The 57,671-nt window shown below is 34.6% G+C and carries 53 protein-coding genes, 1 pseudogene and 3 riboswitches (1 of these 57 running past the window's edge); of the genes and pseudogenes, 39 read left to right on the forward strand and 15 right to left on the reverse strand.

The annotated features are described in order from the left end of the window. The first annotated feature begins 305 nt into the window (after positions 1 to 305). Entirely contained in the window at positions 306 to 1,352 is a 1,047-nt protein-coding gene (locus tag ACEVFT_RS02350) for a nitric oxide synthase oxygenase (RefSeq protein ID WP_393947919.1), read from the forward strand. A 78-nt stretch (positions 1,353 to 1,430) separates the two neighbouring features. Then, positions 1,431 to 1,961, forward strand: a complete 531-nt coding sequence (locus ACEVFT_RS02355) for a hypothetical protein (RefSeq protein WP_393947921.1) — start codon at positions 1,431 to 1,433, stop codon at positions 1,959 to 1,961. Between the two features lie 69 nt (positions 1,962 to 2,030). Here ACEVFT_RS02355 and ACEVFT_RS02360 read toward each other — a convergent pair whose 3' ends face one another. Further along, positions 2,031 to 3,239: a CynX/NimT family MFS transporter gene (locus ACEVFT_RS02360; protein ID WP_393947923.1), complete on the reverse strand. Its 1,209-nt coding sequence runs from the start codon at positions 3,237 to 3,239 to the stop codon at positions 2,031 to 2,033. Positions 3,240 to 3,417: 178 nt separating this feature from the next. Further along, a riboswitch (Lysine riboswitch) is annotated at positions 3,418 to 3,594 on the forward strand. A gap of 82 nt (positions 3,595 to 3,676) precedes the next feature. Here ACEVFT_RS02360 and ACEVFT_RS02365 point away from each other — a divergent pair. The 5 genes from ACEVFT_RS02365 to ACEVFT_RS02385 all read left to right on the forward strand — a co-directional run bounded on the left by ACEVFT_RS02365 (position 3,677) and on the right by ACEVFT_RS02385 (position 8,663). Further along, positions 3,677 to 5,140: an amino acid permease gene (locus ACEVFT_RS02365; RefSeq protein ID WP_393947925.1), complete on the forward strand. Its 1,464-nt coding sequence runs from the start codon at positions 3,677 to 3,679 to the stop codon at positions 5,138 to 5,140. Between the two features lie 154 nt (positions 5,141 to 5,294). Further along, positions 5,295 to 5,987 (forward strand): response regulator transcription factor, encoded by a 693-nt coding sequence (locus ACEVFT_RS02370; protein WP_393947926.1) that lies wholly within the window; start codon positions 5,295 to 5,297, stop codon positions 5,985 to 5,987. A gap of 4 nt (positions 5,988 to 5,991) precedes the next feature. Beyond that, positions 5,992 to 6,927 (forward strand): sensor histidine kinase, encoded by a 936-nt coding sequence (locus tag ACEVFT_RS02375; protein ID WP_393947927.1) that lies wholly within the window; start codon positions 5,992 to 5,994, stop codon positions 6,925 to 6,927. Between the two features lie 130 nt (positions 6,928 to 7,057). Beyond that, complete coding sequence (locus ACEVFT_RS02380) at positions 7,058 to 7,981, forward strand: ABC transporter ATP-binding protein (RefSeq protein ID WP_393947929.1); 924 nt, start codon at positions 7,058 to 7,060, stop codon at positions 7,979 to 7,981. Beyond that, positions 7,974 to 8,663, forward strand: a complete 690-nt coding sequence (locus ACEVFT_RS02385) for an ABC transporter permease (protein WP_205446506.1) — start codon at positions 7,974 to 7,976, stop codon at positions 8,661 to 8,663. Before ACEVFT_RS02380 ends, ACEVFT_RS02385 begins: the two co-directional genes overlap by 8 nt. 46 nt (positions 8,664 to 8,709) lie before the next feature. On the opposite strand, the gene ACEVFT_RS02390 is transcribed toward ACEVFT_RS02385, so the two are convergent. Further along, positions 8,710 to 9,975, reverse strand: a complete 1,266-nt coding sequence (locus ACEVFT_RS02390; protein WP_393947931.1) for an Nramp family divalent metal transporter — start codon at positions 9,973 to 9,975, stop codon at positions 8,710 to 8,712. A gap of 210 nt (positions 9,976 to 10,185) precedes the next feature. On the opposite strand from ACEVFT_RS02390, the gene ACEVFT_RS02395 reads away from it, so the two are divergent. From ACEVFT_RS02395 to ACEVFT_RS02445, 11 genes are all read left to right on the forward strand, one after another. Next, complete coding sequence (locus ACEVFT_RS02395; protein WP_393947932.1) at positions 10,186 to 10,881, forward strand: response regulator transcription factor; 696 nt, start codon at positions 10,186 to 10,188, stop codon at positions 10,879 to 10,881. After that, the gene (locus ACEVFT_RS02400; protein ID WP_393947933.1) at positions 10,871 to 12,166 is read left to right on the forward strand and encodes a sensor histidine kinase; all 1,296 of its coding nucleotides are present in this window, start codon (positions 10,871 to 10,873) and stop codon (positions 12,164 to 12,166) included. The genes ACEVFT_RS02395 and ACEVFT_RS02400 overlap by 11 nt, the downstream gene beginning before the upstream one ends. After that, entirely contained in the window at positions 12,163 to 12,834 is a 672-nt protein-coding gene (locus ACEVFT_RS02405) for a PepSY domain-containing protein (protein ID WP_393947935.1), read from the forward strand. The genes ACEVFT_RS02400 and ACEVFT_RS02405 overlap by 4 nt, the downstream gene beginning before the upstream one ends. Positions 12,835 to 12,924: 90 nt before the next feature. Continuing rightward, complete coding sequence (locus ACEVFT_RS02410) at positions 12,925 to 13,449, forward strand: PepSY domain-containing protein (RefSeq protein WP_393947936.1); 525 nt, start codon at positions 12,925 to 12,927, stop codon at positions 13,447 to 13,449. 191 nt (positions 13,450 to 13,640) lie between these two features. Beyond that, a riboswitch (cyclic di-AMP (ydaO/yuaA leader) is annotated at positions 13,641 to 13,790 on the forward strand. Between the two features lie 118 nt (positions 13,791 to 13,908). Continuing rightward, entirely contained in the window at positions 13,909 to 15,732 is a 1,824-nt protein-coding gene (locus tag ACEVFT_RS02415; RefSeq protein WP_205446512.1) for an APC family permease, read from the forward strand. 164 nt (positions 15,733 to 15,896) lie between these two features. After that, a riboswitch (purine riboswitch) is annotated at positions 15,897 to 15,998 on the forward strand. Positions 15,999 to 16,133: 135 nt separating this feature from the next. Beyond that, positions 16,134 to 16,718: a xanthine phosphoribosyltransferase gene (locus ACEVFT_RS02420; RefSeq protein WP_205446513.1), complete on the forward strand. Its 585-nt coding sequence runs from the start codon at positions 16,134 to 16,136 to the stop codon at positions 16,716 to 16,718. Continuing rightward, on the forward strand, positions 16,718 to 18,016 hold the full coding sequence (locus ACEVFT_RS02425; protein ID WP_393947937.1) for a nucleobase:cation symporter-2 family protein: 1,299 nt from the start codon (positions 16,718 to 16,720) through the stop codon (positions 18,014 to 18,016). The genes ACEVFT_RS02420 and ACEVFT_RS02425 overlap by 1 nt, the downstream gene beginning before the upstream one ends. A gap of 113 nt (positions 18,017 to 18,129) precedes the next feature. After that, a complete protein-coding gene (locus tag ACEVFT_RS02430; RefSeq protein ID WP_393947938.1) occupies positions 18,130 to 19,131 on the forward strand; it encodes a tyrosine-type recombinase/integrase in 1,002 nt (333 codons plus the stop codon). A gap of 1,312 nt (positions 19,132 to 20,443) precedes the next feature. Beyond that, positions 20,444 to 21,628 (forward strand): hypothetical protein, encoded by a 1,185-nt coding sequence (locus tag ACEVFT_RS02435; protein WP_393947939.1) that lies wholly within the window; start codon positions 20,444 to 20,446, stop codon positions 21,626 to 21,628. Between the two features lie 461 nt (positions 21,629 to 22,089). Then, entirely contained in the window at positions 22,090 to 22,626 is a 537-nt protein-coding gene (locus ACEVFT_RS02440; protein WP_393947941.1) for a helix-turn-helix domain-containing protein, read from the forward strand. A gap of 166 nt (positions 22,627 to 22,792) precedes the next feature. Then, positions 22,793 to 23,842, forward strand: coding sequence for a hypothetical protein (locus ACEVFT_RS02445; RefSeq protein ID WP_393947943.1), 1,050 nt, complete (start codon positions 22,793 to 22,795; stop codon positions 23,840 to 23,842). A gap of 201 nt (positions 23,843 to 24,043) precedes the next feature. Here the strand turns inward: ACEVFT_RS02445 and ACEVFT_RS02450 are convergent, their stop codons facing one another. Further along, positions 24,044 to 24,922 carry a hypothetical protein gene (locus tag ACEVFT_RS02450; protein ID WP_333719960.1) on the reverse strand — a complete coding sequence of 293 codons (879 nt, stop codon included), beginning with the start codon at positions 24,920 to 24,922 and terminating at the stop codon, positions 24,044 to 24,046. 186 nt (positions 24,923 to 25,108) lie between these two features. Between ACEVFT_RS02450 and ACEVFT_RS02455 the strand changes: the two genes are divergently transcribed. Next, positions 25,109 to 25,366, forward strand: coding sequence for a helix-turn-helix domain-containing protein (locus tag ACEVFT_RS02455; protein ID WP_333719959.1), 258 nt, complete (start codon positions 25,109 to 25,111; stop codon positions 25,364 to 25,366). Positions 25,367 to 25,493: 127 nt separating this feature from the next. On the opposite strand, the gene ACEVFT_RS02460 is transcribed toward ACEVFT_RS02455, so the two are convergent. Next, positions 25,494 to 26,138 carry a Fic family protein gene (locus ACEVFT_RS02460; RefSeq protein WP_333719958.1) on the reverse strand — a complete coding sequence of 215 codons (645 nt, stop codon included), beginning with the start codon at positions 26,136 to 26,138 and terminating at the stop codon, positions 25,494 to 25,496. Between the two features lie 203 nt (positions 26,139 to 26,341). On the opposite strand from ACEVFT_RS02460, the gene ACEVFT_RS02465 reads away from it, so the two are divergent. The 9 genes and pseudogenes from ACEVFT_RS02465 (at position 26,342) to ACEVFT_RS02505 (ending at position 35,216) form a co-directional block, all read left to right on the forward strand. Continuing rightward, positions 26,342 to 27,103, forward strand: a complete 762-nt coding sequence (locus ACEVFT_RS02465) for a hypothetical protein (RefSeq protein WP_393947945.1) — start codon at positions 26,342 to 26,344, stop codon at positions 27,101 to 27,103. A gap of 146 nt (positions 27,104 to 27,249) precedes the next feature. Beyond that, entirely contained in the window at positions 27,250 to 27,816 is a 567-nt protein-coding gene (locus ACEVFT_RS02470; RefSeq protein ID WP_333719991.1) for a recombinase family protein, read from the forward strand. A 374-nt stretch (positions 27,817 to 28,190) separates the two neighbouring features. Next, positions 28,191 to 29,282, forward strand: a complete 1,092-nt coding sequence (locus ACEVFT_RS02475; RefSeq protein ID WP_393947947.1) for a GTP pyrophosphokinase — start codon at positions 28,191 to 28,193, stop codon at positions 29,280 to 29,282. A 353-nt stretch (positions 29,283 to 29,635) separates the two neighbouring features. Beyond that, positions 29,636 to 30,925 (forward strand): hypothetical protein, encoded by a 1,290-nt coding sequence (locus ACEVFT_RS02480; protein WP_393947949.1) that lies wholly within the window; start codon positions 29,636 to 29,638, stop codon positions 30,923 to 30,925. Beyond that, a complete protein-coding gene (locus ACEVFT_RS02485) occupies positions 30,912 to 31,370 on the forward strand; it encodes a three component ABC system middle component (protein ID WP_393947950.1) in 459 nt (152 codons plus the stop codon). Before ACEVFT_RS02480 ends, ACEVFT_RS02485 begins: the two co-directional genes overlap by 14 nt. Continuing rightward, positions 31,367 to 33,232, forward strand: a complete 1,866-nt coding sequence (locus ACEVFT_RS02490) for a DUF3732 domain-containing protein (protein ID WP_393947951.1) — start codon at positions 31,367 to 31,369, stop codon at positions 33,230 to 33,232. The genes ACEVFT_RS02485 and ACEVFT_RS02490 overlap by 4 nt, the downstream gene beginning before the upstream one ends. A 287-nt stretch (positions 33,233 to 33,519) precedes the next feature. Further along, positions 33,520 to 33,744: a GMP synthase (glutamine-hydrolyzing) gene (locus tag ACEVFT_RS02495; protein WP_393947953.1), complete on the forward strand. Its 225-nt coding sequence runs from the start codon at positions 33,520 to 33,522 to the stop codon at positions 33,742 to 33,744. Positions 33,745 to 33,948: 204 nt separating this feature from the next. Further along, positions 33,949 to 34,377: pseudogene (locus tag ACEVFT_RS02500) on the forward strand (solute carrier family 23 protein); the annotation flags it as partial. Between the two features lie 431 nt (positions 34,378 to 34,808). Then, positions 34,809 to 35,216 (forward strand): helix-turn-helix domain-containing protein, encoded by a 408-nt coding sequence (locus tag ACEVFT_RS02505; protein WP_393947955.1) that lies wholly within the window; start codon positions 34,809 to 34,811, stop codon positions 35,214 to 35,216. 209 nt (positions 35,217 to 35,425) lie between these two features. Here the strand turns inward: ACEVFT_RS02505 and ACEVFT_RS02510 are convergent, their stop codons facing one another. Beyond that, positions 35,426 to 36,055 carry a hypothetical protein gene (locus tag ACEVFT_RS02510; RefSeq protein ID WP_393947956.1) on the reverse strand — a complete coding sequence of 210 codons (630 nt, stop codon included), beginning with the start codon at positions 36,053 to 36,055 and terminating at the stop codon, positions 35,426 to 35,428. 238 nt (positions 36,056 to 36,293) lie between these two features. Here ACEVFT_RS02510 and ACEVFT_RS02515 point away from each other — a divergent pair, with 238 nt between their 5' ends. Together ACEVFT_RS02515 and ACEVFT_RS02520 are read left to right on the forward strand one after the other, a co-directional pair. Then, a complete protein-coding gene (locus ACEVFT_RS02515; RefSeq protein WP_393947957.1) occupies positions 36,294 to 37,346 on the forward strand; it encodes a protein NO VEIN domain-containing protein in 1,053 nt (350 codons plus the stop codon). A gap of 134 nt (positions 37,347 to 37,480) precedes the next feature. Further along, positions 37,481 to 37,867, forward strand: a complete 387-nt coding sequence (locus ACEVFT_RS02520; protein ID WP_393947958.1) for a DUF5071 domain-containing protein — start codon at positions 37,481 to 37,483, stop codon at positions 37,865 to 37,867. Between the two features lie 22 nt (positions 37,868 to 37,889). Here ACEVFT_RS02520 and ACEVFT_RS02525 read toward each other — a convergent pair whose 3' ends face one another. After that, positions 37,890 to 38,801 carry a hypothetical protein gene (locus ACEVFT_RS02525; RefSeq protein ID WP_393947960.1) on the reverse strand — a complete coding sequence of 304 codons (912 nt, stop codon included), beginning with the start codon at positions 38,799 to 38,801 and terminating at the stop codon, positions 37,890 to 37,892. Positions 38,802 to 39,013: 212 nt separating this feature from the next. Between ACEVFT_RS02525 and ACEVFT_RS02530 the strand changes: the two genes are divergently transcribed. Further along, on the forward strand, positions 39,014 to 39,535 hold the full coding sequence (locus tag ACEVFT_RS02530; RefSeq protein WP_393947962.1) for a DUF2179 domain-containing protein: 522 nt from the start codon (positions 39,014 to 39,016) through the stop codon (positions 39,533 to 39,535). A gap of 50 nt (positions 39,536 to 39,585) precedes the next feature. On the opposite strand, the gene ACEVFT_RS02535 is transcribed toward ACEVFT_RS02530, so the two are convergent. Continuing rightward, positions 39,586 to 40,875 (reverse strand): DUF2252 domain-containing protein, encoded by a 1,290-nt coding sequence (locus ACEVFT_RS02535; protein WP_393947964.1) that lies wholly within the window; start codon positions 40,873 to 40,875, stop codon positions 39,586 to 39,588. 181 nt (positions 40,876 to 41,056) lie between these two features. Here ACEVFT_RS02535 and ACEVFT_RS02540 point away from each other — a divergent pair, with 181 nt between their 5' ends. Beyond that, positions 41,057 to 41,626 carry a YitT family protein gene (locus ACEVFT_RS02540; RefSeq protein ID WP_342442259.1) on the forward strand — a complete coding sequence of 190 codons (570 nt, stop codon included), beginning with the start codon at positions 41,057 to 41,059 and terminating at the stop codon, positions 41,624 to 41,626. A 34-nt stretch (positions 41,627 to 41,660) separates the two neighbouring features. Here ACEVFT_RS02540 and ACEVFT_RS02545 read toward each other — a convergent pair whose 3' ends face one another. The 4 genes from ACEVFT_RS02545 to ACEVFT_RS02560 form a co-directional block, all read right to left on the reverse strand. Next, positions 41,661 to 42,557 carry a DMT family transporter gene (locus tag ACEVFT_RS02545; RefSeq protein ID WP_205446530.1) on the reverse strand — a complete coding sequence of 299 codons (897 nt, stop codon included), beginning with the start codon at positions 42,555 to 42,557 and terminating at the stop codon, positions 41,661 to 41,663. A 103-nt stretch (positions 42,558 to 42,660) separates the two neighbouring features. Further along, positions 42,661 to 43,821 carry a PucR family transcriptional regulator gene (locus tag ACEVFT_RS02550; protein WP_393947966.1) on the reverse strand — a complete coding sequence of 387 codons (1,161 nt, stop codon included), beginning with the start codon at positions 43,819 to 43,821 and terminating at the stop codon, positions 42,661 to 42,663. A gap of 161 nt (positions 43,822 to 43,982) precedes the next feature. Next, positions 43,983 to 45,401, reverse strand: coding sequence for an amidase (locus tag ACEVFT_RS02555; RefSeq protein WP_393947968.1), 1,419 nt, complete (start codon positions 45,399 to 45,401; stop codon positions 43,983 to 43,985). Next, positions 45,391 to 45,576: a hypothetical protein gene (locus ACEVFT_RS02560; RefSeq protein WP_205446533.1), complete on the reverse strand. Its 186-nt coding sequence runs from the start codon at positions 45,574 to 45,576 to the stop codon at positions 45,391 to 45,393. The genes ACEVFT_RS02555 and ACEVFT_RS02560 overlap by 11 nt, the downstream gene beginning before the upstream one ends. A 295-nt stretch (positions 45,577 to 45,871) precedes the next feature. Here ACEVFT_RS02560 and ACEVFT_RS02565 point away from each other — a divergent pair, with 295 nt between their 5' ends. The 4 genes from ACEVFT_RS02565 to ACEVFT_RS02580 all read left to right on the forward strand — a co-directional run bounded on the left by ACEVFT_RS02565 (position 45,872) and on the right by ACEVFT_RS02580 (position 49,900). After that, positions 45,872 to 46,753: an EAL domain-containing protein gene (locus tag ACEVFT_RS02565; protein WP_393947970.1), complete on the forward strand. Its 882-nt coding sequence runs from the start codon at positions 45,872 to 45,874 to the stop codon at positions 46,751 to 46,753. Next, positions 46,731 to 47,681 (forward strand): GGDEF domain-containing protein, encoded by a 951-nt coding sequence (locus tag ACEVFT_RS02570; protein WP_205446535.1) that lies wholly within the window; start codon positions 46,731 to 46,733, stop codon positions 47,679 to 47,681. Before ACEVFT_RS02565 ends, ACEVFT_RS02570 begins: the two co-directional genes overlap by 23 nt. A 93-nt stretch (positions 47,682 to 47,774) precedes the next feature. After that, on the forward strand, positions 47,775 to 48,218 hold the full coding sequence (locus ACEVFT_RS02575) for a hypothetical protein (RefSeq protein WP_393947972.1): 444 nt from the start codon (positions 47,775 to 47,777) through the stop codon (positions 48,216 to 48,218). Positions 48,219 to 48,505: 287 nt separating this feature from the next. Continuing rightward, complete coding sequence (locus ACEVFT_RS02580; protein WP_393947974.1) at positions 48,506 to 49,900, forward strand: L-cystine transporter; 1,395 nt, start codon at positions 48,506 to 48,508, stop codon at positions 49,898 to 49,900. Between the two features lie 47 nt (positions 49,901 to 49,947). On the opposite strand, the gene ACEVFT_RS02585 is transcribed toward ACEVFT_RS02580, so the two are convergent. From ACEVFT_RS02585 to ACEVFT_RS02595, 3 genes are all read right to left on the reverse strand, one after another. Next, on the reverse strand, positions 49,948 to 50,262 hold the full coding sequence (locus ACEVFT_RS02585) for a hypothetical protein (protein ID WP_205446538.1): 315 nt from the start codon (positions 50,260 to 50,262) through the stop codon (positions 49,948 to 49,950). A 100-nt stretch (positions 50,263 to 50,362) separates the two neighbouring features. Next, complete coding sequence (locus ACEVFT_RS02590; protein ID WP_393948080.1) at positions 50,363 to 50,902, reverse strand: SLOG family protein; 540 nt, start codon at positions 50,900 to 50,902, stop codon at positions 50,363 to 50,365. A 223-nt stretch (positions 50,903 to 51,125) separates the two neighbouring features. Beyond that, positions 51,126 to 52,271, reverse strand: coding sequence for a DUF418 domain-containing protein (locus tag ACEVFT_RS02595; RefSeq protein ID WP_393947976.1), 1,146 nt, complete (start codon positions 52,269 to 52,271; stop codon positions 51,126 to 51,128). Positions 52,272 to 52,374: 103 nt separating this feature from the next. On the opposite strand from ACEVFT_RS02595, the gene ACEVFT_RS02600 reads away from it, so the two are divergent. Both ACEVFT_RS02600 and ACEVFT_RS02605 read left to right on the forward strand, forming a co-directional pair. Beyond that, positions 52,375 to 53,076: a response regulator transcription factor gene (locus ACEVFT_RS02600; RefSeq protein WP_342442265.1), complete on the forward strand. Its 702-nt coding sequence runs from the start codon at positions 52,375 to 52,377 to the stop codon at positions 53,074 to 53,076. Continuing rightward, a complete protein-coding gene (locus tag ACEVFT_RS02605) occupies positions 53,073 to 54,716 on the forward strand; it encodes a sensor histidine kinase (RefSeq protein ID WP_393947979.1) in 1,644 nt (547 codons plus the stop codon). The genes ACEVFT_RS02600 and ACEVFT_RS02605 overlap by 4 nt, the downstream gene beginning before the upstream one ends. A gap of 668 nt (positions 54,717 to 55,384) precedes the next feature. Here the strand turns inward: ACEVFT_RS02605 and ACEVFT_RS02610 are convergent. Then, entirely contained in the window at positions 55,385 to 56,296 is a 912-nt protein-coding gene (locus ACEVFT_RS02610) for a TetR/AcrR family transcriptional regulator (protein ID WP_342442267.1), read from the reverse strand. 157 nt (positions 56,297 to 56,453) lie between these two features. On the opposite strand from ACEVFT_RS02610, the gene ACEVFT_RS02615 reads away from it, so the two are divergent. After that, positions 56,454 to 57,671 carry the 5' portion of a DHA2 family efflux MFS transporter permease subunit gene (locus ACEVFT_RS02615; RefSeq protein WP_393947981.1) on the forward strand. It continues 297 nt past the right edge of the window, so the window shows 1,218 of its 1,515 coding nt (coding positions 1-1,218); it begins with the start codon at positions 56,454 to 56,456; its stop codon lies off the right edge, out of view.

Consider the following 57,671-nt stretch of genomic DNA (forward strand, 5'->3'; position numbering starts at 1 on the left):
ACTTGACTCCCGTGGGATAGCGAGACAGGCGAGCCCCTGCACGGAGCGGGAGCGGAGGAAGCGGCTCGGCGCTCGCCCACAGGAAAGCAAGTAGCCTGCAACGGAAATCCGTTTTCACCTTTCACAAAAATTCTATTGTTAGTTTTGTTTTTCAACACTATGTAGATTCTCTTTACGAAAGAGAATCTACAGATTAAATTTGAACAAACTATTTCATATATAAAATATGTATGTTTTTTCAAGTACTATTTTCATGGTGCTTGTCGTTTTGTTCCTCTAATATGAGGATAAGTGGAGGAATCGATATGAATATACAGGAGATACAGCAATTTTTAAGTTTATACCAGACAGAACAAAATAAATCAGAACTTTGGTTAAAGAATAGATTACAGGAAGTTGAAAATGCAGGTGAATATTACCCAACAACTGAGGAGCTAGTTTTTGGTGCAAGAGTGGCATGGCGTAATAGCAATAAATGTATCGGACGTCTATTTTGGCAGTCACTGCATGTGGTAGATGCACGTGATGTTTTAGATGAACAGGATATTTTTCAAAAATTACTAGAACATATTGATTATGCAACAAATTGTGGGAAAATCCGTCCAACTATAACAGTGTTTGCTTCAGATAGAGTAAGGATTTGGAATCATCAACTTATCCGTTATGCAGGCTATGAAACAGAAGCTGGCGTTATTGGAGATTCGCAATCCATTGAGTTTACAAAAGCATGTAAATCTCTGGGATGGAAAGGTAAAGGAACGGCTTTTGATGTGCTACCACTCATTATACAGGTGGATGATCGCGCTCCCAAAATGTATGTAATCCCTGAAGAATATATAGTAGAGGTCTCAATCCGCCATCCAGAGTCAGTGGATGTGGAGAAGTTAGGGATGAAATGGTATGCCGTACCCATAATTTCGAGTATGCGTTTTCAAATGGCGGGTATTGATTTTCAAGCTGCTCCATTTAATGGCTGGTATATGGGAACAGAAATCGGTGCACGCAATTTAGCAGATCATGAGCGCTATAACATGCTACCTGCTATTGCAGAAATTTTTAATCTTGATACAACCAAACAAGCGTCTCTTTGGCGTGATCGTGCATTGGTGGAACTTAATATTGCTGTTCTTCACTCATTTAAAGAAGATGGTGTGAGCATTGTTGATCATCATACAGCGGCTCAGCAATTTAAATTGTTTGAGGAAGCAGAAAAATCAGCAGAAAGAGAAGTTACAGGCAACTGGACATGGTTAATCCCGCCACTTTCGCCTGCAACGACTCATATATTCCATAAACCCTATGTAAATATATATCATACACCAAATTATTTTTATCAAAAGCCGTGCTATTAGCAGTAAAGGAGATGTTTACTTTCCTAATAATTTTGAAAATTAATTTCCAAATTACATGTTGAGGAGAGGGCGTTTACTATGTTAGACCAGCAAATCCCGAATATCCCATGGAGACAATTGACGACACCTTATGGTAGAGGAACAACCATCCCTCAGCTGATTGAACAGGAGCAATATCCACAGCTAGCTGAGTTAATTGAACATCAAGGTACACTATGGCAGGTGACACCCTGGGTTTTGCTGCTCCTTTTAAAAAAGCTAGCTAGTAAAAATACGGAGGATGTCTCCTTACAAGAATTACAGTTATATTTGGCTGTGGCACATGCTATTACAAAGGATTATCTAGACTCAGCCAATACTGTTGAAACCATGCAGGAGCTATTAGATACCAACTATTTATGGTCAGAAAATGAGGACAATGATGAGCAGGAGTGGGAGGAAGAAACGCCAAAGGGCTATGGGCAGCAAGCTTTTGTAGGCTATTATTATTTTAGTTATTTACTCCTACAAGAGGCTATTCCTATTTTTTCTGCTATGACAGTTCATAGTAATGAAGCAAAAGAATGTCTTGCAGAATTGCTAACATTACTACAGCAATCTGACCATTAAACAATGCGTAAACGTATACACCATATAGAAATAAAGCAGATGGGGAACCTGAACCATCTGCTTTATTTATTAATGCACATATTCATCCTTGGAGGCTCTCATTGAGCAAAAGAAGAGTAATATTGCCACAACGACAAAGAGCCATCCCGCAATATTCCAGCCACCAAAGAAATCATGCAAGTAGCCAAAAAGAATAGGACCAATTGCGGCAAATAAATAACCCAAAGATTGTGCAAATCCTGATAAATCAGCTGCCTCAAATGCAGTACGAGTGCGGAGAGTGAAGAACATCATTGCTAGGGCGAATGAAGAACCTCCTGCTAACCCTAGAAGGACCATCCACAGCACACCAAGACTAGTCCATTCCATGACAACACCAACAAAGCCTACTAAATAGAAGGATGTAAACATCAATACAAGGGGGCGTTGTGAAGTCATTTTACCTGCAATTATAGGCACAGCTAAAGCCATTGGTACTTGTGAGAATTGCATGATGGAAAACATCCAACCGGCCTTGTCAGGAGCTAGCCCTTGGGCAATATAGATCTCGGGAATCCAAGCTGCAGTCGTGTAGAATAATAAAGACTGTAACCCCATTGCGCCTGTGACAGCCCAAGTAACAGGTGATTTCCATAAAGGTGTACCTGTCTTTTTAGATGTAGTAACTGGTTCGGGTTTATTTGATTTTAATTGAGGTATCCAAATTAAGATTGTAATGAGAACGAGTACGAGTGCAATGGACAGCGCACCTTGCCAGCCTAACGATGAATTGGCTATAGGATAGCTAATACCAGCACCAAGACCAGCAGTTAAATTCATGGACATGGTGAAAAAGGCCATCAATAAACCGACATGGTATGGAAATTTTAATTTTAATAATCCTGGAATAAGTACATTTCCAAAAGAAATGGCTACGCCAATTAGCACAGTACCTAATAGAAGTAACTCTGTTGTACCAAGTGAACGTAGAACAATCCCAAAGGCCAATAGAAAAGTTGATAAAAATAATGTTAGCTCAAGCCCTAGTTTGCGTGCTACAACTGGTGTAAATGGAGATATAATAGCAAAAGCAAGCAATGGAATCGTTGTTAGAAAGCCTGCCAATACATTAGATATCCCAAGATCTTCACGGATAAAGGATATAATTGGCCCAACAACAGTTAGTGGCATTCGTAATGTAGAGGCTATAAAGATAACTCCGAAAACTAAAAGTAAGGTTGTTCCTTTCCAGCTAATTTTTTTACTAGGATAACTAGCGGAATGATCATTTGTAGTCAAAATAAAATCCCCCCTAATCATAACCATTCTAATTGAACTACTATAACACTTTATCACACTATTAAAAATAGTAGAAGATTCATAAAATACAGAACATTTTCCGTTATATTGAAATGTCTATGGTCTTATGTTAGTATAATAAACATCATAAATTTAATAATTATATGCCTCATGTTTGTATTGAGGTAGAGGTCGCGATATTTATAAGTATGCTAATTGAAATGACAAGCATTGATGAAATTAGCTGAAAGGAAATATTGCCGAAGTGTGAGGGGACTTGAAAACCTCATGCTGGGGCTGTCTCCGAAAGGAACAGAACTGTCACGTTTGCACAACGTGTTGAGCTATCATGTAGGAAAAACTGAGGATTAACGTAGCCATCACAGTGTATATGTGATGGCATTTTTTTGCCTCATAAATAGGAAGGAAGCTATATCGTGAGTGAAATAAAAGTAAATCAGCTTGGTCATAAAGCACCGAAGCTGAAAAAAGAATTAAAAAGCCGCCATATTACAATGATTTCTTTAGGCGGTACAATCGGTACGGGGCTATTTTTAGCCAGTGGTGGTGCTATTGCACAGGCAGGACCTGGAGGCGCATTGCTGGCCTATGCCTTAATCGGTATTATGGTGTATTTTTTAATGACGAGCTTAGGGGAAATGGCTGCGTATATGCCATCATCAGGTTCATTTAGTACCTACGCAACCAAATTTGTAGATCCTGCTTTAGGATTTGCATTGGGCTGGAACTATTGGTATAACTGGGCAATCACAATTGCTGCAGAAATCGCTGCCGTGTCATTAATTATGAAATATTGGTTCCCAGATAGCTCATCAGCACTGTGGACAGTATTATTTATTGCTGTTGTACTGACGTTTAATTTACTATCCGTAAAAAGTTATGGTGAAAGTGAATATTGGTTTGCCATGATTAAGGTAGTAACGGTCATCGTTTTTATTATCATTAGCTTACTAATGATTTTTGGTATTTTAGGTGGGCAGGCTCCTGTAGGTTTCACTAATTTCTTTATTAGTGATGGGCCATTCCATGGTGGCTTCCTTGCTACATTTGGTATTTTCCTAGCTGCTGGATTTTCATTCCAAGGGACAGAATTACTTGGAATTACAGCTGGTGAAACAGATGATCCTGGTAAAAATATTCCGAAGGCTGTTAAATCTGTATTTTGGCGTATTCTTTTGTTTTATATTTTAGCGATTGGTGCAATTGGGATGCTGATTCCATTCACAGATGAACGTTTATTATCAGAAGATATCGCAGTATCACCGTTTACACTAGTATTTGACCGCCTAGGTATTGCCTTTGCTGCTTCATTAATGAATGCCATTATTTTAACGGCTATGCTGTCAGCAGGAAATTCAGGCCTGTATGCATCTTCTCGTATGCTATGGCAATTAGCGGTGGATGGACATGCACCTAAATTTTTCGCAAAGCTAAGTCGTCGAGGTATTCCGATTTATGCACTGATGGCAACATTAGCTGTAGGCTGTTTAGCATTTTTAGCGTCATTCTTTGGTGATGGAGTGGTTTATATCTGGCTATTAAATGCCTCTGGAATGTCAGGCTTTATTGCATGGCTGGGTATTGCATTTAGTCATTATCGTTTCCGCCGAGCGTTTGATGCACAGGGCTTAGATCCAAAGTTATTACCTTATAAAGCCAAATTATATCCGTTTGGACCATTATTTGCTTTTACCGTTTGTATGATCGTAGTCATTGGACAAAATTACACAGCCTTTACAGGTGATAAAATTGATTGGTATGGCATTCTTGTTTCGTATATCGGGATTCCACTATTTTTAGCACTATGGTTTGGCTATAAAATAAAGCACAAAACCAAAATGCTGCCACTTAAAGATTGTGATTTAAAAGTTGAAGATTAAATAATAGAGCTGTTCTGTAAACCAAAGAGTGATGGGTTTATAGGACAGCTCTTTTTCGACACTCATGAACAAAATCTCTCAAAATAAACATCATAAATATGGTAATGTAATATAGATATGGAAATTTAGAGTTGGCAGGGAGAGGTGCATGATAGTGCAAAAGCATATTTTACTCGTAGAAGATGATGAAGCCATTCGTGAAATGGTCGATAATTATTTAACAATGGAAGGTTTCTCTGTCACAACAGCGACCAATGGCGAAGAAGCATTACGAAGTTGTTTAGAAAATACCTTTGATTTAATCATCCTAGATATTATGATTCCTAAACTAAATGGATTAGAAGTATTAAAGATTATTCGAGAGCAGGCAGCACTTCCTATCATTATTATGTCTGCAAAAGACAGCGATGTTGATAAAGCATTGGGCTTAGGATTAGGAGCAGATGATTATATTGCTAAACCCTTTTCTATGCTAGAATTTTCGGCACGTGTAAAGGCTGTTATCAGAAGAGCTACAAAATACTCTAGTCAGGATAACCAAAAGCAAGATGTCCTAGAAATTGATAATTTAAAGATAGATATTGTTAATTACTCAATAGCAAAGAACGGGCAAGAGGTAAAGCTGACATCAAAGGAATTTTCTATTTTAAAGTTGTTTGTGACAAATCGTCATCGGGTTTTTACCAAAGAGCAAATTTATCAGATGATATGGAAAGATGCTTACTACGGCGATGAAAATATTATAAATGTACATATAAGAAGACTACGAGAAAAAATAGAAGATGACCCGTCAAATCCTCTATATATTAAAACCCTATGGGGAATCGGCTATAAGTTTGAGGGTTAAGAATATGATGATATTTCTATTACTAATAGTGGTATTGCTAATCGGGATTATTATTTTTCAATGGAAAGTCAAAAAGGAACAAGATCGCACTATCCAATACACGCATAGAAAATTACAAGTAATTGTGAATGAACAGACTTATGAAAAGATTTTAGTAGCAACTACAAATTCAGAAATTCAACAGTTACTTATTACAATGAATACCGTACTAGATCAGCATCAAAAAATCCAAGCAACACATCAGAAAATGGAAAATTCCATGAAAAAGATGTTGGCAAACATTTCGCATGATCTTAAAACGCCTTTAACGGTTGTATTAGGCTATATTGAGATGCTTCAACTTCAGAGCTCGATTAGTGAGGAGGAACGCCAACGATTACTTACGGGTGTTCATGCTAAAACTTTAGAAGTATTAAAAATTATTCATACATTTTTTGATCTGGCGAAATTAGAGGCTGGAGATACAGATTATCCAATCACTAAAATCAATGTCAGTGAAATCTGTCGTAAAAATATATTATCTTTTTATGATCTGGTTACCTCAATGGGATTAGATATTAAGATTGATATCCCAGAGCGCCCTATGTATGCATTCGGTAATGAAGAAGCATTAGATAGAGCCTTAAACAATCTACTGTCTAATGCTATTGCATATGGTGCAGATGGCCATGTCATTGGAATTACCGTACGAAATGATGAAGCCAATATTGATATTGATGTGTGGGATTGTGGCAAGGGCATTGATGAATATCATATCGATAGCGTTTTTGAAAGGATGTATACACTAGAGGATTCTCGAAATAAATCCTTCCAAGGTAGTGGTTTGGGACTAACGATTACAAAGCGACTAGTAGAAATAATGAATGGCTCCATTCGGTTATCGAGTATTCCCTATGAAAAAACCATTTTTACCATTTCGTTAAAACGAATGATGTATTGAATCATTTATGCTTGTAGAGCTTTAATGCTTTGCAGGCTTTTTTACTTAAGAAATTTGTAAGAATGCAGTAATAAAATAGAGAGTTTCATTTTTTATAATGAACGTAGTCACAATTGAGGGAGAGAATTACATGACATACATTGTAAAAACAAACCAGCTTACGAAAGTCTACGATGGAAAAGAAGTTGTTTCTGCTGTCAATATGAACGTTAAGAAGGGAGAGATTTATGGATTTTTAGGTCCTAATGGTGCAGGTAAAACCACTGTTATGAAGATGCTAACTAATCTAACGAAACCTACAAGTGGGGATGTAGAGATTTTAGGGGAGAAATTGACAGACCGATCCTATGAAATACTAAAAAGAATGGGATCAATTATTGAATATCCTATTTTCTATGAAAAATTAACGGCTAGTGAGACTCTGGAACTACATTGTGAATACATGGGTTATTATGATAAGAAAGAAATTGCGCATGTTCTTAATTTAGTAAAGTTATCGAAAACAGAAAATAAGCAGGTTAAAGATTTTTCTCTGGGGATGAAACAGAGATTAGGCATTGCACGAGCTATTATTACAAAGCCAGAGTTACTTATATTAGACGAACCCATTAATGGATTGGACCCAGTAGGGATAAAGGAGTTAAGAGAGCTTTTCAAGATGCTTTGTAAAGAGTATGGCATAACCATTATTATTTCTAGTCATATTCTGGCTGAAATAGAACAATTGGTCGATACGATAGGTGTTATTAAGAATGGTAGGCTCATCACTGAGGTGGCAATGGATACAATCAATCGTGATCAGGTCAATTATACGGAAGTGATCGTAAGTGATGGGAAAAAGGCAGCGTTTATTATTGAAAGTGAATTGAAGATTACTAATTTCAAGCTGATGGATGATAACTCTATACGTATTTATGACTCAACAGTATCCCAGCAAACCCTATCTAGAGCATTAATTGAACATGGCGTTGAGATTGAGGAGATTAGTAAAAAAACAAGTTCATTAGAGGATTATTTCTTAAAGCTAATCAATGGAGGCGTTGTTCATGCTTAATTTAATGCGTTTAGAAATGAAAAAATTTCATTTAGGGTCCTATGTTAAAGGAGCCATTATTGCTAATTTTGTTATTCTTGGGTTTTTGTTTATGATTTTATTTATTTCTAAAGTAGAGGGAGATCCAGGGCTTGAAAATTATGAGGTTGCTTTAAGTGTCATTGATTCCTTTGTAAGAGCAGTTTTTATTATTTTTGCTTCTACGTTAATAGCTAAGTTAATCATCGGAGAATATAAATTTAAAACCATCACATTAGCCTTTATGTATCCTATAAGTAGAAAGAAATTAATGGTCGCAAAGCTTGCCATTGTCATGCTATTTACATTCACTATGATCATTATCTCCAATGCTCTTATTACAACAATTTTTTGTGTCATTAGCGATCGATATGAATTAATTCCTGATGTACTATCAAGTTCTTTAATTATCCAGCACATACCTTCTATATTGATGAATGCGATTGCCGCCTCAGGTATAGCTTTAATCCCATTGTATTTCGGGATGAGAAAATACTCCATACCGACAACGATCATTTCATCTATTATCATTGTATCTGTAACTTCGTCTAATTCAGGTAACTTTACTTTAAACGATATTATTATTATTCCAATTACTTTAGCAATCGTGGGTCTTGGTATTGCCTATTTAGCCATACGGAATGTTGAGAAGGTTGATGTTTAATCGAAAAAAGCCAGGTACTCAATTTTTAAGAGTACCTGGTTTTTTATTACGCAAATATTGTTTCCCACAGTAAATAGATATTCAATGCCACAACGATGACAACTACAAACCAACCTAAAATAGTTGTAATGCGATGATTGACTAAACTGCCCATGATGTCTCGTTTGCTTGTAAACATGACAAGTGGGACCAGGGCAAATGCAATACCGAAAGATAACACAACCTGACTTAGAACGAGAGCATAGGTTGCGTTCACCCCTGATGCAATAATGACTAGCGGAGGCACCATAGTAATCGCTCTACGTAAATAAAGTGGTATTTTTCTTTGAATAAATCCTTGCATGACTACGTCGCCTGCTAAAGTTCCTACAGAGGAGCTAGCTAGCCCTGCAATGAGTAAACCTAAGCCAAAGGAAATAGCTGCCATTGGGCCGAGCGCCTCTTTTAAGCCATTATAGGCTACATCTAAATCTTCTACTACCATGCCTTGTGTGTGGAATACTGCTGCGGCAATAATGAGCATGCTCATATTGATGGCACCAGCAATAATCATAGCGATGATAATGTCGATAAATTCAAAACGGAAAATACGTTTCTTTTCATCCTCATTACGACCAATAATACGATTTTGTGTTAACGAAGAATGTAAGTAAATAGCATGAGGCATAACGGTTGCACCTAAAATACCTGTTGCTAGTAATAGCGAATCTACACCTTCAAAGTGTGGCGTGAACATGCCAATCGCTACATCGCCCCATGCTGGCTGGGCTAAAAATGTTTGGAAGGCAAATGCTAACACAACAATTAAAACCATGCCTGAGATACCTGCCTCAAAGGCTCTAAATCCTCTTCTTTGCAGCTCTAAAATAGCGAATGAACCCACCGCTGTAATCAATGCTGCGGGAAGCATAGGAATATTGAAAAGTAAATAAAGCCCTAATGCTGCCCCGATAAATTCAGCGAGGTCAGTGGCAATGATGACCAATTCAGCCTGTATCCATAAAAAGATAGATGTTTTTTTAGAAAAATGCTCGCGTGCTACTTCAGGTAAATTCTTTCCTGTCGCAATGCCAAGCTTGGCAGACAGGGATTGAATTAACACGGCCATTAAATTAGAAAAGGCTATAACCCAAAGTAGCAAATAGCCGTATTGAGAACCTGCTGTAATGTTTGTAGCAAAATTACCAGGGTCGATATAGGCGACTGCTGCAATGAAAGCAGGTCCTAAAAATGGTAAAAATCGTCGCCAACCTTTTATATCTCCATCTAAAACCGCCTCTGCAGTCGGTTTTGTGACTTTTTTGTAAACCATATTGTTCCCTCGTTTCAAAAAGTATCATTAACGAAATAAAGTTTCCTATAGGAAAATAAGATATTAGTATTCTAACGCTAGGAATAAAAAAAGTGAAGCAGTTTGTTTTATCTTTCTTTATAAGTATGTGTCATTCTCATCATTTTCTAATTAGACTTTCACCACTTGTATCGTATACGATGAAAAGAAAAGGCGAAGGACGGATTCGACATGACGCATCGAATTTTAATTATTGAAGATGAAGAAAATATTGCCAGAGTGCTACAACTGGAGCTTCAATTTGAAGGGTATGAGGCAGAAAAGGCCCATACAGGAGCAGAAGGCTTACTACAATACCGTGAGCAGCAATGGGATTTAATTTTACTTGATATCATGCTACCTGAGATGAGCGGTATTGATGTGCTAAAGCGGATTCGTGCAACAGAATCCCAGACGCCTGTTATCATGTTGACTGCCAAAAGCGAGGTAGAGGATAAGGTAAAGGGCTTGGATTTAGGAGCCAATGATTATGTGACAAAGCCTTTTGAAATTGAGGAGCTGCTGGCACGTATTCGCAATGCTTTACGATTTTCGCAGAAGGTCAGTCCAAAGCAAGTTGCCCTTACATTTGGCCATTTATCGATAAACGAGCAAACAAGGGAAGTTGTCTATTTTGATAAGGAAATTCAGCTGACACCCCGTGAATATGATTTGCTGTTCTATTTACTGAAACATCCCAAACAAGTACTGACAAGGGAGCAAATATTAGAGGCTGTGTGGGGCTATGATTATTATGGGGATACAAATGTTGTGGATGTTTATATACGTTATGTACGGCAAAAGCTTGAGGCTGCTAATCCAGCACCTCTTATCCAAACAATTCGAGGTGTTGGGTATGTGCTAAAGGAACACAGTTATGAGACTTAAAACAAAAATTCATCTACTAACAACATTGCTAATGCTAGTTATAGTAGTGGCAACAAATAGTGGAATTTATTTGTTGTATGAGAAATTTGCCTATGATACGGAATATAATCAGCTCCAGACACGGGCAAATGATTTAAGCGCTACACTGAGTCAGTTAAATGCACAAACCAACCTACAGCAAGTATTAAGAGCATATATGCCAACAGATGGCGCTGTCTATATTTATGAAGGTGAACGTTTGAAAACAAAGGTTCAGGCTACTCTTGAAATGCAAGAAGGTCCTTCTATTACCTACACAATGCCTGCTATTTGGATAGACGGAACGGTTGTGGACATAACATTACAGCAATCTATGGAAGAAGTAGAGCGGACATTAGATTTGTTAAAGGTCATATTGATTGTTGTATCGGTTATGGCAACAGTTCCGATTTTCCTAGCGAGCTTAGTACTTGGGCGTCTTATTTTATTACCGCTAGAACGTTTAAATGAGACCATGCGCAAAAGTGCATCTACTGGGAAATATGAAAAAATAGATATCGCAGAAAAAGGTGGAGACGAGTTAACAAATATTAATCGTACTTTCAATATGATGATGGAGAAGCTTGAGCAGCATTATCAAAAGCAACAAGAATTTGTGTCAAACGCCTCCCATGAGCTGAAAACACCTATAACTGTTATTGAAAGCTATGCAAAATTACTCCTAAGAAGAGGTTTTGATAATCGGGAGGTTGCTCAGGAATCCTTACAAGCCATTGCTAATGAATCATCTCGTATGCATGAAATGGTGCTGCAATTGCTAGAACTAGCTAAAAATAATGAGCATTTGGACGTTCATTTCGAGCAGCTAGAGCTTGCCCCGTTCTTAAATAAAGTAGCTTCACAAATGGAGCAGGCATATCATCGAACATTTAGAATGGATGCGACGATTCCAAGATTTATTTATAGTGATGAAAAAATATTGAAGCAACTACTCTTTATTTTACTTGATAATGCGAGGAAATATAGTGAGGATGAAGTACGTATTCTAGCCACAGAAACAACTAATCAAGTACGTATTACCATCCAAGATTTTGGTATGGGTATTCCTGCAGAGCATATTCCTCATTTGTTTGAGCGTTTTTATCGTGTAACAGAGGATCGTAATCGTAAGACAGGCGGTTCAGGGCTAGGGCTAGCAATAGCACATGAGCTGGCACAACAATTGGGTATAACGATAGATGTGAAAAGTAAGCTAGGGGAGGGCTCAAGCTTTACTTTATGTATACCGAAGGAGGGACAGCAATGAAAAAGTGGATGTTGATAATTGTTGTTATTATCCTTCTTTGTAGTGGAGTAATTTGGTTTATTCAAAATCGTTATTTTTACGTTCAACCTCTTAGTGAAGCGGAGGCTGTTCGCCATATTGAAACAATCTATAATGGCCATGTTACACAAGTGAAGAAACAAGGAAATACCTTTGAAATGCTATTTACGCGGGAGAATGTTAAATATGCGGCCATACTTGATGTTACGACACAGCAGGTGACTGATCTAATAATGAAAGAAGGACAAAGTAAATTACTGTTAACAGAAAAGCAGATCAGACAAATGGTTAAAAAGGAATATGGTGATGTAGAAAGTGTTATGCTAACAGATTCAATTTATACTGTGCGTGTTGAAAATGAGAAAATACAAAAGGATTTAACGCTTGATGGTTATACTGGTGATGTACTGACAGAGAGAAAGGTTGAACCACAAGGACAATCTATCGAAGAGCCTATTATTACTGAACAGCAGGCCATTCAAATAGCTCTTAAGCAATTAAAGGGTGAAGTGGATTCAGTTGATTTTGAGGAAACCTCAGAGGGTGGTTACTATTTAGTTGAAATCGAAACACAGGAGGACGAAGCTACTTTTCAAATTCATGCTGTTTCAGGGAAGGTGTTGTCTGTTACATGGGATGACGATCAATAAATCATTCTCATGAAATTCTAATGTTCCTCTTATAGTTCTCTCATCTTCACTTGGTAAGCTAAGTTTAGATAAAACAAAGGAGAGATGAACATGAAAAAAATGATTATGATTCCAGCACTAGTAATTACTCTTGGGGTGGGGGCAGCGATTGGCTCGACGACTTTATTATCAGGAAATGCCCAAGAAAAAAAGGTCTTATCAATGCAGGAAATTGAGAAGAAAGCTCTAGCAGTAGTGGATGGTACAGTGGCAAATATCGAATTTGACCAAAACCAGTTTAGCTCTATTTATGAAGTAGAGGTGCATACAGATACAGAAGAATATGATTTAAAGTTTGATGCTTTTAGTGGAAAATTACTCAAACAGAAAAAAGAACGTCTAGATGATGATGATTGGGATGATCAAATTCCAACTACCACTACGACAACAAAAATAATTACAAAAGAGCAGGCTATCAAGACAGCCCAAACGAAAGCAAAGGGCACAGTGACAAAAATTAAGCTCGATGATGGTGTATATGAAATTGAACTGAAAGACGGTCAATATGAATACGAAGTAGATGTAGATGCAGTCTCTGGGAACATTATCGACTTTGAACAAGGCTATGATGACTAATTTAAAGAACTGTCTTAAAGGTAGAACATACTTTTAAGGCAGTTTTTGTTGTATATACTGCGGGTATTCAAGAAATTTTTATTTAAGAAGCGGTTATTTTAAGCCTATGCTTTTGCTCAAAAAAAAGAAAAATTTTCTTCTTTACTTTTTTAATCGGCAGGCGTAATATGACATCATTATAAAAGTTTCAAATTTCTAAATCGCTGAAGCAACTAGACGCGGGGGAACCAATTTTGACGGATGGCATAGCCATTCTTGGGGTGAATCTCTTCCATTTGGAGGAGTAGGGCTACTCAGGCCCGAATCCGACAGCTAACCTCGTAAGCGTTAAGAGCAGAAAAGTGGAGCTTGGCAGACGGATGAGCGTCTACAAGTCTTATTTAGTGATGACTTGTAGACGTTTTTTGATGTTATTTAGAAAGGCGAAACACATTCTATGAAACTAGAAGGTGTTTATCAATGAAATCCTCATTCAAACGTTATGTAATCGGCAAACCATTAAGATCCGATGCGTTAGGGGAACAAAAGCTAAGTAAAACAAAGGCATTGGCCATATTATCGTCTGATGCGTTGTCGTCAGTAGCTTATGGGCCAGAACAAATTTTAATTGTCCTGATGACGGTAGGTACAATGGCGTTTTGGTATTCTTTACCTATTGCCGCTGGAGTGGTTGTTCTACTTGTGGCACTGATTTTATCCTATCGTCAGGTTATCTTCGCCTATCCACATGGGGGAGGCGCCTATGTCGTATCACGAGAGAATTTAGGCGTGAATGCAGGTCTTGTAGCTGGGGGCTCTTTGCTTGTTGATTATATTTTAACGGTAGCAGTAAGTGTGTCGGCAGGAACAGATGCCATTACATCGGCATTCCCAAGTCTTCACCCTTACAATGTACCCATTGCTATCATTTTTGTGATTTTCTTAACGATTTTAAACTTGCGAGGTGTAACGGAGTCAGCCTCTATCTTGGCGTATCCAGTCTATCTATTTGTAGGCGTTATGCTATTGCTAATTGGGATTGGACTTTACAATGTGGCAACTGGGCAGGTGCCAGCAGAGCTACATCCAAAGATTGGCACACCAGTGGCAGGGATTAGCCTATTTATTTTATTAAAGGCATTTGCCTCAGGAAGCTCAGCCTTAACAGGGGTAGAGGCCATTTCTAACGCAATTCCTAATTTTAGAAATCCTGCCCCTAATAATGCTGCTAAAACGCTTTTAGCAATGGGCGCCATTTTAGCCGTTTTATTCATCGGGATTGTTAGTCTATCTTATTTTTATGGGGTTGCACCAACAGCAGAAGCAACAGTAGTATCCCAGCTAGCAGAAGCTAGTATTGGTCGCAATTTCCTTTATTATATTGTACAGGGAACTACGGCAATGATATTAGTACTTGCGGCAAACACAGGATATTCAGCCTTTCCATTGCTTGCTGTGAATTTATCGAAGGATGGTTTTATCCCAAGAATCTTCCAAATTCGAGGCGATCGTCTTGGCTATTCAAATGGCATTTTAATGCTAGGTGTTGCAGCCATTGTTTTAATTATACTATTTGACGGAGCCACAGAGCATTTAATACCGCTTTATGCAGTAGGGGTATTTATTCCCTTTACATTAGCGCAAACGGGAATGATGCGAAAATGGTGGCGCGAAAAGCCAAAAGGTTGGGTAGCGAGATTTACAATCAATACAATAGGAGCAGCTATCTCTTTCATCGTGGCAATGATGTTTTTTGTGACAAAAATGCCTCAAGTTTGGCCTGTGTTTATCTTTTTACCAATTATAATTTTTGTATTCCATCGTATTAAGCACCATTACCAAGCCGTTGGAGAACAGTTAAGATTGAATCATGAGGAGCTGGCTACTATTGAGGGGAATGTTTTCATTGTGCCAGTAGCTGGTATAACGAAGGTGGTTGAAAATTCCCTACATTATGCTAAATCACTTAAGGTGGATAAAGTGATAGCCTTTTATGTAGCTTTCGATCAAGCAGATGCAAAAGCCTTTGAAGAGAAGTGGAACGCATGGCAACCGGATGTACGGTTAGTTACTTACTATTCACCATATCGCAGCATTACACAGCCATTGATTAAATTTATTGATAAAGTTGAACATCAATGTACGAAGACAGGTCATAAAGTAACGGTTGTTATCCCTCAATTTTTACCGAAAAAAGGGTGGCACCATATGCTACACAACCAATCGAGTCTTCTCATTCGTACGACACTGTTATTTCACAGAAATGTCGTCATTATGACAGTACCTTTTCATTTATCAAAATAATGCTAGCAAGCTAGAAAATAGTCTGTTATAATCAGTACGTTGATTGAAAACACGAACGTTTACAATTAAAAAGTTACAGAATACCATTAAATTCCGAAAAATCAAACTTTTTTTAGTGAGAGATAATAGCTCTTACCGAATAAAGTGATAAATTGGTTATTCTGATAGTTTCATACAAATCCACTCATATAATAGCGAGAATAGGGCTCGCAAGTTTCTACCGATTTACCGTAAATGAATCGACTATGGGTAGCAATGCTTTTAGAGAGCTTCAATTTTAATGATGTTTTCTATTCATTTCGACGTTTTTACGCTGAATGCTTTGCTCCACTCGTAGCAGAATGGAATCAAAGTATTCAGCGTTTTTTTATAATTTTTTACGAAAGAAGGATATGAAAGAAATGAAGTTATTACAAGACAAAATTATACAAGAGGGTAAAGTATTATCTTCATCCGTATTAAAAGTTGATTCATTTTTAAACCATCAAATTGATCCGATGCTAATGAAGGAAATTGGTCATGAATTTGCAAATCGTTTCTCTGATCAAGTCATTACAAAGATTTTAACAATAGAATCTTCAGGTATCGCACCATCTGTCATGTTAGGCTTAGAAATTGGCGCGCCTGTCGTGTTCGCTCGTAAACGTAAATCATTAACGCTTTCAGATAACCTTTATTCATCAAAGGTACATTCATTCACAAAAAATGAAACAAATGAGATCTCTGTCTCACGTAATTTTTTAAGTGAAGATGACAATATTTTAATTGTAGATGATTTCTTAGCCAATGGTGAAGCAGTCAAAGGTCTACTTGATATTGCTGCACAAGCAGGTGCGAATGTTGTGGGAGTTGGAATTGTTATTGAAAAGGGCTTCCAAGATGGTGGGAAATTATTGCGTGAGCAAGGTGTTCGCGTTGAGTCATTAGCGATTGTAGATTCTCTTGAAGATGGCAAAGTAACATTTGCTACGGAGGCTCGCGCGTAATGAATACCTTTAAATCGTCTGCGCTAGCGATTCAACATTTACTTGCAATGTATGCTGGAGCCATCCTAGTGCCACTGATTATCGGTGGGGCAATTGGCTTTGATTCAACACAAATGACGTATTTAGTAGCGATTGATATTATGATGTGCGGGATCGCTACACTTTTACAAGTTTATTCAGGTAAATTCATTGGTATCGGCTTACCGGTTGTACTTGGTTGTACATTCACAGCAGTAAGTCCGATTATTGCAATTGGTACAAACCCAGACCAAGGTATTACGGACATTTATGGTTCCATTATTGCTTCTGGTGTAATTGTAATGATTATTGCAGGCTTCTTCGGTAAGCTTGTGAAATTCTTCCCACCAGTCGTAACAGGGTCAGTTGTTTCGATTATCGGTATTTCCTTATTACCAGTAGCATTAAACAATATGGCAGGTGGACAAGGTGCTGAGGATTTTGCCTCTGCCTCTAATGTAGCTTTAGCGTTTATTACTTTGGTTATCATTTTAATCGTTTATCGTTTTTCTACAGGCTTTGTTCGGGCCATTTCTATTCTGATTGGATTAGTAGCAGGAACAATTTTAGGTGCATTCATGGGGAAAGTTGACTTTAGCCCAGTTTCTGAAGCCGATGCACTTCACATGGTACAACCTTTCTACTTTGGAATGCCAACATTTGATGTAACGGCAATTATTACAATGACACTTGTAGCAATGGTATCCCTAGTAGAATCATCTGGTGTCTATTTTGCACTAAGCGATATTTGTAATAAAAAATTAGATTCAAAAGATTTAGCTCGCGGCTATCGTTCAGAAGGTCTTGCGTCAGTAATCGGTGGTATTTTCAATGCCTTCCCATATACAACGTTCTCACAAAACGTGGGACTTACACGTATGTCAGGTGTAAAAGACCGTAAAGTCATTTACATCACAGGTGGTTTACTAGTAGCACTTGGCTTCCTACCCAAAATCGCAGCATTAACAACGATTATTCCAACATCCGTACTAGGTGCAGCGATGCTTGCGATGTTCGGAATGGTGATTACACAAGGTATGGGGATGCTTGTACCAGTTATGAATGAGTCAGCTGAGAATGCGATGATTGCTGCTGTGGCGGTAAGTTTGGGTGTTGGTGTATCCGTTGTTCCTGGTATTTTTGATGCACTACCAGAAAGTGTTTCTCTTCTAACATCTAACGGTATCGTTTGTGGTTCAGTCACAGCGATTATCCTTAATATTTTATTCAACATGATTGGGCCGAAGCATAAAAAAGACCCGATGCATGGGGAAGTGTAAAGAAAGATATTAATAACATTCATCTAAATACCCCACATATTTTGATGAAAAGAATGTTGTAAAGTCGCCTATTTTTGACTATTAATTTAGTTGAAAGTAGGTGGCTTTTTTGTATGCGTAAAAGAGTACATGTTAGAAGAGATGTTGAAGATAAACCTTTAACGACATTCACGTTTAAGCAAGCATTTGATTATTTTTATTCTGCTAAAAAAGGTGAAGAGGTTAGAAAAACAACTTTGACAACTTATGATGAACATTACCGTTTTTTTATTCAATGGTTAGAGCACTCAGGATATGAAATCACTAAAGTAGATGAATTAGCAGTGGTTATTGTGCGTGAATACATGCTTTACATGCGTGAGCAACATTACAATGTCAAACAGAAACGAGTAGGATTATCCATTCAAACGGTTAATGCTCGTATTCGATTTTTAAAAACTTGGTATAGCTTTTTATACAATGAAGAGTTACTTGAAAAAAATATTATGGAATCCATTAAGTTTTTAAAGGTAGATGAAAAAAAGGTCGATTTATTAACAGAGGATGAAATGAAACGACTATTTGAAGCTCCTAATAAAAAATTGTGGGCACAATGGAGAGATTTTGTATTATTTCATGTTTTATATGATACAGCTTTACGTATATCAGAGGCAATCAGTCTGGATTGTAACGATATAGATGTTGTTCGGAGACAAATAGTATTACCTGCTAGCAAAGCAAAAGATAGGCGTTATCGCATTATACCCATTACAAATCACACTTTAAAGCTATTAATTAAATTGATGGATGAGAATAAAGAAGTTTTCAATAACCATGAGGCGGTGTTTTTAAATTGGTTTGGTGAAAGGTTAGCGACAGATACATTTAGGAGGAATTTAGCAAGGTATCTGAAGAAGGCAGGAATCAATAAGAAATTTAGCTGTCATGACTTCAGGAGACAATCAATTACGGAAATGCTCAAAAATGGAGCGTCGGTATTCGCAGTCCAGTCTATTGCAGGGCATTCTCAAATTTCAACTACTCGAAAGTATGTATTTTTCGATGATGAGACCATTAGACTTCAACATGATTTATATAGTCCATTAAACAGAATGGCTTATAAGAAAAGAAAATAGAAAGGAGCCTATCATATGAAAATGTCTAACAAATATAACCTTGAAAATAACGAGCTGTGCTACTTAATGAATAATGTTCAATCACAACACTTGGAAATGAAATCAATCCTATCAAGGTATAGAAGGAAGCTTACGAGAAAGATGTGTTAAATCGCATTGAAGCAATTGAGGAGGCTATTACGAAGGTGAAACAATATATCGGCAAGTAAGCATAAAAAAAGAGCAGGTACTCGCAATACCTACTCTCATACGCATTTAGCCATACAGGAATACAACTAAATATGAGCATTTAACATGCCTTCATTTTACTTCAAAAAAAGTGGAAATGCAAAGGTCTAGTTTCCTATTGTCTTTTTTTAGGTAACGTGAGGTCATGTTGGCTCATTGGTGGAAACCTAGTAACACCAATTGAAACTAAACTTGACAGGTTATGACGTTCCCATCGCACACAAACGTCTAGGATACTAATAAATGCTTCCTTGTTGGCATGGTATCTGAATGGTGATGCCGACCAAAAAGGGCAGGAGTGGAAGGTCTGAGTGGCTACGGTCACGCAGGATACACAACACATTATCGTTGTTGCTGAATTCCTCACAATCAGTAGGATAAGCATTTATGAGCACGTTACGAGAACGTGTAGCAGAGGATAAGACGTTTCGGGGCAGAAGTGGAAACTATGTGTATCGAGAGAAATCTCACATTAACAAGGGCATACATGTACGGATACCTCAAATGACGGATTCATGTTGCAATGGCTGTCTGTTTATAGTTTCTGATTTCCTAGTTTCTATAATACAGGCAGTCATTCTGCACCAAGCCATTTTCCTCAATTCTGGCTTCATGTTGTGGGATGGCTAGTTACATGTCAAGTTATGTTATACCTTGGTGTATAGATTTTTGGAGTAAATTTCCACTTTCGATTATATTATCAGAGTTGAAGAATTTGAATGATGAGAAGCTGAGAATGGTAGTTAGTGATGAGACAGTAATTAGTAGTAGCAACTCGATATCAAAATTTTAGAATGAGGAGTAGATTTAATGAATTTACGTAGTATTCTCTAATTCAGAATTTAGATGTATTAAGTGTAGTCAGTTCATCGGGGGTACTTTACAGCTTTTTTGATTAGTAATTACTTTGTTATGGCTGGAACAGACCTAAATATAAATTAGGATAAAAAATTTTTAAACGATACGAGTGCATAATTAATTTTCTAGTGTTTAACAATTTCAATAATTGCTTATATAATTTCGAAATTTATAAAAGGGGTGATGTACTTTGCCATTATGCAAAGTGTGTAAACAGAGAACCGAAATGTATTACAGTGATTTATGCGTATCGTGTAGAACTGAAGTTCATTTAGCTGAATTTAAACGAGTTACAGCACTAAAGGGAAAGTATTTAACAAAAAAAGGATTTGATGAAGAAAGTTCACTAAGTAGCCTTGCTATTATTTTGACATTAAAAAGGAATTGGGAACAATTATTACATGGACATAATTTAATTGAAGAGCTGTATGAGTACGCAACATATGAATATGAAAAGTTTGCTTATAAGAATGGAAAGGCTTCAAGTACACTTTTTGTACGAGAACATCCGTATTTAGGGCAGTATGTATTTGCAAGTATATTAGATATTAAAAAAATAAGAAGAAAATTAGGATTTATTAATGAAAGTTATGCAGGTATGTATAATGAAACATTATTAAAAAGGAATTATGAAAATGTTAAAACAGTAATAGGTAGAATTCCGACTATCAGAGAATTTAATAAAGAATCTAAAATTTTAGCTTCCATCTACTGTGACTATTACGGCATAAATGGGCAGCAATGGGATAAAGTGTTGCAGATAATGGTAAAGGACGAAAAAGAGCTAGGTAGCTTTTTAGCAAAACGTGATAATTTGTATAAAGAAAAATCAATTGAGGCATTAATGGCTGGTCGAATTCCTCCTATACCAGATGAAGATTTAGAGAGAGAATTTCGACGTGTTTTTGATATGTATATTGATAAGTATGGTACTCACCCAACAAAAAGAATATTTAATGAAGAGTCCATTTATAATGATAATACCTATAGAAAAAGATATGGTATGTCTTGGCGAAATATTGCAATCATTAAGTATGGATACGAACTTAAAATGAGGAATGTAAACGAAAAAATCTTTTTGGAATCTGTAAAGCAAGTTTTAAAATCAGATTTCGAAAGCCAAAAAACGTTTAAATGGTTGTTAGGTATTAAAGGGGCGCATTTATTTTGTGACGGCTACTTTGAAAAATTTAATCTTATAGTTGAATTCGATGGAAAGCACCATCGTGTACCAGTCGCTAATTTTGGTGGAACTGAACGATTTTTAAAAGACCAAGAAAACGATAGATTGAAAGAACAGCTAGTTAAAAAGCATGATATAAATTTTTTACGTGTTTCTAGCAAAGAAAGATGGCGCGATATGGATTATTTGAAATTTAAGCTTGAACAAGTCTTAAACATGAAACTGTAGAAAGTCTTTGAGATGCGTTCATAGATATGACATTTATTGTTACAACTGTGGTAGGGAAAGTCATTGAAGCAGGGGAATCATTCGTACAAGGTTGTCTGAGTGGAGCAACAGAATCATGCGTGGGGCTACAGAGGTATTGAAGTGACGTAATAAAAGGACTTGCGTTTATGAAATTCAATCATAAACACAAGTCCTATTCTAATTAAATTAAAACCCTCGTTAGCCATCCTTGTCGTGTAAAACTAACACTACACCACAGTAAATGAAATATGATTACGTTCTTTCATGGGAATTAATTATGCACTTATTTTTACATCGGTGTAGTAAGCGTAGGGATAAAATTTATATAAAGAAAATGAACTTGAAAATAACATAACATGACTATATAATAATTATATGGACAATGTCCATTTTTTTATTATAATAGAGTGGACAACGTCCATTATTAGGGGGAGATTAAAATGATAGGTTTAGAGTATATTGCTAAGGAAAATCAAGTTAGTTTATCGGAAATAGGAAAAATATTAGGCATAAGTAGAAAATCAATTTCAAATTGGACAAATGGATGGCAAAAAATACCTAAAAAACATTTATCAAAATTAGAATCATATTTCGGACTTGATGCTTCATATTTTCAAAAAGAGCTTAATGAAGCAGAGAAATTAAAAGTGCAAATAGCGAAAATTCAAAAGCAAAAAAATAGTGATAATAAAGTAGTATTGGATTTTTTAAATACAGAAATGAAAAAAGAAGAGCTATTGATGCAAATAAGTGGATGTTTGGACAAGAGGGATGATTGCTATGACATTTATAGAATGTCAACTCAATTAATAGACAGTGAAACGAAAACAATGAGAGATGCTTTAAAAATGTTCCTATTGTGCTTCAACAATGAATTTGGTGGGAATCCGTTCTCTAATTTTGAAAATGAGCAATTTGGAAGAGAGCTTTTTCAACTATTGAAAAGTAATGGTTTAGTGTTTGGAGAATTAGATTGAAAAATGAGTATGTATTAAGACATGATGTAAAGTAAAAAGTGTTTACTTATAGACAGAATTAATAGAATTAGATTCAAAATTACGTATATAAAGTTACCTTAATCATATAGTAGAGACCAGAAAAAGATATATACCATAAAAATATAAAACAGGAGAGATAAGAAATATGAAACAAAAAAATGAGCCATATGTACAGATACCTAATAAGATGTTTGCATATGAGACAAAATACTTTATGAATGAATATGAAATATACATATTTTATCATTTAGGTAGATTAGTGAGTGCAAGAGATACTCATTATGTAATGACAAGTGTCGATTTATTAACTGAAATTATTGACCTGAGTGATAAAAATAAAGCAAGGCTAAAAAAGCGTATTTTGAACGCTTTAAAGAAATTACAACAAACAGGCTATATTGAAATGAATTATACTGGGGAATTAAAAAATTCGACATTACTTAATATAATTTTACCAGATAGCCAAGACCCTATCTACCTTGAAGCTGTAAGAAGCGGTTCCTCAAAATATGTAGGTTATACTGAGGTGCCAGATAGTTTATTAAAAAACGCGGAGCATTTAAATCATGTGAGAGTTTTAATATATACAAAATGGAGAGAACAAATCGAATATAAAATTTCGTATAAAGAATGGGCATGTGTTTTAGGAGTTTCAGATTCAACAGCTGTAAAAATCCTTACAGATTGTCATAAGAAAGGTCTTATTAAAAAAATTCGTGGTGATTATTACATAGCTGATTCTGGTGAACCTATGCAAGAAATTAATAAGTACAAGATAAATAATGCAGAGGATGAAGAAGTAAATGCTTTAAAAAAACAAAATACTTTCCTAAAATCAATTGATTCAAAAGAAAAATCAAATGAAAAGAGAAATCATAATTGGTTTAATGTTGATAAGTCCTCTAAAATTGATGTATTTGATATGTTTGTATATCTAACAACAGATTGTGATGCATTAAAGCAACATGCTGAAAAGCGTATCCGTGCAATCCAAAATTCAAGTGAGGGTGGAAAAAAATTAATAGAGTCTTTAAGATACAAGGCTAATAAAATAATTTTAGAAGAAAAAGATAGAAAAGAATTAGAACAAATCCATGCTAAACAATTTTTAGAGGATTATGATGAGCATAGAGAGGTTACTTACAAGAAAAAACATCATGATGATGATATAAGTTTTTTATTAGATGATAATTAAAATTTACTGAATATTAATTTAAAGTTATACATAAGCTGTTGAACCTTGGTTGCCTTGTTAATATTGGACTTTAATTGGAATAGCACAATGTATACTGCCTAATAGTATTAATACATTGTGCTATAAATTCGATTTCAACAAGGATTTTAAATCGGAATTATATTTACTATTTATAGTATGTTTTTGTAAATTTTTTAAATATCATTCTTGAATAACGACTACAATTCCATTCTCAAAGTAAATATATCTATTTCCAAAATAAACCCATTGTTCAGTTATACCGTACGCTGTAGTAGTTTTATTAATATCTTTTGGTTTACCCCACTTTGAATTATTTACTTCTTCCATTGTCATTCCGATTTTTGGGTTTGATTTAATGGTTGCTTTATAGTTGTTTTCACTTATAGCCAACGCTTTAGTTTTAACAGCTTCCTTTTTTAAATATTCCCAAGCACCTGTGCCAACAAGACCAACCCTTCTTTGAACAAAATCGTTTATTTCTTTAGCGAAAGTTCCATTATAAGTTGGACTAATTTCAATGAGGTAGTCGTAATATTGACTCAAATCGGCGAATGCCTTACTATTTTTGTATTTATTATAAAATATTCTTGCATAAATATAATTCCTAATTGTATCAATGTTTTCATCATCTATCTTGTTTACTATATCTAAAGCTTTATCATACTCTCTAATTGACAACAAACTTATAGATTCACGAAATTGATTTTTCTTTAGTTCTTGTTCATAATATTCTTGTTTTTCAAGAACAATTTTATGTAGTTTTTCAATGTCATTTTTAAATTCACCATTGTAATTCTTTGCTTTAATCTCTTCTAAAAGCTTTAATGTACTAGTATAATCACCTTCACTATCCTCTGAGTTTATCTTGGCGTTAATATAATTGCTTAGAATCGTTACATCTTTGAAATCATCTGGAAGTTCATCAAGAGTTTGTTTAGCTTCTTGCCATTTATCTTGCTTTATCATTGTAACGGCACTTTGATAATCTTCCTCAGAATTGCACCCTGCTAGTAGTATCAAAAAAATCATAGTGAGTAAGAGTGTTAGAATTTTTTTCATAATAATAATTCCTCTTTTCTTGTTCTATATAGATAATTTCATCATTGCAAATTTGTACTATAGTCTACAATCTGATTTTATCATAATTTCAATAAGTTCAAATTATTCCCTACTATATGTAGACTATAGTACGTGGTGATTATCTTTTGCGGGGATTGTAATTGATTTAAAAGGAGATTTTTTCTCTTGATTGAAATCGATAATATTACAATTGGCAAGGTGCTAAAAGAGTTGAGGGTAGCTAAAAAGTTGTCACAAGAGGAGATATCTGCAAGAAGCAGTCTTGATAGAACATATATCAGTATGTTAGAACGAAATATAAAACAGCCAACAATTACAACAATATTTCTATTAGCAAGCGCATTAGAAATCAAGCCTTCGGAATTTGTAAAGCAGATTGAAGAGGAGTATGTAGGATACACAATTAAAAGAGACACTGTATGAATGCTAAATAAATTACTATTATAATTTTCTGAATTCTATATGTATGGAAATATGTATTATATTTACCAATAATAAAAGCAGCTATAATTTATTAGCTGCTTTTATGTGTATTCATAAAATGTAAAGCCTATGCATATAAGCATTTATTATAAATAAAATGATAAATTCCATCACTTTCGTTTGTTTCATAGTAATGAGAAAGAAGGGTGTGAAATTCGGATATATGCTTTTCTGGAATGGTAATTAGCCCTTTGCCATGCTCAATCAGTAGCTTGTTTGCACAAATTATGCTAGTTCTTTTATTCCCATCCCAGAATAACTGATTTCTCATACCGTAGAGCATATACGTAATTGCTTTGTGGGTTATTGTAGCATCTAATGATAAAATATTATTTATTTCTATTTGCACTTCTTCTTTTACAGGGATAGATGGCTCGTAATTTACACCGTTTATTCCAACATCCCCATACCTTAATTTTCCCCAATCAAGACTTTCGTTAAATGAAACGAGATTATTTACTTTACAAGCGAAATCTAGGCTCATTCCATCATCAAGATGATTAAGTAAGAAGCCCCATGCATTATATAGATTCAAAATAATTTGCAAATCGTCAGAGTCTAACTCTGCTATTGCTATTCCTTCTATTATTTTTTCTACTTGCGATGGAGTTACGACTATATTCTCAAGCCTAGCGCTGTTATAAATATTATGAATGAGATTTTTTTGAGCAGATAATATCATTTGTTCGCGATTAAAATTAAATTTATCCATTGTCGCAACACCTCATTATTAAAATACAAATTAATTTTAATTATACAAAACTTAATCGGTTACAACATTTATCGAAAGGAACCTCCCCCGATTCTACTCTATATGTAAATAAAATGGGGGTTTTATTCATAAAGAAAATTTACTTAAATGAGATATAATGTAAAGGGGGTTTTATACATTAAAAATGTTTTGAGGTGGATTGTTTGAATGAAAATTTTAAAAGGCAATACTATTTTAAAGCTTCAATAGTATATCTTTTAGCTTTGTCATATCCAATGTATTCATTAAATAATAAGGTATTTCTATTGGTATTATTTCTAATGATTTTCGTTGGAGTTTTAATTGTTTTAATAATTTTAGACTATAGATTTTATAGAAGGGATTATAATAATCTTGTAGATTGGTTATTTTATAGATTGTCTCCGCCATGGCTTCAACTTTTCGTAATGGCGGTAATATTGTTAATAATTCTAGGTATAGTAGAGCCTACATATTTAAATGAATATCTTCCGTTGATAGTATTTTTTTGTTGGATTATCCCGCTATTAATGGTAACAGCTATTATAAGAAATATATATTCACTAGTCATGAAAATTAGAGAAATGGCAAGTGTGGATGATTTATTTGGTTTTAGAATTGTTTTTTTCTCTTTTATTACTTTAATAGTTGCTTTTTTTGCTCCAGATTTAGCTTTTGGATTAGGATACCAAGTGTTCTTTCTGACTTTTTATAAAATTGATTTGGGATTATGGGATGTATATTATCTGAGTATGATTATTACAAATACGTTACCTGTAGATGAACCTTTTTCGAATTATATAAAAACCATAGGGGAAAATGTGTATATGTCTACTTTTCAAGTATTTAATGTTTTCATTTCAAAGTTGATTAACTGGATAGTGATAGGGCTTATTCTTAATTACTTATTTTTGGTGATTAATAATCGTAGGAACAGTAGGGTGTGAATCTACAAAACCTTCGTTTAATAGACAAATTGAAGGCGGAGCATAAATTAGTGTTTATGCTCTATCTTTTTATTGTTTTTGTCTATAAACTCGTCTAATATAAAAAGTATATAAAACGTATAAGTAAATAGAATAGAGGGATTCATTTGAGTAGAATTATTGGTTATTGTCGTGTAAGTACAGAAGAGCAAAATTTAGATATGCAGGAACGGGCAATTCAAAATTATGCAGAGCAAAAGGGAATGGAACTTGTTTTATATGTAGAGAAAGTGTCGAGCCGTAAGAATGAACGAACAGAATTAATCAATTCAATGAAAGCAGCCACAAAAGGAGATTTATTTGTTGTTTATAAATTAGACCGTTTAGCCAGAAGTACAAAAGAACTGTATGAGCTTACAGACCATTTAAAAGCAAAAGAAGTTGATTTTGTATCTATTAGTGATTCATTTGACACTTCAACACCAACAGGAAAAGCAATGTTTGGAATGTTGGCTGTTTTTGCTGAGTTCGAGCGTGACATTATCCAGCAACGAACAAAAGCTGGGTTAGAAGCTGCTCGTAAACGTGGCAGAGTAGGAGGAAGACCAGCTATTGATGATAAGGTAAAAAAGCATGTAAGAGCATTGTTCGAAGCGGGGGAAAGTGCAACTGATATCGCAAAGGAATACGGAATTGGTAGGGCTACTGTATATAAAATTTTGAATGAATATTAAAGAGAGGAATAATAAGGATTTATAGAATAATGTCAATTATAGGAACTATAATGTGGGAAAGGGAACGTTCTTAGGAGGATTAATTGTGTTGTGAACGGTGCTTATATTACAACTCTTAAAAGTAAAAGGTGGATTATAGAATTTCATTGTGAAGAATTTTGATGAAATTGAGATTGACAATTTATTGAATGATGAAATTTTAGATTTGCAAATCAAATATAGTGTATTTAATGATTTAAATATATTTTTTTAATACAGCCAATTATTTGGTACTGGGTTGCTAAGTATTTTACCCATTAAAAGTAAATGAGATAAAGAGTTTTTTTGTGGTAAAATCACTAAATATAGTTAATGAATTTAAAGGGGTATGTGATATGTCTGTTGTTAACAAGGGAAGCGTGTATGAAGATTTGGAAAAATGGTATGTGCAAGAGAGACCGCTATATGAAAATCTAGCTCATAAAGTTTGTTTATTGATAAAAGATATACTTGATAGTCATGGAATTGAATATCATTCTATTACTTCAAGGGCTAAAGAGGTTGATAGTGTAGTTAATAAAGCTAAATTAAAAAAATATAAGAACCCTAAATCTGATATTCAAGATTTTGCAGGAATAAGAATAATAACATTTGTAAAATCAGATGTGCTCAAAGCTTGTGAATTAATAAAGCCTCAATTTAAAATTGATGAAAAAAATAGTTCTGATAAAGGTGAGGAATTAGGGGAAGATAGAGTAGGTTATCGCTCAGTTCACTATATTGCTAGTTTTAACGACAGTAGGATAAATTTACCTGAGTATAATAGGTTTAATGGTTTATGCTTTGAAATTCAAATTCGTACTTTATTAGAACATGCTTGGGCTGATATTTCTCATGATAGAACATATAAATTTAACAATAATTTAACAAATGAAAATGATATAAGAAGAAGATTTGCTTTGGCTGCTGCAAGTTTAGAGATGGTAGATAGAGAATTTGATAGGTTAGCTAGTGAGATAGAAAAATTCTCTTTACAAGTAGCAAATGATACCTTAGGTGGAGATTTAAATTATGTTATTGATGGAACATCGCTTGTTGCTTATCTAGAAAGTAAATTTGGCGAACAAATTACATATGGAATACCAATGTTGAAGGTGGAAAATAGAGTCTTAGAGGAGTTAAATATAATGGGTTTAACTACTTTAGCTGATTTAGATAAGGTAATTAAAGAACTTGTGGGAGAAGATTTTTATAAATTAGTTGCTGGAGAAGATGATACGTTTATAGGATTATTAAGAAATATATTAATTTTGAAATTTAAGGAAGAATATTTTGAAAATGCTTGGAGAGACGCTTGGAATGAAATTTCAGAAGAAGAAATAGAGTATTTCAATAAATTTGGTTTGGATTATTTAGAGCTTGCAACAAAATTTGGTTTAGAAATGGAGGAAGAAGAAGGATATGAAGAAGACTTTTATCCATTTTAAATATTAAAATACAAATATTGTATTCAATTCAAATTCATGAAGCATGTAAAACTTCCTAGCGGAGAAAATGTTTGGAAGAAAAATCAATTGCTTGTGGCTCTAAGGACTTCTGTTTGTCGGCATAATGTTATGTGAATTGAAATAGGTAGACTACACGCGTAAAAGTGAGCGTATTGGAGTTTCTGGATGTTATAAGACTTGGGATATTGCAAGAGAGTGAACTCTTAGGCAATATCCCTTTTTGTTTCTTATTAGTGGTAGAAAAAGTAAATTGTTAGTTATATATGGGTTATAGTCCTTTTTATTTCTTTTTATAATATAATTGGATAAATAGTGTTGTGAGGTGGAAGGAAATGAGCAATTTAAAAACACATCAGCAAGCAACAGCAGCTGATAATACTGCTATTGGATTTGATTATCAATATTATTATTTCTTATATCTTATTTTAGGGCTAAATGTTGAGGAGAAGATTGGTTTAGAAGTGAAAGATGATATACATATTGAACACCAAGACGGTTCTCAATCACTTATACAGTTAAAGCATTCTGTTCAAACTAATGCAAAAGGTGAAATAATTAATTTAAGAGAAAGTGATATAGATGTATGGAAAACGCTTTATAACTGGACAAAGGTAATTAATGATGTAAATGATAATAGAGGCACAGAGGAAGAGCAATTAAAATTTATTAGTAATACTAATTTCATTTTAGTATCAAATAAATCAGATAATGAAAATAATGATTTTTTGAAAAAATTTAAAGCATATAAAGCTAGATATATAGAAAGTGATGAGCTTATTAATTTCTTAAATGAAAAACATATTTTAGAATGCATTAAAAATAACGAAGGAGCTAAGAATGATGATTTAGTGAAATATTTAAAAGAAGTTTTACAACAATCAGAAGAATGGTCAAAATGTTTTTTTGAAAAATTGGAGTTAATGTTGGATGAAGATGATTTAATCTCCCGAATAAAAATAAGAATTAAAGAAAAAATGATTCCAGAAGAAAAGATAGAATCAGTATATAAAAGTTTAGATAGTAATCTAAGAGAAGATAACTATTTGAATGTTAAATCGGGAGAAAAAATAGAATATACCTTTGATGATTTATATAGAAAGTATAGAAAATGTTTCATTCTAGGTAGAATAAACAGACCAATAATTAATAAGGACAATATAACTTTGCCAGAAAATATTTGTGAACAAAATTTTGTAAAGCAGTTAGAAGATATAGAGATAATTAATCCTGATGATGAGAATTACCAAAGTGTTATTGTTGAAAAAACTATTCTGAAATTAATAGCATTTAATAATTTAGAAAGGTGGAAGCAGCAAGGAGAGTTAGTCACTACTGATATTAAAAGATTTAAAGAGTTAGCTAAGTCTGAATGGAGAAATGGATTTGATAGAATCCATTTCAATTTAATGAAAAAAATAAGAAAAAAAGAAAATATAAATGATGAGGAACTAATGGATTTAGCTGTTGATTGCTATTTTGAGACGCTAAAAATTAAACTTAACATTGATGAATTTGAGTTGGATATCGAATTTAGTAATGGTAAATATCTCTTGATGTCAGATGAGTTGGAAATTGGGTGGATATATGATTGGAAAGAGAGGTATTCAAATGAAAATCAGTAATGATACTTATAATAATGAACTAATAGGAGTAATTTCGATTTTATCCGTTTTAAATGAATTAAAGAAAATTACTATAACCAAAGCCTTGTTAATAATGCCATTTTACTCACATCAACAATCTTTAAAAGTTTTAAAAAATAATAAAGTAAAAATTAGAAGCATAGAAGAATTTATTATTAAATACCCTTCATATTTTTCTAACTATAATGAAAGATTTCACTCATTACTCATAGTATCAATTAATAGCATAATTTTATTAAATAAAATGGGGATTATCACTATCCAAGATAATTACATAGCACTTAATGCAGAAACAGAATTATCTTATGAAGAAAAGGATATAGGAAGGAGAGCTTGTGAAATTCTAAAGGCTAGTAATAAACTGTCAAATATATTGAGAGAAGCAGAAGAAAATTTATATCTACAATTGAGGGTGGAAATATGAGATTTATAATTAAACAATTAACTCTTTGGTTAAAAAATGGTTCAACTAGAAAATTAGAGTTTGCAGTAAATAAGGTAAATATTATAACTGGAGCAAGTGGAACTGGGAAAACAGAAATAATGGCTATTATTGACTATTGTTTTTTCGCATCAGAGGCAAAGATAGCTGAAGAAAAGATAAATGAAAATGTTAATTGGTATGGTATAACTTTTGAAATAAATAAATCAATTTATACAATTGCTAGAAAGAGCTTTATAAATCGAAAGGGCTCTGATGTATATTATTTTTCTCCTATCGGTGAAATACCAGATTTACCTTTTGAAAATAATAATAAGGATAATATAAAAAAGGTCATAGAAAATGAATTTTCAATCAATAAAAATCTGGTTATTCCATACGGAGGAAATCATATTACAGCAGGAGCAAAAGTATCTTTTAAATATTTTCAACTTTTCACAAGTCAATCGGAAAATGTAATTGTTAATAGTGAAGTATATTTTGATAAACAGAATATAGGGAGATATAGGGAAGCACTAGAAAGAATTTTTGATATTGCTTTTAAGATAGATACTGTTGAAAATATGTTAATTCAGGAGAAAATCACTAGTTTAACTAAAGATATCAATAGGCTAGAGAGAAAACAAGCATTAATTGATAATGAAAAAAATCTATTTGAAGATGATATGAAAAGAGATATAAAAAGAGCTAGAGCATTGCAATTAATCTCAGATGATTATATCTTTGTAGAAAACTATTTAGATAGTTTAAAATCAATAACTACAACAATATATAGATCTGATATTAATAAGGAAAAAGAAAAATTAGTAAATGAAAAAAGTAATTTGTTAATAAAAATTAAAAATCTAAATAGATTGGAAAACGAGTATAAAAAGTATATTGAGGTTGAGAAAAATAAATATGATAGTTTAAAACCTATAACGTATATAAGAGAAAATTATTATGATTTGTTGAACTTTCCAGAAACAGCTATGCTTGTACAAACATTAGAAGAAGATTTTAAAATTTTAAAGAAAAAAATTCATTTGAAAAAACCTTTTAATATTAATATAAAAAATGAAATAGAAACTTACATTCTAAAAGTTAAAGAAATTGATGAAATTTTAAGTCAGTATCCTGAAGAAAATATGATTGATAATGATATATATGAAAAGATAGCTTTTATTGGAGAATTAAAATACAAAATTGGTATTTATGAAAATAAAAGGAATGCAGAAGACTACAAAGACCAAATTTATAGTCTAAAAGAACATTTGGAAGGATTAGAAAGTAAAATACTTGATGTAAGCGAAAATAGAGCGTTATTTGTAAACTTGTTAGAGAGTTTAATTCAAAACTATTTAGATGAAGCTGGTGATGCTTTAGGTATATATAAGGGATATAGAGCAGTATTTAATTATGCATCCAAATCACTTGATTTAAGGAAACCTAATTCATTGTCTACTTCTCATGTAGGGAGTAGTTCAAATCATTTGTTTATGCACCTTTGCCTATTTTTAGCTTTACATGAAGCAAGTGTTATTCAGAAATCTGAATATATACCGCAATACTTAATATTAGACCAACCAAGTAGACCATATTATGGTGATGAAAGAGATGTTGATGATGAAGATGGAGTATGGAATAATAGCATAGTTGAAAGCGATAAATATAAAATTCAAAGAGCAATGCAACTACTGAATAATTTTATCGGTAAACTAAATTCTGAATACAAACAAGATTTTCAAATAATATTATTAGAGCATATCCCTAAACAAGTTTGGGATGGATTAGATAATTTTCATTTAGTTGAAGAATTTAGAAATGGGAATGCACTTATCAGAAATAGTGATGAGATGGTATAATATTCAAGAGACCTATGATTTCCTAGTGGGAATCTTTTTAATATAGTATTATGGAGAGCTTTCTATTCCTTGTGTCTCTAAGTACAGTATGCATCGTGAATTGCAAGTAGGTAAACTACAAGCATTGGTATTTTTTGTTAATTAGTATCCTCTGATTCTAAATGCTTCGGAGGATTTTTTCTGTGGAAAAAACTTTTTTATGCATGGGTTGGGTGCAATCACTCATATTTCTTGCCTATTATTTTAAATTAATAACGGGGAGAAAAGCATTTTCCTACTACAATTATGTGACAAATAGTGTGATATTTGGGTCACTATATATTTTGAAAATACTATATGAATACGTAGCCGTCATTCGAGGTACAACAACATCCATCGATAGTATGACTTCTGACTTGGCGCGTATCCGATGTGACGTACTAGAAAAATTCTCTGTACATATTGTAAAAAGTAAACATGTGAACAGAGTACTGTCTGATATTAATACTAAGCCACCAGCGACTATCGAGTGAGGTTGATATTGTATAGTTAGAAGCCATTGTGGCTCTTTTTTCTATGCAATAAATTTTGGTCAAACACTTGCTGAGATATCAATATGTAGTGTATAGTCTTGAGTAAATAGATAGTTGAAAATAGGCGACTATCAAGTTTGTGGGATTAATTAACCCAATCAAGGTTAATTAATTAATGCTTTGAAATTATGAAACAATAATCGTTTCTCACAAAACGTGGGACTTACACGTATGTCAGGTGTTAAAGATCGTAAAGTCATTTACATCACAGGTGGTTTACTAGTAGCACTTGGCTTCTTACCAAAAATCGCAGCGTTAACAACGATTATTCCAACATCCGTACTAGGTGCAGCGATGCTTGCGATGTTCGGAATGGTGATTACACAAGGTATGGGGATGCTTGTACCAGTTATGAACGAATCAGCAGAAAATGCCATGATTGCTGCTGTGGCAGTAAGTTTGGGTGTTGGTGTATCTGTTGTTCCTGGTATTTTTGATGCACTACCAGAAAGTGTTTCTCTTCTAACATCTAACGGTATCGTCTGTGGTTCAGTGACAGCGATTATCCTTAATATTTTATTCAACATGATTGGGCCGAAGCATAAAAAAGACCCGATGCATGGGGAAGTATAAAGAAAAATATTAAAAATCATCTAAGTGCTCCATTTTTAATTAAAACAATATTGTCACCTGCTTTTATCTATTGCTATAGATTTGAGGAGGTGGCATTTTTTTATGCGGAAAAAGGGGTACCTATTGAGGAATGATACAAATGATGATACTGAATCACTTACTCTACAGCAGGCTTATGACTATTTTTATTCGGCTAAAAAGACTGAAAATATTCGAGAAAAAACACTAGTCACGTATATAGAACATTATCGCTTTTTCACAAATTGGTTAGAGATTACTGATTATAACTTAAAAAGTGTTATTTATTGCAAAGTCGTTCGGATAATCGGACGGCTTTTTTATTTATATGTACTATTTCTGACGATACTTGCAAGTGTAATTTTAGGGAGATATTTATTTCCCTTAATAACAGAAAAGAAGGTTGATTTAGTATGCAAAAAATAACACTACAACATGAAATGGTTACTGATTTGGCTAGAGGTGAGGTACACGAAGAAACCTACATCAAAGTAAATGCCAATATTTTAAACAATGGTCTAATCGCAAAGATTGGGGTACAAGAGTTTGCTACACTTATGGCACTTATTTCATACGTCAATGAGAAAGGAGAATGCTGCCCAACACAAAGGCAATTATCCGAACGAATTGGTGTCCATAGAAAAACAGTTAGTAAGTATATAAATAATTTACTTTCTTTAAAAATTAACGATAAACCAATCGTTACAAGAACTATGGAAACAAAGGGGGATGGGGTATTAGATGGTATAAGATTCATTTATAAAAAAAGGTATTCAGTACGTGTCCTTTTTCATGTGAATTATGCAAGTGTCCCTATGTAAGAACATTCTTACACAAACACATGGAAAAGGAGATAACGTATAAATGCTAAGCAAGAAATCTACACATACGGAAATACGCATTATCGATTCGATTATGGGAAGTGGTAAAACAAGCTGGGCTATCCAATACATCAATGAAAAAAATATGTTAAACACTAAAAAATCTGAATTTTTAAGAATTTTTAGTGTTTTATGTCTTATAATTTGTATCACTCTAAATTTGATAATTGAATAAAACCATATTTATTAAAACTATAAGAAACTTCTATAATATTAGGGAAGAGAGCTTTACCGACTGATAAATTACCCAAAACAGTCAGACTATTATTGTTATTTAAGTTAAAGAAATTAGAACTTACTTGTCCCCAATGAGTAAAGCCAGTCATCGTGTAACTTTTAACATTGCTTATATCTTCAATAACCGGTTGTCCTAGATCAGAATCATAAGAAACTGTAACAGTAGAAGTAATAACAATATTCGCAAGTACAGTATCGTTACTTAGAATTTGTTGATATTTAGAAGGTGCCTGAACATCAAAAGAGACAAAAGGTAAATCAACGATCCCTTTTTCTTTAGTGATGATAGGTATGATTTTCTTTCGATATTCTTTCGATACCACCCAATCTTTATCTTTAATTATTTCAATTTCGTCTACCTTAAAAGGTAGTGAATCAGGATATTTTTCTCGTAATTCTTCTCCTATTTTTAAGTATTCTTGGTAATACTGCTCTTTTTGTGCTTGAGATAATCCTTCTGATGCCTTTGAACTTACTTCAGGTGTATTGATTATGCACAATAGTAAAATTAATCCAACAAAAAAACTGGTTTTACGTTTCATTTTTAATTCTCCTTTTCTGTTAAAATTTAGTAACCTTTCAATCTATTTTAAAATAAAGAAACAAATATTTCATTTTTTTAATCCAAAATTCAAAATTTATACTCATGTAGTGTAAAAACTTATAAGTTATGAACTTGCAACGTTAATTTTAAATCGTAGAACATTTGATGGAAATGAATTAAATGTTAGTTACTGGGCATTCCGACTAGGGGATAAGAATGAAAAGAACTTCGAGTCAATGTCTGTGGGAGATTATGTATGTTTTATTACAAGGGATAATGAAGAATACGAAGTGATCGACTCGATAGGTGTACTGAGTGCTAAGTATGTTGATTTAACAATAGGAGAAAAAAATTGGAACGACCCTGATTTTGAATTGATTGTAGAATTTGAAAGTGTCTTTGTGTTAGAAAATAAGTTGCGTTTAACATTCAAACGTGAAAAACTAAATAGCATTTTGCCGAGTGTTCCGAATAGAATCTTCCATAACGGTTATGAAATGTTTAGGCAGTGGATTCTTAACGAACGTATAACACGAACGAAATTAGGTCCGAAGTTAATCGAGGAAGAGGAACTAATCCAAATTATCAAGAATCATTGTGGAGGTACTTACTTAAAAGTGAGGAATGATGGTTCATTAGTAATTAAGGAAAATAAAAGTGAACTAGAAATAGCACAAGTAGATTTAAATTCTTTAGTCGAAGATTTATTTGATAAATTGAATCAAAAAGAGATTGAGTTACCAAATTCCGCTAATGTAATTACTAGAAAGCGGGAAGAGGGAGACGGTAAAAAGTCTTTGAGTTCAAAATCCAATAAGTCGGAAAGAGAAGTGAACTTATTAAGTAAAAAAAATCAAAAGTTACTAGGTTTAATGGGTGAAGAGTACGTATTTAACTTATTGAATGAACGTAATGTTGAATTATTTGCTGAATTAGGTATTAAAAATCCTGATGATATTTTGAGTGTGGAATGGGATAACGATAATTATAAGGAAGACACGGCTAATTTCATTGATAAATCATTAGGACATGATATACGTGTTATTACTAAGTGTAAAACCTTTAAATTAGAAATTAAAACAAGTTTTAATAATGCAGGCTATTATTTTATTTCACGAAATGAACTAAAAGAAATGGCAATATATGCTGAAGATTACTATGTTATAAAAGTCAATTATTTGAGTAATTTAATTAGAGGGAAAGCACCAACGGTAATTCTTGAAAACTTCCCATTAGCAAACATCATTGAAAATTTAAATCGTGTTAAATCCATGGAAGTATTTATATAATTTATGCAAACAATTTCATACTTAAATAAAACATCCAACATCTTGATCATAGGTGTTGGATATTTTTATTTGAAATCAAAAGGAGGGATATTTTTTAAAGATGGCCATGTATAATTAAATAAGGGGAGATGCAGATGGAAAATTTTGAAGATCTTTTGCCAAGACATAAATCTGATAATGTTAGAGTAGAAATGATTAAGAAAATGGAGAGAGATGAAATATTGCCTTTACTGCCTAGCCTCCTTGAATGGGTTCAAGATATGAATTGGCCAGTGGCCCCAAGTGTATTAGAGTTACTTTTAACTTTTCCAGAAGAAATTGTGCCACATGTGCAAGAAGTCTTATCTTCAGATGACGATAACTGGAAATGGTTTATTTTAAACTATTTAGTTATTGAATTACCAGTAGAGTCAAGAGTTCAGTTTAAAGATTATTTAACAAGAGTGGCTGAAACACCTACACAGAATGAACTTGCAGAAGAAGTGAATGAAATTGCAAAAGGAATTTTGGAGACAATCTAAAAAATAGTATGTAGAGAAATATTTAGTTTAGTTTGTTATTATTTTTGTCACGTATAATAATTTCATATGGAATTTCCTCGATGGATAGTTCTTCTCTTTTCAATTCTATTATCTTATCCACATAATCTATTAGCTGCTTTACCTTTTTATTAGATTGCCAAAACCCTTTTGGCTTTTCTAAGTCCGTTTTAATAATAATTTGTAAGGGTTCAGGATGAAATGAATAGGCGAATCCACTATATTCTTTGAATTCTTTTTTAGTTTCATCTCTTATTGCACTAAATACAGGTTGCCATTCTTGGTCTTTGATTTTACTTTTGCTTTTTTCTTTAATAAAAACCTTAAAGTTCATGCTGGTATTAGAATAAACTGAATTGGCGATAAGCTTTTCTATTTCATTCTTATTTATCAATTCCCCGTTCGTTACCTCAATAATGATTCCCTTACTTGGGTCAATAGTTAATGAATAATGGGTTTTATCATAACCATTCGCTTTTAATAAATCTAAGGTTATTTTTAGTACTTCATTTAGCTTACCATGTTCCTCACTTAATTCGTAATTATCTAATATAATGTAATCCACTTTGAAGTTATTGAAATCCGTCTCTTTTGCAATATTTAAGACGATATTTTCAATAGTACTCTTATTCCTTTCTATAAAATCCTTATCTTTAGCTTGAATAGTAAATACACGGTCATCATGGGTAAAACCAAATCCTATTTGATCGAATCCATTTTTATTAAACTCCTGGGAAATTTTTCTTAATACCTCGTTTATCTTTTCATTTTCCTTTTTAGTTTCCTCCATGCTTTTAATTAAAGTCATTTCCAATTTTTCTTCAGAATGAGCAGACCTTGATTTATCTAGATTTGTCGTTATGACAATGGCTGTAATTGTAGTGGCAGTAATAAAACCAATTAAGGTTTTTTTCATAATAGTCACCCCCTTAAGTAAAATGGTATGTTTTTAACTATTGATTATGATATTAGTTGAAATTTGTTTTTTTAAAAGAACTATAGATAGTCATATGGGATGTTTAACATTAGATTAAAGGGGAATTTAAAAATAGAATTGTTGAAATAGCATGTAACTCTCTCTTTCAACATATACTTATATAAAACTACTCTCAGAAAGGTCTAGTACAAATGCAAAGTATCGTTTTAATTTTAATCCTACAATTAGTATATGTACCTTTTTTAACATTACGAACAATATTTTTGGTAAAGAATATCACATTCCTTGCAGCGATATTTGGTATGCTGGAGATGTTGGTGTATGTATTTGGCCTTTCACTCGTTTTCAGTGGGAAGCAAAGCATGTTATCTATGGTTGTCTATGCAGTTGGGTTTGGATTAGGTATATTTTTAGGAGCAAAAATAGAACGAAAGCTAGCGATAGGCTATGTTTATACAACCATTAATACGCAAAATAAGAATGAAGAGCTTGTGAAATTTCTTCGTAATGAAGGATTTGCCGTCACGATTTATATCGGAGAAGGGCGAGATAGTAACCGCTATAAATATGAAATCTTAACGAAGAGGAATCGTGAAGGGGAGCTCTTTCAAATAGTAGAGCAATACGAGCCGAATGCGTTTATTATCTCGTATGAGCCTAAGTCATTTAAAGGCGGCTTTTTACTTGCTCGTATGAAAGCCAAGCAAAAATAATATTCAATATGAAAGGACCCTCGCTAAAAGCGAAGGTCCTTTTTTACATATTACATAAATTTTGTTTCAACCCAATTTTTAAATAAGTCAAAGTCTGTATAGACGGTTTCTTTGTAGCTCATTGCTTGTAAAATTGTATGTTCTATAAATACATTTCGTTCTTTGCCGATTGCTTTTAAAATCTCCTCCTCGCTGTGATAGGTAAAAACATGAGAATAATCGATATCAGCTCGGGCATGTATTTTAGCAGCAATTTGTCCCATAAGTGATGTTGTTGTAAAGTAATCCTCTACATCCTTATAGTTTTTAGGCTTAATCTTCTTTTTATAGGGAGAACGTTCTCGAATATAAAATTCCTGTCCATTTATCGTGATAAAGGCTAAATGTGGGTCCTCTAAATGGTGCATGGCTTTTTGAGTTCCAACTACTCGTGCTCCCTGGTGCTCATAGTGATCCCAAAATAGATCCTGATAAGGGAGGAAGTAGGCAGGAATGGCTGTGCGTACCTCTTTCATTTCTAACACTAAATCATCGACACCTGATGCACTCTTTTCGTCTTCTACTAAGATATAATAACGTTTTAAACCGATAGAAGCTGTTCCAGAGCCATATTTATAAGCTATGTCTCGAATTTTATATGTAGAAAGTGCGTTTGAAATGGCACTGTATTCCTCAGCAGTGACTGGTTGAATTTCTTCATTCCATAAGAAAGCACGTTCGCCATCTTCATTGAGATACGTAATATCCTGTAAAAGGTAAGATTGTTGGCGTTTCTCAAGCTTTTTCAATAACCTCTTTGCTGGTCCCTTTGTATTGTCTCTTGTAAAAATCAGTGTTAGAGGATCATCCAGTTTACGCTCAAATCGTTTTAGCTGATCAATATAACTGTTAAGAAAATGCTGAATAGCCGTTTCCTGGGTTGCCTTATGTAAGCCTTGTTCCTCTAAATAGAGCGCAATACTAACACTCATTCTAACAATATCGTATAAATAAGAGCCTACATAGCCCTCATCGAAATCATTGACATCAAAAACAATCGAACCTGCTTCATTTTGAAAAGCACCGAAGTTATCCATATGCATGTCACCTTGAATCCAAGTCGGTTTTCTATCAGGAGTATGGAAGATTGAGGCGGATTTTGTCATATCAAAATAAAATAGATAGGCACTTCCGCGGAAAAAGCGAAATGGGCTTTCAAGCATTTTACGGTATTTCTCCAAGCGCTGTACCTCTGTTAAACGCATTCGTTGAACATCAAACTCTTCAAAGATTGTTTCTAATTGTTCTTGTCTTAAAAAAGTTCTAGTATGTTTCACTTGCTCCAATAAAGCATGCTCCATATTATAATCCCCTTTGTTAATTTAAAATTTACCTGTATATACGGAAATAAATTGAATAAGTTTCGAAGAAATTTAGCAAATGTACTCGATAAAATTGGCTAATCATCTAAGGTTATTTCATAACATGTTCGATAACCTATTTTCATACTATAAGACATGCATAGACACGGAGGGGGGTTGTATGTATTTCTTTACAAAAAGTCTTGTCATTATAATAGGAAGTATTTCATTGTCGTTAGGAATAAACTTATTTTTAACGCCATATGAAATTTTAGATGGGGGAGTAGTAGGGTTAGCGCTAATATTACACTATTTATATAAACTCAAAATTGGTTTAATGATTATTATCATTAGTATTCCGATTTTTATTATCGCTTGGTTTAAATATAAAACCTATTTTTATAATAGTATACACGGTTTAATAACGTCTTCCTTCATTATCGATTTGTTAAAGCCTGTCCGCAATCTTGTGCAAATTGACGCGCTTTATAGTGCCATTCTTGGAGGAATACTTGTAGGCTTTGGCATTGGTCTAATGCTGCGTTTTCAGACAAGCACAGGGGGGACAGACTTAATCGCGCAATTTATCTGTGATAAAACGGGTATCAATGTTGGGATCTTAATATTTTTTATTGATTCCATCGTAATTATTATAGGCGGCTTCCTCCTATCTACCTCGACCTTTCTATTATCCATTATTACAGTGCTAGTAGTGGGTATTACGACAAGCATTATTACTAGTCGAGTTTAATAAACGTAAAAAATAGTTCCAGTATAAACTGAAACTATTTGGGGGTCTGATTATCGAGTGCTTTCAGTAGCTTCTTTTTTGGATGTGCGGGTTTCACTTCGGCAATTAGTATAGCCAGTAAAATAAGTACTGCGCCTACGACCATACGGCTTGTTAGCAATTCATGCAAGAAGATAACGGATAGAGCCATGCCGAAAAAAGATTCAGTTGATAGTATGATTGCAGCCTTTGTGGCAGTTGTATATTGATTGGCCACATTCTGGAAAAGATAAGCTATTGTTGTAGAAAAAATCCCTAGATAAACAAGAGAATAGATTGCTTCTTTTTCAAGGGACGTAGGAATATCGCCTTGGCTAATAACAACTAGAACACCTATTAGGGATGCTGTGAGAAACTGAATAATGGTTAGAGCAATGGCATCTTCCTTTTGAACAAAAAGGTTTGTACAAAAGATATCAAAGGCAAAAGCAACCGCACAAGCTAATGATAGGGCATCACCTATATTCATTGTTAATGAGCCTTGTAATGATAAAAAGCCAATACCGACAATCGCTATTATCGACCCAATGATTTCGTAACCATCGATACGACGTTTATAAACGGCATACGCTATTAAAGGGACAATAATAACATTTACTGCGGTTAAAAAGGCATTTTTAGATGGTGTTGTATATTGAAGTCCGACTGTTTGAAGGGCAAACGCTATATACAAAATCGTACCTAATAAAGCTCCCTTCCAAACCACTGATTTCGAAGCCTTTCTTAAGCGGGAGCCAAATAAAACGGTTAATATAATTGAAGCTAATAAAAATCTACCAGCCATTACTTGATAAGCTGTTAAATATTCTAAGGCAATGGCCGTTACAACAAACCCACTACCCCACACGATTGCAGTCACTAATAGCATGCCATCAGCTATGTAAGTTTTCATGTTTTCTTCCTCCTAACTTCAATAGAATAGCATAAGAGGGAAGAAAAGAATTTGATTTTATTTCTAAATATTCAGGCGTTTTTTTGTACTTATTCCAAAGCAATTAGTCACTGTTCATTTTGCTATGTAATAAGTACAATTTAACGGCTGCAGCTAGGCGTTCATAAAAAACATAATCATTATCTATGGGTGCTACTAGCTGACGGATTTTAGCCATGCGATAGCGGATTGTATTTGGATGACAGAATTGTGCCACAGCAACTTCCTTAATATTTCCTTTATTAATGATATAGGTTATGGCGGTTTCCATTAAATCTGGATCAGCCTTATCATCAAGTAAAGGGGCTAAAAAGGAGGTAACATAGTCCATTGCGAATGTTGCATCTTTACGGTACAACTCGATTAATAAACAATCGGATGCGAGATTCTTATAATGACAGCTAGGTAGCATATCGATTCCAGCGAAAATATTGGCAAAAAAAGCTTCGCGTAATGCCATTGGGAATCCTGTCTGGGTATCATAGCAACTGCTATAACCGAACGTGAATGTATCAGTAGAAATGGCATATAATGTTAGCCATTCATGTAACACCCTTTCAAATTGGAACTGCTGAGATGGATTTGTCATGATGATAAAAAGGCTTTGTTTATAGGAACAAATCAGACCTGATTTTAATAGTGGCTCCAACGAATAAAAGGACTGCATCCAGCTTTGATGGATTGTATCACTTGCTCGTAAATTTGCTATAAATACATATCTCTCAAAGGGCTTATTGAGCTGTTGTAAAATGGATTTGATTTGCTCCTGTGTTACATCTTCCTCCATTAATCTTCGTAAGATCGTCTCTAAAAAGTAGGAATAATCCTGTGTCTTAGCATAGGCCATCGTTTCTAAAATGATTTTTTCAAAAAACTCATCTCCACCAAAGCGCAATATAGGGAAATTTTGCTGCTCCGCATACGACAAAACTTCTTCAGGTAATTCCTTGAAAATAACAGGCTTATAAGCTAAAGCACTCGCCCCAAGCTCAATTAGATTTTTAACAGCATTTAATAAATACTCAGGCTCTTGCTTTGCAAATAATAAACTACTTAACACAACACTGTTAGGTGTAAAGACAGTATCTCTGACATGGTGTATATCAGGTGAAAATTCAAAATCTAAAATCTCTACATTTTGAACAGCTTTATGTAAGCCGTTGTGACCAGCAACAACAGTGAAATCTTTTGTAATAGGTAGTTGTAAAAAAATTTCCACATTCATGAGTGCATCATTGCCTTTCCTGTAGTAAGCTTCTAGTTTCTATTATAAAATTACTTGTTCATAAAAAACCATTAGTATTAATGCCAATGGGTATCCACCACAAAAAAATCTGCTCATTCAGCGGTATACCGTGAAGTGAGCAGATTTCCAGCACTTATCGTTTAGATATTAGCAAAAATATTTGGTTTTCTATTTCTCTGTGGATTTGTTTGCTCAACTGCATACCCTACATTTAAAATGCGTCCTTCTTTAAAGGCTGGACCAATAATTTGTAGACCTATTGGTAAGTTTCCTTTAAAGCCACAAGGAACCGAAAGGGCAGGTAAGCCTGTTAAGTTGCTAGGGCCTGTAAAGCGGATAATATTATCAATTAAATCTACTTTTTGACCGTTTAACTCTGCAAAATCATCCCCAATTGTACTAGCTACAACAGGTAGGGTAGGGGTAATGAGCACATCTACCACATTAAAAATCTCTGTAAACTCCTGCTTGATTTGACGACGTACCTGTTGAGCCTGCAAGTAATCGACGGCAGAAGGCAATTCGCCAAGCTCAAATAGTAGGCGAATATCGTCACCAAAATCTTGTGGTCTCTTTTGTAAATCTGAATGGTGTATAGCTGCTGCCTCTGAAAGGGACGTCACAAGCTCTGCCCATTCTGCATATTGTAGGGAAGGAATACGTACTACTTCCACTTTTGCTCCTTGGTCTACTAAGCTTTGAATACTTGCTCGAACAGCCTTTTCTACATCAGCATCAACATTTTTAAAGAAATATTCTTCATTGATACCAATCACTAAATCCTTGCTATTGCCAGTAAGCTGCTGCACGTAGTTGTCTGTTGGAACATCAATGCAAGTAGGGTCTCGATGATCAAAACCAGCAATGACTTCAAGCAAGCCCGCTGCATCTTTGACTGTCTTAGTCATTGGGCCAATATGATCTAAGCTCCAAGCGAGTGGGTAACAGCCATATTTACTTACACGACCGTGTGTAGGTTTCAAACCAACAATGCCACAAGCAGAGGATGGAATTCGAATGGAGCCTGCTGTATCCGTACCTAGTGAAGCAACACTTGCGCCAGCCGCAACAGCCGCCCCTGAGCCTCCGCTTGAACCTCCAGGAATTTTCTCTAAATCCCATGGGTTGCGAACAGGGCCGTAATGAGGGTTATTATTGGTAATTCCCCAAGCATACTCATGCATGCTTAATTTCCCAGTGAAAATAACACCAGCGTCACGAAGCTTTTCAACCACTGTCGCATCATAATCAGAAACGAAGTCTTTATGAATTTTTGAGGACATCGTTGTTATTTTATCTTTAAAATACAAGTTGTCCTTTAAGGCCATAGGTATTCCATGATACATACCTTTATAATGACCTTGGAGAATCTCCTGTTCAACTTCTTTTGCCTTTGCTAATGCTTCTTCCCGATAGAAAGCCATATAGGAATTAATTTTAGGCTGACTTTCCTCAGCAAAATCTAAAATAGCTTTCGTTAATTCCACGGGAGATAGCGTCTTTGATGCAAGTAAAGGTGCCAATTCTTCAACAGATTTTAAATGTAAATCAGTTGTCAATGTGATCACCTCCAGGAATACTACGTACGGCGATATCTGCATCATCAATCGCAATACCTTCTAAATTGCTACGAAGTGACTGCATACCTTCCCAGCGTGTTAATAATAGTTCAAGGTGTTCAGGTTTCGGTGTAATTCCTTTGTTCTCCAATAATTGTTGAATAGACAAGCTCATTAACAGGATCCTCCCTTGAATAATTTTTATCTAAATAGGTTTCCCTATTAAGATCGATACAGTAAAAACGCAAAAAAATATAATAGGTAATATAAACCTATTATTACAATCATACACTAATAATAACTTATATCAAATAAATTATTTGTAATCGTTTTAATATTAAGAAATATTTACTAGACAAGTATTTTATTAAATCCTATTGCTGGAACTGGCTCTTTTTACATACGATTCACAGTCTGTTTACAATCAAAGCGTACAATGAACCATAATAACCAATTGAAGAGGTGCGAGAATGGAGTCTGCTGTGGGCCAAAGCATAAAAACGAGTAATATATTTTCTTTTATAAAATATTTATATGGGCAACATCAAAACAATACGTTATTTATGAAACGTTTAAAAGCATTGAAACAAATTATTCAGCATAATGATTTACATACATACTTTCAACCGATTGTAGATTTACAATCAAAGCAAACAATGGGATTTGAAGCATTAAATCGACCAATACCTTCAACATTATTTAATAGTGTAGATCAGTTTTATGAGTTTGTAGGACAAACAGATTGCGTGTTTTTATTTGAATGTTTTTGTAGAAATCTTTCCTTACAACGTTTCAAGGAACGCTTACACAAAGATTTGGCGAATAAAAACTTTTTAGTATTTCTTAATATACATCCGAATGTTTTATTAGATAAAAAATACCACAGTGGAGAAACGCTACAATTACTAAAGGAGCTTGGTATTAAACCTCAGCAAGTCGTTTTTGAACTAACTGAACGAAGTGCTGTAATAGATTTTGTGGAGTTTGAACGTGTATTATCACATTATCGATCACAGGGCTATCGCATTGCAGTAGATGATGTAGGGTCAGGCTATAATAGTTTGAAGACGCTCATCTATTTAAAGCCAGAATTCATTAAACTAGACCGTTCATTGATTCAATTCATTGACCAAAATAGTGAGCAACAGCAGCTCGTCACATTGTTAATGAAATATGCTGAACAGGTCAATACTAAAATCATCGCTGAAGGGATTGAACGGCAGGAGGAGCTTGATTATTTACATCGTATTGGCATTCATTATGCACAGGGTTATGCGATAGGAAAGCCCGCAAAAGAAATACATATGGGGAAAATAAGGGTGGGTGACCATGAAGATAGGGGAAGTCATTGAGAAAGTTCCGTGTATTGATGAATTTGTGAAAAATAAAGACGTAGATGTACTTTTTACGAGTAATCCATCATTGCGTAGCGTTGTTGTCGTGCGTGATGAAAAGCCAATTGGACATATTACACGCACACATTTCTATCAAAAAATTGGTACTCGGTATGGCTATCATTTATTAATGGGACGACAAAATCAACTGATGATGAAGAAAAATCCTTTAATCGTTGATCGTAATACACCAATCACAGAGGTTAGTACATTAGCTATGGCTAGACCTCCTGAGGATTTATATGATGATGTCATCGTCACGAAAAACAATCTATATTATGGCATGGTCAGTATTCGAGAGTTATTGTTAAAGCTTGTAGATACACAGGTAGCCATTGCAAGCTTCCTAAATCCATTAAGTAGTCTTCCTGGCAATAAATTAATCGATGAAAAGTTAGAGGAAGCATTACAGCTATCACAATATAGTTTGATCTATTTTGATTTAGATCATTTTAAATCCTACAATGACACATATGGCTTTAATAAAGGGGATAAAATTTTACGGTATTTAACAGATATACTTAAAAGACATATATGTGGGGTGGAAGATTTTTTAGGACATATTGGTGGAGATGATTTTGTGGCCATTCTGCCGTATTACGAGGTAGAAAAGATATGTCAAAAGATCATAGATGACTTTGATGCCAACATACTTAGTTTTTATGAGTTAGAGGATTTAGCATATGTTCAGGTAGCTAATAGATCTGGCGAACTGGAACCTTTAACATGCACATCCTTATCCATTGCCGTAATTACGAATGAGTATCAGTATTTTGACTCTGTCGAACAATTGTCCAATGCAGTCACGCATGTGAAAAAGCAGTGTAAAAAAATCGCAGGCAGCTGTTACCTCATTAATAAACAACAAACCTACTTTGTCCATTAACATAGTGCTTAATGCTAGATTGCTGGAGCTAATATGTAAAATATATGAAAATTTAAATGAAATTGATATATTTTTTGTTTAAAGGGGAATTAGATGGATTCAAGAAGATTGCACATTTGGCAACCTGTCACTTGCTTAGAAAGAGCCCAAATCCTTAATGCTACATTAAATTATACAGATTTAGGACTATGCTTAACATTAATCGATCGAAACAATACAGAAGTTGATATTATCTATGATAAAATGTCTCCAATTCAAGATTATGTTTGGTCTTTCCGCTATACTGGAGAAATTCCACGATCTGATTTAGTAGACAAAGTCACTGAAGCCTTGACCCAGGAACAACCTATAAATTCTTCTGCAGAATGGTTTTATAAAATGAGCAATTCAGATTATATAGATTGGTTTGACCAACTCCCGTGGATTGGAAGCAAAGAAATTCCGACCGTTGAACATCATATCTACTGCTATAATGACGGTGTGTTTGACATCATTAGTGACTACGAACCAAGATTTGTAATTAGAAATAAAGCTTAAAAAGGCTGCCCTTAGACTGTTGGTTTTTAACAGTCTAGGGGCAGTTAATCGTTTGTCACCAAATGTAGTGGCATTGATTAAACTAGCTATATATTTACAAACATTCTTTTCTAAGATTATTCCTGTACCAGAGGATGATTGTTACGCCATTTTTCGGGGTATAATCCTTAGCAAGAAAGCATTTTGTTATAGGAATTTATTAATCTTAATAAAACATACTTGAATTATAGGGATTATGGGTATATAATTCGATTACATTATTATAAAACATCTTAGGAGGCATTCCATTGTCGAATTTACAAATCATTCTTAACGTAGCAGTGTTGCTTGTGTTCGTTGGAATTTTATATGTTATGAATAAAAAGCACGTTAAGTTTTCTAATCGTGTTTTTGCCGGCTTAGGCTTAGGGATTGTACTTGGTCTTGGACTTCATTTTATTTATGGTCTTGATTCTGAAGTATTAGCCAAAACAACATCTTGGTACAATATTATCGGTACTGGGTATGTGAAACTGCTCCAAATGGTAGCAATGCCATTAGTATTTATCTCCATTTTAATTGCTTTTACAAAAATGAAGATTGGCAAAAATTTCGGGAAAATGGCAGCACTTATTTTAGCCATTTTAATCGGTACAACAGCAGTTTCAGCAGCTGTAGGTATTTTTTCTGCAACAGTCTTTGATTTAGATGCAACACAAATTTTACAAGGTGATGCAGAAACTGCACGAGGTCAATACCTTGAAGAAAAAACTACGGGCTTAGCAGCTCCTGATCTACCAACACAAATTATTGAGTTATTCCCAGCAAATCCGTTCCTTGATTTAACGGGTGCTCGTTCTACGTCAACAATTGCGGTTGTCATTTTCTCAGCATTCCTTGGTTTTGCTTATTTACGTGTGGCACGCAAGGATGAGGGAACAGCAGCTACAATTAAAAAAGGTTTAGATGCCATCTATGCCCTAGTAATGGGTGTTGTAACAATTGTATTACGCTTAACGCCATACGGAATTCTAGCGATTATGGCTCGTACTGTAGCAACATCAGATTTTGGAGCTATCTACAATTTAGGTAAGTTTGTCATTGCTTCTTATGTAGCACTATTTATTGTTTTAATCGTACACTTATTAATCATTACATTAAGTGGTTTAAATCCATTTACGTATTTGAAAAAATCAGCAGAAACATTATTATTCGCCTTTACATCTCGTTCTAGTGCGGGTACTTTACCGATGAATATTAAAACGCAAACAGGTCGTCTTGGGGTATCTGAGGGGATTGCAAACTTCTCAGGCTCATTCGGATTATCAATCGGTCAAAATGGTTGTGCAGGTGTATATCCTGCGATGTTAGCCATCATGATCGCACCAACAGTTGGCATTAATCCACTTGACCCTGTGTTTATTATTACAGTTATCGCAGTAGTAGCGGTTAGCTCGTTTGGTGTAGCAGGTGTTGGTGGTGGTGCAACATTTGCAGCTATCCTTGTATTATCCGCACTTGATTTACCGATTGCTCTAGCAGGTGTATTAATCTCTGTTGAGCCTTTAATTGATATGGGTCGTACAGCGTTAAATGTAAGTGGTTCAATGACAGCTGGTGTTACAACAGCGCGTATTACTAAAGAATTAGATACAGAAATGTATAATAATAAAGAATTAGGTGCTCAAGTAGCAGACCTATAAGATCAACGAAGCCCCTTTAAAGGTAAAACTTTAAAGGGGCTTTAGCTTTATACGATTTTTACATAAAAATCTTTACCGTTGATTAATTCGGATATCTCAATATTAAAATTTTGTTTATAGTAATCATAAATATTGTAGGCTAAACCGGAGTGTCCATTCAAATAGGTTCCCTTTTTAATCTCTTTACGTGGATTATGGAAATCAAAATATAAGCGTGAATCATGACTCATTGCGTTTAAAATAGCAAGAAATTCTTGTTCTTCAATATGAATTCCCCGTGTATACCGACATTCTCTACGATACGTATCATGTGATACATTTACGGGAGAAGCTTCAAGAATCATTTCAATATGTTTATTCAAATGATGACAGCTCCTTTCAAATTATAGGTAAAAACCATAAGAACAATCAGCTTTTATTAATTCTAGTATATAATTGTCAGAAAATTATATCAATATTTTTCTACAAGTCTTGCTGTTGAATTTCTTCTGCTACTAGTTGTAAGTCATAGGCGGTTACTATTAAAAGAGCATACTCATGGGATTCCATATATTTTTCTGCAAGCCGTTTGATATACTTCGGAGAACCCTCATTTTCTTCATCGTAAATTAATAAAAGTCCATCTGTATTTTGAATAATAAATTTGTCCTTCTCAATAAATTGCCATGGTGCTTCATACGGTTTTTTGGTCACACTTGTGACAAAATCAGCTTGAGCAATTAATGCTTGATACTTTTCTTTTTTATGATCTTGCCAATTTTTCTCTTGCTCTAAAAAGGGTGTTATGATGGCGTATTTTAAATGCGGGAATTCTTTTTTTAGCATTAAAACAACTTCAGCACTCCAAGATTCTACGCCCTGCTGACCGCTGATAATAACCCATTCGAGTCCTTCATCAAGCAGTGTACGTAGACGAGCTTCCAGTGCTTTTTTTATGATGACAATGCCGGGATGTTTATCATTAAAGATACCAAGCTCATGTGGTTTATAGCCAGTAATCATAATACGCTGTAACAACAAAATACCCCCTAAGCTGTTTAGTTGTACTACTAGTATACAGTAAGGGGGCAAATGAAAACGATATTGTTTATGAAAAGGCAAATAGTGTTAAAATTACTGCTACAGCTGCACAAATACCTAAAAACCACCATGAGTCAGTAAAGTCTTCTTTTGTGTCACTATTCATAAAAAATAATTCCTTTCTATTTTGCTTGTGTGATGGGCTTTACTTTACCTGCCCAGACCAAGACCAATTTGTCCATATGCGTAAGAGTGTTTCAAATGGACCACGTTTAAATTTCTTTAAATAGGCAAGGCTGAAAACACATTGCAAGCTATACACAACGATTCCGAAAAGGATTCCACCAAAGACGCCTAATTTACCGTATAAGCCAAGGCCATAGCCATAAAAAACAGTTGTACAAATGATGGTTTGTAGTAAATAATTGGTTAATGATAGTTTGCCAACGCTCTCAAATGCAGGAGCCAGTAGTTGAACTGGACGGGTGTTATAAAGGTATGCTGCGAGGCAAACATAGCCAATTGCTAGTAACTGGGAGCCGCCCGTTAATAAAATAGAAGAAAATGCACTTTTACTTTCTATAAAACTTACACTTTTACATACGAGTCCTATAGGTACAAGGAGAGCACCTAACTTATACCATTTCATTTCCTTGTTCATCTCCACAAATGCTTGCTTTTTAGCGAGCGCCATACCAAAGAGGAAGAGAGGTGCGTAGAACATCGGTGCAAAAATTAATATAATGAAGATGAAGGAAGATTCATCCACTCCTGGTATTTCGGCATTAGCTCGAAAATCAAAAATTTCTAAGTAGCTTCCGTTTGCATAAACATCATCCGCTTGCTCGATGTATGTGTGTGTCTCCTTTTGTTCTTTTTTTGACGTTTCCATAGAGCCATATGTTAACGCTGTAGTTAAAACAAATAGGATACCAGCCCAAATAAATAAAGTTTTTGGTTTACGATTAATAAATGGGACTAAAAATAACGTCATACAGCCATAAGAAAATAGAATATCGCCTTCCCACAATAAAATAGAATGTAATAAGCCCAGGGCAATTAAACCTGTTGCACGACGTAAAATAGACCAGCGGCATTTATTCTTTTTTCTCCGGATGGATTCAATTAATTTAATAAGTGAGAAGCCGAATAAAATAGTGAAGATGGGCATAAATGAGCCTTCAATCACAACTTTTACAAAATATAAAGCCCCGTTATCTAAGGTAGAAAGATTTTTAAATTCATCTTTGCCATACATCCCAAATTGGAAGATCAGCAAATTTGCCATTAAGATGCCAAATAAACTAAATCCACGCATTGTATCAATGAAGGTAACTCGGTTAGTTGTCATTGCGTTTTATCTCCTTAATTGGTTATCTTATACATATAATAATGAGGGAAGCTTATGGTGAAATAATGACTACCTTAAAGTAATCTTAAAAGTAGGTGAGGAAATGCAGGAAGCATCAATTTTAGTGTTAGAGGATGAACGTGCCATTGCTGAAATGATTGAAATCATTTTAAGAAAAGAAGGAATTACCAATATTACATTATGTAACACGATTGAAGAAGCAAAAGATGAAATGAATACTAAAACATTTGACTTTTATCTATTAGATATCATGCTTCCAGATGGAAGTGGGCTGGATATCGCGAATAGTATTCGGGAAAAAAGTGATGCGCCTATTTTTTATTTAACAGCCAAAAGCAGTGATGCAGATAAGCTTCGCGGTTTTATGAATGGCGCAGATGATTATATTACAAAACCATTTAACCCCTTAGAGCTTGTAGCGAGAGTAAAGGTGCAGTTAGTCCGTTATATGAAGAAAAAGAATGTACCAGAAAATCATGTATTTACTTGCAGCCGTTTTACATTTGACATTGACGCAGCAGAAATCGAGGTAGACGGTGTGAAGGAAATAATCAGTGGTCGCTTGTTTCATTTATTAAAATATTTATGTGACAATGCAGGGCAAGTATTATCTAAAGAACAAATATACGAGCGCGTATGGGGAGATTGCTTATTTGATGATAATACTGTGATGGTACATATACGAAAATTACGAGAAAAAATCGAAAAAAATCCTGGAAAGCCAACATGCATTATCACCGTCAGAGGCATTGGCTATAAGCTTGTTGGGGACATTTCTTCATGAAGCCTGCTGGAAAATTAACACTCCGTTTTGTTTCGTATTTCATCATATTCTATCTATTAATCATTTCAGGTTTTATTATAAGTCTGGTGTTTTTTGCTATCTTTATCAATGACCGTGTTGGTGACAACATTCATGTGATGAGCTCCTTTGAAATTGAAGATGATGCAGTTGTAGAGAAAGGGAAGACGATTAAAATTGCTGATTATTTAGTGGAGAGAGCTGAGGAAAATGTAGGACAGCTCTATTTATTTGATCCATCCATGAGGATCGTTGATTATACAGGAGAGACATGCGGACTATGTGGAAAGTCCAATAGCGAAATATTGGCATTGAAGCAACCAGGCATGCATACATGGGAACTGCCGAATTACTACTTATTATTTATTCCGAATACGCCTGTCCAACCACTTTTTGAGGAGGCACTTGATAATTGGACGGCAACAGGGGACATTTCAGCTGTAACCCTGCAACGTCTAAAAGATAATAAAGCCAGTGTTGAAATTTATGATGAGCAATGGAATCGGATTGATGTTATAGGCGAGCGGTATGAGAAGCTAAATAAACCGCAATTACTAGAGGAAAAATACGATATTTTCGAGCATGAGGAGCTCAAGCAAAGCGCAGCCTTAGCCAATGATGTGACATTTGTTGTACGAATGCCTAACCCGTCTTATAAGCCATTTGAAGAGCCTTTTAATAAAGCAATGGTACTGTTTGTTTCTATCTTCTTTGGAGGGCATATTATTTTGCTGTTGGGCGTTATCTTTTTGTCTATTAGTATTTCACGTCAATTCGTGCGTCCACTAGTCTATGTTATATCGCGCATTGAGCGACTAACCCAATTCGATTACAGTGAAATTAGTGACAAAAAAATCCATCATAAAAAAACAGGAAAGTTGAAAAGGAAATTTAAATTATTCCAACCTGTTGAGGAGTCACTCAACCACTTATCGGAGAGACTTGATTCAAATGAAAGGCAAATTAAGCACGGAGAGCAATTACGTGAAGAGTGGATAACAGGTTTATCGCATGATTTAAAGACGCCGTTAAGCTCAATTTATGGCTATTCAACGATGCTAGCATCTGAAGATTATGAGTGGACAAAGGATGAGATGCGTATTTTTGCACAGACCATGCAGGAAAAGGCAACCTATATGGATGCACTTATTCAGGATTTAACGTATACGTATCAGTTAAAAAATAAAGCCATACAGCTTGATAAAGTGTTACTTCCGCTAGCAACATGGTTACCACAATTTGCAGACGAACAGGTATGTGTGAAGGTATATGGTGATGTGTTGCTACAAGCAGATGAGCTTTTACTTAAGCGGATAATGGATAATTTAATTACTAATGCGAAAAAGTATACCCCTGAAGGCACCAAGGTGATTGTAGAAGCGCAACATACAGGTAAAGAAGTGATGCTTACCATTGCTGACCAAGGACCTGGCATTCCTCAGGAGGAGCTCGATAATCTATTCGAACGCTATTATCGAGGTACGAATACGACAGACGATATAACAGGTACAGGGCTAGGACTAGCCATCACGAAGCAGCTCATTGATTTACACAATGGCACAATTAGTGTTCGTTCAGGTCAGGACGGGACAATTTTTGTGCTAAAATTTCAATGTCATTAGTGTGGATCTCCTTGCTTTTTTAAGGACTCTGTCATAGAACTTAATCTCATTCAACATAGTAAAGAGGTATCAAAGTGTTCATTTGATACCTCTTTCTTAGTGTTGAAAAACAAAACAGTCAATTGAAAGGTAGAAATGGATTTCCGTTGCAGGCTACTTGCTTTCCTGTGGGCGAGCGTCGAATCGCTTCCTCCGCTACCGCTCCGTTTAGAGTTTTGCCTGTCTCGCTATCCCACGGGAGTCAAGTAGCCTTCCACTCCAATCAACAAAAGTGTTACCTTTTTAGCAAAGGTTTTCAAATAAAGTGAAGGTGTTCACTATTCCTTATGAAGAGGTGTTGTCACGCATCACTTCCCCAATAAGAGCTTATCCCCTCTAAGAATACAGATAATGGGCGATTTGATCGCTACTATGAAAAAAGTAAAGACACTTTGCAGCATGGTTGATTGGAGTGGAGCCAGCGTCACTCCTTGGGGATTTAGCGTCACAGAGGAGACCCTGGAGCGAATGTAAGTGAGTGAAGCGGCTCATCGGACGCCCCCTGGAAAGGACGCTGGCGGAACGGAAATCAACCCCTCACCTTGCCAAGTTGCTATTTCTGCCGTTGACATCATCTTTTTTCAACAACATGAAAGAGGTATCAAGCTGTTCATTTGATACCTCTTTTTTTATTTATTTTTCGTACAGCGTTCAGTTGGCTGTTCAATTTTTACGTAACGCCATAAGTTATTGGCGATGTCGCGGGCTTCTGCGATATGTTCTGTGCCGACGAATGCCTTACGGAAAGGGGTAAGAAGTGATTCGATGATAAAAAGCTTTGGTTTTTCGTTTTGTAATTCTTCTAATAAGAATTGTGCATATTCCAAACCTTCCATTGTTTCATTGTTCGATAATCCCTTTGTAAAGCCTTGTAGTTGTTCAATGACCATTTCTTTTGTAACGGTTTTATAGTTCACGACATTTTGAATGGTATTGATCATTTCAACACTCACGATAATCTCTTTCGACTCAAGCATAGTGGGTATAATTACGCTAATATTGCGCAATGCTACACGTACAATCGCTTCTCGATTGATATATTTATAATCGGCAATAAAGACAGCACGTAGAGTGAGGTTAATCATACCAAGTGTTTGAACAGCACATTCATAGCTAATAGGGCTAATCTCTTCGCCAAATACTTGTACTAGACGATTGGCGAGCCATTCTAATTCTTGTAAATGGTAATTAATAATAATTTTTTTTAGTTCTTTATCTCTTGATTGGAAGATGGATTCGAATATCTGTACTAAATTATGTTCACGATTAACATACATGAGAACAGCGACTTGCTGTGTCAATACTTCTAAATCTGTAGGGTCTTTACCATAGATGAGCTCGTGGCGGCGATTACTAGCTTCTTCGCGCCCTTCATCCAAAATGGCGATTAAGCATTCATTTTTCGAAGGAAAGTGATTATAAAATGTACCTTTTGAAATTTTAGCCGCATTGATGATGTCATTAATCGATGTATCTAGAAAGCCTTTTTCAATAAAAAGTTCACGTGCTGCTGTTATAATTTGTCTTTTTCTTTTGTTCATGACCTCACCTTTTTTATAATATTATACTCTTATTCTACCTTCGAAACGTATTTATATCAACGTTTATAAAAAATATAAACTTATTTGTTGAAAAAAGTAGACTACGAGTATAAAATAAGTTTTATCGTAAAACACAAGAAAGAATTGAGGGATATAAATGAATAGTGAGCAAACAATGAAAAAGCCCCCTTATGGCATGATAGCTATTCTATTTGTGGGTGCTTTTGTTGCTTTTCTAAACAACACATTGTTGAATGTGGCATTACCAACAATCATGAAAGATTTTGGGATTACCTATTCAAAGGTACAATGGTTAGCAACAGGGTATATGCTTGTGAGCGGTATTTTAGTGCCAGCTTCAGCATTCTTTGTGACACGCTTTAAAAATAGACATTTATTTATAACAGCGATGTCCATCTTTACAATCGGTACAATTATGGCAGGCTTTGCACCTAACTTTGGTGTGCTATTAGCAGGTCGTATGGTGCAAGCAGCCGGGGCATCTAGTATGTCACCACTTTTAATGAACGTTATGCTAACAAGCTTCCCAAAAGAGAAGCGTGGAGCGGCAATGGGGATCTTTGGTTTAGTTATGATTATGGCGCCAGCAATCGGTCCTACTTTATCAGGATATATTGTGGAACATCATGATTGGCGTATGCTTTTCCAAATGATTATTCCATTTGCTTTAATTAGTTTATTATTTGGTGTTTGGAAACTAAGAAACGTGATGGAGACACGTGAAGTTCACTTAGATTTCCTTTCAGTCCTTTTATCAACAGTTGCATTTGGTGGTATTTTATATGGCTTTAGTACAGCAGGAGATAAAGGTTGGTCAAGTCCATGGGTATATGGCACAATTACGATTGGCTTCATTGCTTTAGTTGTTTTCGTTGTTAAACAGCTGAAAATGGATGAGCCATTACTGGAATTACGTATTTATAAGTATCCGATGTTTGCTTTAGGGTCAGTTATCTCAGTTATTGTCTCTATGGCAATGTTCTCAGGGATGATTTTAACACCAGCATATGTACAGTCTATCCGTGGTATCGAACCATTTGAAGCAGGTTTGATGATGCTTCCAGGGGCACTTGTCATGGGGATTATGTCACCAATCACTGGTAAGCTTTTTGATAAATTTGGTCCTCGAGTGTTGGCCATTATTGGATTAACGATTACAACAATCGCAACTTTCGGTTTAACGAAATTAGAAATTGATTCAAGCTACACATATATCGTATCGATGTATACAATTCGTATGTTCGGTATGTCGATGGTCATGATGCCTATTATGACAAACGGTTTAAATCAACTACCACAAATGATGAATCCACATGGTACAGCGATTAACAATACATTACAGCAGGTATCAGGA

Origin of the sequence: Lysinibacillus sp. PWR01 (assembly GCF_043359455.1) — a bacterium.
Classification (GTDB): domain Bacteria; phylum Bacillota; class Bacilli; order Bacillales_A; family Planococcaceae; genus Lysinibacillus; species Lysinibacillus fusiformis_F.

Bases quoted from the DNA above. Each gene is read 5' to 3' on its own strand.
- ACEVFT_RS02350 (WP_393947919.1), top strand. From the start codon at position 306: ATGAATATACAGGAGATACAGCAATTTTTAAGTTTATACCAGACAGAA.
- ACEVFT_RS02355 (WP_393947921.1), top strand. From the start codon at position 1,431: ATGTTAGACCAGCAAATCCCGAATATCCCATGGAGACAATTGACGACA.
- ACEVFT_RS02375 (WP_393947927.1), top strand. From the start codon at position 5,992: ATGATGATATTTCTATTACTAATAGTGGTATTGCTAATCGGGATTATT.
- ACEVFT_RS02380 (WP_393947929.1), top strand. From the start codon at position 7,058: ATGACATACATTGTAAAAACAAACCAGCTTACGAAAGTCTACGATGGA.
- ACEVFT_RS02385 (WP_205446506.1), top strand. From the start codon at position 7,974: ATGCTTAATTTAATGCGTTTAGAAATGAAAAAATTTCATTTAGGGTCC.
- ACEVFT_RS02390 (WP_393947931.1), bottom strand. From the start codon at position 9,975: ATGGTTTACAAAAAAGTCACAAAACCGACTGCAGAGGCGGTTTTAGAT.
- ACEVFT_RS02395 (WP_393947932.1), top strand. From the start codon at position 10,186: ATGACGCATCGAATTTTAATTATTGAAGATGAAGAAAATATTGCCAGA.
- ACEVFT_RS02400 (WP_393947933.1), top strand. From the start codon at position 10,871: ATGAGACTTAAAACAAAAATTCATCTACTAACAACATTGCTAATGCTA.
- ACEVFT_RS02405 (WP_393947935.1), top strand. From the start codon at position 12,163: ATGAAAAAGTGGATGTTGATAATTGTTGTTATTATCCTTCTTTGTAGT.
- ACEVFT_RS02410 (WP_393947936.1), top strand. From the start codon at position 12,925: ATGAAAAAAATGATTATGATTCCAGCACTAGTAATTACTCTTGGGGTG.
- ACEVFT_RS02415 (WP_205446512.1), top strand. From the start codon at position 13,909: ATGAAATCCTCATTCAAACGTTATGTAATCGGCAAACCATTAAGATCC.
- ACEVFT_RS02420 (WP_205446513.1), top strand. From the start codon at position 16,134: ATGAAGTTATTACAAGACAAAATTATACAAGAGGGTAAAGTATTATCT.
- ACEVFT_RS02425 (WP_393947937.1), top strand. From the start codon at position 16,718: ATGAATACCTTTAAATCGTCTGCGCTAGCGATTCAACATTTACTTGCA.
- ACEVFT_RS02430 (WP_393947938.1), top strand. From the start codon at position 18,130: ATGCGTAAAAGAGTACATGTTAGAAGAGATGTTGAAGATAAACCTTTA.
- ACEVFT_RS02435 (WP_393947939.1), top strand. From the start codon at position 20,444: ATGTATTACAGTGATTTATGCGTATCGTGTAGAACTGAAGTTCATTTA.
- ACEVFT_RS02440 (WP_393947941.1), top strand. From the start codon at position 22,090: ATGATAGGTTTAGAGTATATTGCTAAGGAAAATCAAGTTAGTTTATCG.
- ACEVFT_RS02445 (WP_393947943.1), top strand. From the start codon at position 22,793: ATGAAACAAAAAAATGAGCCATATGTACAGATACCTAATAAGATGTTT.
- ACEVFT_RS02450 (WP_333719960.1), bottom strand. From the start codon at position 24,922: ATGAAAAAAATTCTAACACTCTTACTCACTATGATTTTTTTGATACTA.
- ACEVFT_RS02460 (WP_333719958.1), bottom strand. From the start codon at position 26,138: ATGGATAAATTTAATTTTAATCGCGAACAAATGATATTATCTGCTCAA.
- ACEVFT_RS02475 (WP_393947947.1), top strand. From the start codon at position 28,191: ATGTCTGTTGTTAACAAGGGAAGCGTGTATGAAGATTTGGAAAAATGG.
- ACEVFT_RS02480 (WP_393947949.1), top strand. From the start codon at position 29,636: ATGAGCAATTTAAAAACACATCAGCAAGCAACAGCAGCTGATAATACT.
- ACEVFT_RS02485 (WP_393947950.1), top strand. From the start codon at position 30,912: ATGAAAATCAGTAATGATACTTATAATAATGAACTAATAGGAGTAATT.
- ACEVFT_RS02490 (WP_393947951.1), top strand. From the start codon at position 31,367: ATGAGATTTATAATTAAACAATTAACTCTTTGGTTAAAAAATGGTTCA.
- ACEVFT_RS02505 (WP_393947955.1), top strand. From the start codon at position 34,809: ATGCAAAAAATAACACTACAACATGAAATGGTTACTGATTTGGCTAGA.
- ACEVFT_RS02510 (WP_393947956.1), bottom strand. From the start codon at position 36,055: ATGAAACGTAAAACCAGTTTTTTTGTTGGATTAATTTTACTATTGTGC.
- ACEVFT_RS02515 (WP_393947957.1), top strand. From the start codon at position 36,294: ATGTCTGTGGGAGATTATGTATGTTTTATTACAAGGGATAATGAAGAA.
- ACEVFT_RS02520 (WP_393947958.1), top strand. From the start codon at position 37,481: ATGGAAAATTTTGAAGATCTTTTGCCAAGACATAAATCTGATAATGTT.
- ACEVFT_RS02525 (WP_393947960.1), bottom strand. From the start codon at position 38,801: ATGAAAAAAACCTTAATTGGTTTTATTACTGCCACTACAATTACAGCC.
- ACEVFT_RS02530 (WP_393947962.1), top strand. From the start codon at position 39,014: ATGCAAAGTATCGTTTTAATTTTAATCCTACAATTAGTATATGTACCT.
- ACEVFT_RS02535 (WP_393947964.1), bottom strand. From the start codon at position 40,875: ATGGAGCATGCTTTATTGGAGCAAGTGAAACATACTAGAACTTTTTTA.
- ACEVFT_RS02540 (WP_342442259.1), top strand. From the start codon at position 41,057: ATGTATTTCTTTACAAAAAGTCTTGTCATTATAATAGGAAGTATTTCA.
- ACEVFT_RS02545 (WP_205446530.1), bottom strand. From the start codon at position 42,557: ATGAAAACTTACATAGCTGATGGCATGCTATTAGTGACTGCAATCGTG.
- ACEVFT_RS02550 (WP_393947966.1), bottom strand. From the start codon at position 43,821: ATGAATGTGGAAATTTTTTTACAACTACCTATTACAAAAGATTTCACT.
- ACEVFT_RS02560 (WP_205446533.1), bottom strand. From the start codon at position 45,576: ATGAGCTTGTCTATTCAACAATTATTGGAGAACAAAGGAATTACACCG.
- ACEVFT_RS02565 (WP_393947970.1), top strand. From the start codon at position 45,872: ATGGAGTCTGCTGTGGGCCAAAGCATAAAAACGAGTAATATATTTTCT.
- ACEVFT_RS02570 (WP_205446535.1), top strand. From the start codon at position 46,731: ATGAAGATAGGGGAAGTCATTGAGAAAGTTCCGTGTATTGATGAATTT.
- ACEVFT_RS02575 (WP_393947972.1), top strand. From the start codon at position 47,775: ATGGATTCAAGAAGATTGCACATTTGGCAACCTGTCACTTGCTTAGAA.
- ACEVFT_RS02590 (WP_393948080.1), bottom strand. From the start codon at position 50,902: ATGATTACTGGCTATAAACCACATGAGCTTGGTATCTTTAATGATAAA.
- ACEVFT_RS02595 (WP_393947976.1), bottom strand. From the start codon at position 52,271: ATGACAACTAACCGAGTTACCTTCATTGATACAATGCGTGGATTTAGT.
- ACEVFT_RS02600 (WP_342442265.1), top strand. From the start codon at position 52,375: ATGCAGGAAGCATCAATTTTAGTGTTAGAGGATGAACGTGCCATTGCT.
- ACEVFT_RS02605 (WP_393947979.1), top strand. From the start codon at position 53,073: ATGAAGCCTGCTGGAAAATTAACACTCCGTTTTGTTTCGTATTTCATC.
- ACEVFT_RS02610 (WP_342442267.1), bottom strand. From the start codon at position 56,296: ATGAACAAAAGAAAAAGACAAATTATAACAGCAGCACGTGAACTTTTT.